Genomic DNA, 57,671 nt, shown 5'->3' on the forward strand with positions numbered 1-57,671 from the left:
GAGGATTTCCCATTCGGCGTCGGTCAGGCTGCTAGGATAACTTGGCATGGCAAGCTTCTCCAATACATGACCGGATTAGTACAGATTAAAAGTTGGGAATCAGATGTTTTTAAGACAGCCTCTAAGATCGGTGGCGATGCAGATCGAGTTGTTGAACCCTTCTATCAATCCGGCTGTCAGGCCGTGCTTCACGAATCCGCAGACTCTGGCACTTAGTGCCATGAATCCTCTCGCCAGCCTCTTGAAGGGGGCCAGCCCGCTTGCGCCGGCCATCCCGCACCAGTCTTTCAACGCCCATTGTGCCCAGCCCAAGGTGCGGAACGTGGAGATGGCCCGGAACTGCTCCTTGAGCACATAGGCCGTTGCCAGGGCCTCGTTGGCTTCCATGAGTTTCCTGAGCTTCTCCTCGCCGCTGCTTGCCGGAACGCTTCTCCGCCGCTTCGGGATGCTTTTTTGGGAGTGGCTGGGGCACCGCATCAGCAGAATTCCACCGGCTTCTGAGCCATTGCCACACAGTCTAGTAAGCCCGGATGATGTCATGCTCTGTTCGAGCCACCGCTAGGGTCTGCACGCCGGTGACAAACTCGCCGGCATCCAGCTTCGCCTTTGCGAGGCCCGATCACGGACTCGCACCCTTGAATGCAGTCAGTGACAGGTTGTTAAATGTCACTACCGGAAACTGTCCGTCTGGGCGATTTAGTCATTCCCCGTTTCGAATGCTGACAGACATGGTCGCCTTCAGGTCAACCATCGAAATTTGGCTGCTGACCTCTGTTTAACAAATTCCAAATTCAAAAATCCAAGCGCATGAAATTGAACGAGCACATAATCGCAAAAGCCGCCGGGCTCTTCGCCGGGGCGCTGCTGGTCCCAACTGCCTCGCAGGCGGCTCAACTGGCCTACGAAGGATTCGATTACGCCAGCGGATCCGGAAATCTAACCGGCCTGAACGGCGGTTCGGGATGGGGCGGCACGTGGCGGACGGTCAACAACGGCAGTGCCGACGTGGTGATCGGAAGCCTTGCCGCCGGAAGCAACTCGCCTTCGGGCTACGATCCCCGTTCAATCGGAAACAGCTCGAACCTGCCGAACAACCGTCGGATCGGGCGGTTTCTTGATACCTCCGCCAGCGGGCCGTTCGGCTCCCGCGGTTACGTCGATGGCAGTGGTCGCATCGGAGCGGACGGCACGACGGTTTACCTGAGTTTCATCCAACAACCTAACGGAATAACTTCTTACTACGAGTTCGAGATTCATCGCGGCGATCTGGGCGACGGCGGCCGCATCGGCGGCATCGGCAACGACACCAACACGAACAATGTGAACCTGCGCGCGCCCGGTGGCACCCATACGTCGCTGGGAGCGGGCGACACCGGGGTGAACTTCTATGTGTTGCGCATCGACTTCAAGGCAGGGAATGACGACGTCTACGTTTATCGAAATCCGACCACCGCAACGGAGCCGACACCCACGTTGACCAGGCTGGCCGTTGCGGACATGTCATTCGACGGCTTTTCCTTCGGCGCTTTCAACAACGGCCGAACCGTGGCACATGACGAGATCCGTCTCGGCCAGTCATGGGCGGATGTGACCGTTCCTCCCGCTGCACAGCCGGCCATCACCAGCCAACCGCGGGCATCCACCAGCTATGTCGGCGGCTCCGTCGTATTGACAGCAGCGGCCAGCGGTTCGCCGCTCCCGGCCTATCAGTGGTTCAAGGGTGTCAATCCTATCAGTGGTGCCACGAAGGCCACGCTCACGCTGAGCAATGTGCAACTCGCGGATACAGCCGACTATCACCTGACGGCGACCAACGGAAGCGGCACGGCGACGACCGATGCAGCCCACGTAACGGTTTTGGCTGCGCCCCCGGGCTTGTTGGCTTACGAGGGATTCGACTACGCTGCGGGAACCGGAAATCTGCCCGGAAAAACCGGCGGTTTCGGCTGGGCCAGCGCATGGGCGGCCGTCAGCGGAGGAGGGGGAAATGTGATCGATGGAAACCTCGCCGCCGGAACGAATGCTCCTAACGGATATGACGCGGTTTCGCTGGGAAACAGCTCGCTGACCACCAACGGACGAAGGGAAGGCCGGTATCTGGATACCACCCCCGGAGGCAGGCTCGGTGGGGCGGGGTACGTCGATGGCAGCGGAAACATCGGGGCCGACGGCAAGACGATCTACCTTAGCTTCTTGCAGCAACCTAACGGGACGAGCTCGTTTTACGAACTCGAACTCCATCGCGGAGATCTGGGCGACCCCGGCCGAATTGGTGGCGTCGGTAACGACGTGGCGTCCGCCGACGTGCGCCTTCGCACCGGTGGCACCCAGACGCTCATCGGCCCGGGCAGCACTGCGGTGAATTTCTACGTCGTGCGCATCGATTTCAAGGCCGGCAACGACGATGTCTATGTCTATCAGAATCCATTATCCTCCACCGAGCCCGGTGTGGCGACACTCACCAAGCTGGCCACCTCAGATATGTCGTTCAATGGCATGTCATTCGCGGCTTTCAACAACGGCAGGACCGTGAAACATGATGAAATCCGCCTCGGCCAGTCATGGTCGGACGTGGTGTTCGGCACCAGCCGTCGCCAGCTCGTCTGGGTGGGAGATGGAATCTTCAACAACTGGGATTTTTCCAACAACAATTGGAATGCCGGCTCGGGTCCGACTGCTTTTGTCAACGGTGACCCGGTGACCTTCGATGACTCGGGATCGGCTACCCCGGCGTTGAATATCGCTGCCAGCGTTTCGACCTCCTCCATCACCTTCAACAACAGTTTTAAGAACTACACCCTCGGCGGTGCTGGCTCTATCGGTTGCTCCGGTGGTTTGTTGAAATCCGGCAGCGGATCTATCACCCTGATTGGCCCGGCGACATTCGGATCCGCAATGGTGGTCAATGGTGGTGATCTCGCTCTCAATGGGATTACCACGGTCGGGGGTGATCTCATCCTCAACCCCGGTTCAGGCACAGTGACACTGGGGGGAAACAATACGTTCTCCGGCAGCCTCAGTGCGGCCACCGGCACCCAAGCCTTGAGCGGAGCCAATACCTTCGCCGGTCTCGTTACCCTCAACAGTAACCTAACGATTTCCGGGCCGACCAACATCACCGGAACGGGCGGCACGACCCTCTGGATCGGCAACTTGACGGGGGCAAACTCATCCCTAACCGTGGAAACCGGCGGCAGCCTCAACATCACCGGCGTTTTCAACGATTCATGGGTCATTGGCAGGGACGGAGGCAATGGTTCCATGATTCAGAACGGAGGAATCGTCACCTACAATCCAAGCAACCGCGGCGAAGCAATCATTGGTGCCAGCGCCAGCGGCGGCACCACCGCATCCTATGCGATGAACGGCGGAACTCTCGAAATGAGCACCAAGCGGCTCGGCCTCGCCATCGGTCCTATCAGTTCCAGTCTTACCCAAACCGGTGGAAACATCAACGTGCGCCAGCTTGATCTGGGTGCGAACCTGGCGACAGGCACCGGTGTTTACAGCATGACCGGTGGCGTATTGACTGTCGGAACGGGCGGAATCACCAGTTTCAGCGGACTCTACTCCATCGAACTCGGTGGTGGAATCGTTGCCGCGGCGGCCGACTGGGCTTCGTCGCTGTCAATGACACTCACCGGCAGCACCACCTTCGACACGGCGGGCCACAACATCAGGCTCTCCGGACCGATCACCGGGGCGGGCGGATTGATCAAAAACGGAACAGGCATCCTGACCACCACCGGTTTCAATGAATACAGCGGTCCCACCCTGGTGAATGCAGGAATTCTCGCCGGCTACGGCAACAGCAACGCTTCCCCTCTCACTGTCGCGAATGGTGCGACGGTCGCACCGGGAGACACCGCCATCGGCTCCTTCAGCTGCGGCAGCGCCGCTTTCGCCAGCGGTTCCACGCTTGCGCTGAAAATCGACAGCACCTCCGGCCAGTCGGACGGACTGGTGTCTTTGGGTCCCATTGGCGTCACAGGTGCATACGTCTCATTCACGAGCATCGGCAGCGGCGTCATTCCAGTAGGAACCACGCTGGTCATTCTTGAAGGCGCTTCCATTACCGGAACATTCGCCGGTCTTGCCCAAAACTCGGAGTTCACCGTCGGAGGAAATACCTACCAGATTCACTACGGCAGCACCCAGGTGGACCTTACCCTGACCCGTTCCGATCCCTACATCGGATGGGCTGCGGCCAAAGGCCTGGACGGTTCTCCCGGTAAGGAAACCGCTTTCAACGCCGATCCTGAGAAGGATGGGATTTCAAACGGTCTGGAATGGATCCTCGGAGGAAATCCGCTGGCCCCGGATGCGGCTTCTCTCGTTGTCGCCACCAGCAGCGCGTCGGACGGACTCACCCTGACCTTCAACCGCGAGGAAGGCTCCATCGGCAGCGCCACGCTGTTCGTCCAACGCGACTCCGACCTCGACGGCACTTGGACCGACATCCCGATCACCCAGGCCGGCGGCAGCTATCCCACGGGCGTCACCGTCACCGTAAATGAAAGTTCCACACCAGACGCAGTCACCGTCCACATCCCCGCCGTCAACTCCAGCGGCGGCAAGCTGTTCGGCCGTATCCGAGCTTCCATGCCTTGATTAACGGTTCATTAGATTTCCGTCCATGGGCGGATTATATGAGTGTTCCGGAGTAGCTGGCATAATGGGTTTCTGCCAGCCTCTCCGGAACCGATGTATTTAGTAGTGATTCCAATATTTACCAAAATCCGATTTTGACATGTGCCATCGTTTCATGAGTCGAAAAGCCCTGCGGCATTTGAGGAGCATCCTTCAACTCATGCCGGCGCTGGTTCCGACCGTTGCCGGCGCGATCGACTGGAGCGGCATGACCGGCTCTTTCGGCACGGGCGCGAACTGGGCGGGGGGAGTGGTTCCAGCCGCCACTACGGCAAATATTGCTAACAGCGGAACCGCCGCGGTCACCACGGGCAACGCATTCAGCGTGACGACGCTTTCGGTGGGAAACTTTTCCGGCATTGGCTCCATCCTCCAGGATGGAGGCTCGATCACCGCGACGTCCCAAGTCATGATCGGCGGCACCAATGCCAACGGCGGCACCGGTGTCGGCACATTCGCCATGAGCGGCGGAACGCTCACCAGCACCAGCGGCAATGAATTTTGGGTAGGCACCCGCGGCGGCACCGGAACCCTCTCCCTGTCTGGCGACGCCCTGGTCACTACCAGCGGTACCACCAACATTGGTCGCGACACCGGTGGAAAGGGCACTCTCAAAATCAGCGGTAACGCGGAGCTCAGAACCACTGCAAACGACATCAACGTGGGTGTGGCGAATGGCAATGCCAACTCAAGCATCACTGTCGAGAACTCCGGCAAGCTGACGTGCGGACGGGAAATCACCGTGGGACTCATCGGCTCCGCGCCAACCCAGGGGAATCTGATAGTGAAGAATGATGCTTTCGTTTCCACAGTGCTCGCCGTGGTGATCGGCAAACTTGATTCGGCCAAGGGCATCATGACCGTTTCCGACAATTCGACCGTGACCGCGGGAACTTACGTGATCGTCGGAGCCGACAGCACGCTCGCTAACGGAGCTTTGACCCTCAATGGCAACGCGACCGTGAACTCCGCGCGGCAAGTGTGGCTGGGTATCGGCGGTTCGACGGCTTCTCTAACGATCAACGGTGGGACGCTCAAGGGGCACGCTTACAATGGCGAGGATGCCGGCGCCGGCGTCGCCTTCCGCGGCGGAAACAACGTGATGGCCCTGAATGGTGGAACGCTCGAAACGCCGGGAATCCATAAGGCCGGTGGTGCGGTTTCCTTTCTCCTCAACGGCGGCCTCATCAGGCTGGCGGGCACGACGAATACGGGAGAGCTTTTCAATGCTTTCGGGAATGGGGATATCAACATTCAGGCGGGCGGAGCGAAAATCGACACCAACGGCTTCAACATTCAGGTGAGTCCCAGGATGAGCGGCACCGGCGGCCTAACGAAATCAGGCGCAGGCACGCTGGCGCTAAACGGCGTCAATACCTACAGCGGAGCGACGATGGTGTCCGCCGGGATTCTGAGCGGATCAGGAACGGTGGCGGGAGCATTAACGGTTTTGCCCGGGGCTGCCATCGCGCCTGGAGTCTCGATAGGAGTATTCACCGCCGGAGCGACCACGATTTCCGGCAGTTATTCCTGTGAGATCGACGGACCGGTTTCGGACAAGCTGGTTGTCAGTGGGACTCTCGATGTCAGCGGAGCCACTCTTGCCATCACCGAACTGAATCCCGCCGAAGCACCGGTGATGGTCATCGCATCGTACACCGGATCTCAGCCCACTCCGTTTGCCTCGGTGACCGGACTCCCAGCCGGCTATACGGTGGATTACAACTATCTCGGAGGCAATCAGATCGCTTTGGTGCAACCGGGAGGTTCTCCATTCGGTGCGTGGATTTCCGGATTTTTCCCGGGCGAGGCGAATCCTGCGGTCGTGGGACCTGAAGCGGACCCGGACAAGGATGGTGGGTCAAACTCGCTGGAGTTCGCTCTCGGTGGCGACCCTAACAATGGACCCGTTCCCCCTCGGGTCCACATTCTCAAACCCGATCCCACGGCCTCCCAATCGGCCGTGCTAACTATTGCTGTTCGTGCCGGCACTCCGGCGTTCACCGGTAGTCCGTCGCCATCCGCGACGAAGGATGGCTACACTTATTCGGTGAACGGCACAAACGACCTCACGGATTTCACCGCGACTGTTGTTCCCGTCGCCCCGGTGACAACGGGTCTTCCATCGGTTCCGATGGGATATGAATACCGCACTTTCAGTCTCGTTGGGCAGGGGGCAAAGGGATTCATGCGCGTCGAAATTTCTCCTTACGCGGGTGAGAATCTGGCTGTTGGGAATTTCGATGGGCCGAACTACGGCAGTTGGACGACGACCGGAACGGCGTTCAGCCAAGGCCCGGCCACTGGCCCGCTCATTGCCCAACTTGGGATACAGAACGCGGACGGGGGAGTCGCCAGCAGCGAGATCCAGGGCGACGGACCGATGGGCACGCTGACGTCCGGCACCTTCATGATCGCGCGGCGTTACATTTCCTACAGTATCGCCGGTGGTGATTATGAGCACCATGCTTGCCTCAATTTGCTGATCGACGGCAAGGTGGTGAAGAGCGCCACCGGCAGGAACAACGACTCCTTGACGCTTGCGTCGTGGGATGTCCGGCCATTTATCGGAAAAGCCGCCCGCATCCAGATCGTGGACGAAGCGCAGGGTGCATGGGGGCACGTCAATGTCGGACGCATCGTCCAGACCGACGCGCCGCAGGTGCTGCCGCTGGCAAAGGGAGTTCTCTATCAGGAATCTCTGCGTCCGCAGGTCCACTTTACCGCGCGGCAGTGGACGATGGACCGGCTCAATCCCGGGCAGCGCCAGGAAGGTTGGCTCAACGACCTCAACGGCATGATTTATTACGAAGGGGAATACCACCTGTTCGCGCAGCGGTGGAACAAATGCTGGATTCACGCCGTCAGCACCGATCTCGTCCACTGGGAGGAATTGGCTCCAGCGTTTTGGGAGGAAGGACTCGGCACCGGCGTGCAATCCGGTGCCTGTGTCATCGACTATCAGAATACTTCGGGTCTGTCTTCAAATCCCAATACGCCTCCGATGGTCGCGTTCTGGTCGCGCAATGACGACCATAGCCACTGCATCTCTTACAGCCTGGACAAGGGGCGTACTTGGACGCACTACGCCGGAAATCCCATCCTCGATTTCCCCGAACGCGACCCCAAGGTCTTTTGGCACGCACCGACCAACCGCTGGGTGATGATGATGTATGGCGGTGGCAAGTATCACATCTTCACTTCCACCAATCTGCTCAACTGGCAGAACCAGGCGCATCCGATCAACAACGCGTTCGAATGCCCCGACTTTTTCGAGCTGCCCGTGATGGGAAATCCTTCGGTGAAAAAGTGGGTGCTCGTCCACGCCGATGGCAAATACTCGCTCGGCACATTTGATGGCACGCAGTTCGTCGAGGAAACACCGCGCTATTTCTGCGACGTCGGCGGTTACAACTTCTACGCCACCCAGAGCTTCAACAATGTGGAAAATGGAGATGGCAGGCGCATCCAGCTCGCTTGGATCCGGGGCTCGGATTTCGCGAACATGCCTTTCAGCCAGCAGGTTTCCTTCCCTTGTGAAATGACGCTCCATCAGACCCCGGCGGGCCTTCGGATCTTCCGTCAGCCGGTTGCCGAACTCGACCTGCTCCATGAGCCCGGTCAAACGTGGAGCAACCTGAGCATGACCGCCGGTCAGCAACTTTCGCTCGCATCCTCCGGGGATCTGTACCGCATCCAGGCTCAAGTGACCATCCCCGCTGGATCCAAACTCACCTTCAACCTGCGCGGTTTTCCCGTGGCTCTAACATCCACAACGCTCGATTCGGGTTCCGGACCCTATCCGGTGCAAGGACAGATCTCGACGGTCGAAATTCTGTTGGACCGGGCTTCTGTGGAGTCATTTGCAAATACGGGCGAGATTTCATGCACTCGTTTTTTTCAACCCACGGCGGCCGGTCTTTCCGTAAAAGCGGAGGGAGCGGGCGTCGTCATCCACTCGATGACCGTGAATCCCCTCAAGTCGATGTGGGCGGACTCGCCAGCCAATTAAGACGGGAGGCTCAGGCCTGTTTTAAATAGGCACCGCAGCTTTCCCTGACGACCATCCGCGGTGTCACCATCAGCGTGCGCGGCGGAAGCGTGGAATTAGCGATCCGCTCGAGCAGGGCGTTGAACGCCGTCAGCGCGATGTCGCGGCAGGGCTGTTCCATGGTGGTCAGCGGGATGGTCAGCAAACTGGCGAAGCGGACGTTGTCGAAGCCGACGATCCGCAGGTCTTTCGGTACGCTGATGCCTAACCGGTTCAACGTTTGCAGCAGTTGGGCGGCGATGTGGTCGCTGGTGCAGAGGACTGCATCGAACTGATGAGCCTGCGCGAAGGAGCGGACGAATTTCACGTCCGTGGGATCGCCGGAATGGACGAACTGCCGCGGATTTTCCAATCCGTGGTTCAGCATGGCGATCCGCGCCCCGGCGATGCGGGCATCCACCGTCGAAGCGGTGAGCGGACGCATGACGTAGGCAAGCCGCTTCATGCCGAGCTTGATCAGGTGTTCCGCCAGCATGTAGCCGCCGGCGAAGTTGTCGACGCCGACGAGATCGAATTCGCTGCGGTTGGGGAATCCTCCGATGTCGCGGTCGATGAGGACCACGGGAATGCCCGCCTGGCGCAGCCGCTCGGTAATGCGGCGGTTGGATGCCTCGCGATCTGTCTGGTGCTCAAACGGAACGAAAAAGACCCCCGCCACGCCCCTTTCAATGAAATGGGTGCAGAGTTCCTCCGCCTCCTCCACCGTCATTTTTGCCTCGCTGATCGGGGACGCGCTGCCTCCCCACCACAGGCCGTAGTCGTGAACGCGGGCGAGGCTGGCGAGCTCTCCGCAGATCAATTCAAAAATTTCGGTTTGCCTCAGACTGGGGACGATCATGCCAAGTTGCGGACTGGTCGAGCGGGGATCAGGCAAGCGCTCCTTGTTCGATCTGACATAGGTGCCTGAACCCGCCCGACGGTCCACCAGACCTTGTTCCTGTAAACTGCGAAGAGCCCGGCCGATGGTGGGCCTTGAGACGTCAAAACGCTTAACCAACTGGGTTTCACTGGGCAGGCGGCCGGTCTGCCGGTACTTTCCGGCCAGTATCTCAGTGGCCAATTCGCGGGATATGGCATGGTGCTTGGTTGAGTTGTCCATAGAGATAAGTTGTCAGCTCCGATTCCGATCCGGATATGGCTGATTATTTTAATCCTGTCAATTCGAGCGTTGTCGCCCTCTGCCGTCCTGCCAAAAACTCCCCGCAGCATGAACGTGTCAAACCCATCTTCACCCCTCTCTGCGTCGGACGAGATTCCACCGGCGAAAATCACCGCAGCCCTGTTGGGAGCCACTTTGGTCGGTGCCTTGGGCGGCCTGCTTTTCGGATTCGATACGGCGGTCATTTCGGGTTGTCAGGACCAGTTGAAGGCATTGTTCCAGCTCACGGCGAACGAGCAGGGGTTCATGACGGCTTCCGCCCTGATCGGCGCGGCGGTCGGATCGCTGGCGGCAGCCAAACCGGGCGACCTCTACGGTCGACGGGATTGTTTGAAAATCGCCGCCGCCTTCTATCTGTTGTGCGCGATCGGATGCGCCTTCGCATCGGGTTTGTGGATGCTGGTCTCCGCCCGGATCCTGGGCGGAATAGCGGTTGGCGCCACTTCGGTGTTAGGTCCGATGTATTTGGCGGAAATCGCTCCGGCCGCATGGAGAGGACGGCTGGTGGCGTGCTTTCAGGTCAACATCGTGCTCGGCGTTTTGGTTGCCTATCTGTCGAACTATCTGATCGGCCTGATGGAGTTTGGAGCGGTGGAATGGCGTTGGAAGCTCGGCGTGCAAGCGCTGCCGGCATTTGCATTTCTCATCCTTCTATTTTTCATCCCGCGCAGCCCCCGCTGGCTCATGATGAAAGGCAAGGCCGCGGAGGCCGCTGATGTTTTGCGCAAAATCGGTGTTCATGATGTTACCGTGCAACTCTCCTCGATCCGCGATTCGCTGAATCGGGATAGTGTGGGAACTTCCGCTCCGCTTTTCGTCAAGGCGCACTTCAGGATCATTTTTCTCGCGGTGGCGATAGCGATGTTCAATCAACTCGGCGGCATCAACGCGTTGTGGTATTACGCTGACACGATTTTTGCGATGGCGGGATTCAATAAGGACTCCAGCGCGCTCCAGTCGGTCATGCTCGGCGGGGCCAATTTCATCGCCACGCTGGTCGGCATGGCCATCATCGACAAGGCCGGACGCAAGCCGCTGCTGATGTGGGGAACGATCGGCTGCGGCATCGCCTTGGCTCTCGTCGCATGGATCTTCAATGGCACGGAACACCGTGACTGGCTGGTCTGGCTCTTCGGCGGTTTCGTGGTCTGCCATGCGTTCGGCCAGGGCGCGGTGATCTGGGTTTTCATCAGCGAAATTTTTCCTACATCGGTCCGGAGCAAGGGCCAGACGCTCGGCAGCTTTACCCATTGGTTCATGGCGATGCTCGTCTCTTGGACGTTCCCGCTTGTGGCGAGAGACGTCGGCCAGCCGGGTGCGGGTTTACCGTTCGCGTTTTTCGCCGCGATGATGTTGCTTCAGATCTTCGTAGTGGGATTCATGTTTCCGGAAACCAAGCAGGTGGCCTTGGAGGACATGGAGAAAAAAATCTAATCTCGCAGAAACACATGACTTCCTGTCAAACCATCACCGCCCGCGTTGTGCCTGGCCATCAAGTCGCATCCGGACAGAACGGCAATCCGCGTTTCCCCGGCGGCACGCTGCGGATGCAGTATCCTCATTTCAAGTCCCTGGGACTGGATCTCGGAGTCTATCACCCGGGCACGCTGAATGTCAGCATCGCCCCATGCCATTACCGCATACGCCACGCGCTCCATACGTTTCGTCAGGTGAAATGGCATCCCACCGAGCCGGCGGAGGACTTCTCGTTCTTTGACGTCCGTTTGGTCCGGCCCGACGGGGGACACGTGAACGGCCTCATCTATTTCCCTCATCCCGACACCAAGCCGGAACATTTCCAGCAACCGGATGTGCTGGAGTTGCTGCTGCCATTCGTCGACGGGCTTGATTACGGCGCGGAACTGGCTCTCAAAATCCCGACGGATCAGATGGTCATCGAGTGCCAGAGCGTCGCTTGAACAAACTTCATCGAACATGAATCGATATTCAAACAAGACATGGGTTCTTGCGCTTAACATTAAAAACCAACGATCATGATCAAAGCAAACCACTTCCTTGGACTCGTCTGCGCCCTGCCGCTATCTTACTCGACCAGTTTCGCGGAAGAAGTGGCCATTGGGAAATTCGGCACGACTGATTACGGCGATTGGAAAGTGAGTGGTGACGCTTTCAAGAAGGGACCGGTTTCAGGCGACTTGCTCAAGACCCTGGAAATCGAAAACTCCGGCGACATTTCCATAGCCAGCAGTGAGGTTGAGGGCGACGGACCGACGGGAACCCTGACCTCACCTGATTTCAAAATTTCCCAACCCTACATTTCGTTCCGCATCGGCGGCGGCGACTATGAGATGCATGCGTGCGTCGATTTGATGATCGGTGGAAAAACCGTGAAACGCGCTACCGGCCGGAACAGTGACCGAATGACTTCCACTTCATGGGATGTGAAGGAATTCGTCGGCAAGAATGCGCAGATCCGGGTCGTGGACGAGGCGGAGGGGAGTTGGGGACATATCAACGTTGGCAAGATCGTCCAGACCGACAGGCCGGAATCCATGCCGGTGGCAAAAGGCACGCTCTATCAGGAGTCGCTGCGTCCGCAGTTCCACATTACGGCACGGCAGTGGGTCATGGACCGGCTGAACCCGGGAATGAGGCAGGACGGCTGGCTCAATGACCTCAACGGCCTTGTTTATTATGATGGCGAATATCACCTCTTTGCCCAGCGTTGGAACAAGTGCTGGATTCACTCGGTGAGCAAAGACCTGATTCACTGGAGGGAATTGGAGCCCGCATTTTGGGAGGAGAAACTCGACAGCGCTGTGCAGTCAGGAACCTGCGTCATCGACTATAACAACAGCTCCGGACTTTCACCTGATAAAAAGAATCCGCCGATGGTGGCATTCTGGTCACGCAATTCGCCCGATCATTGTATTTCCTACAGCCTCGACCATGGCCGGACTTGGAAGCATTATGAGAAGAATCCCATCCTGACGTTCCCCGAGCGTGACCCGAAAGTCTTCTGGTATGAGCCAGCCAAGCACTGGGTCATGATGATGTATGGCAGCGGGAAATATCATATCTTTACTTCGTCCAATCTGCTCGATTGGAAAAACGAAAACAACCCGATCGACGATGCCTTCGAGTGTCCCGATTTCTTCGAACTGCCGGTGGTCGGAAAGTCCTCTGTCAAAAAATGGGCGCTGATCCATGCCGACGGTAGATATTCGCTAGGCACCTTCGACGGCAAAAAGTTCACGGAGGAGACCCCGCGCTATCTCAGCGACGTCGGCGGTCAACATTTTTATGCCACCCAGACCTTCGATAACACCGACAAAGCCGACGGACGAAGAATCCAACTCGCGTGGATGCGTGGATCCGATTTCAAGGATATGCCATTCAGCCAGCAGGTTTCGTTTCCTTGCGAATTAACCCTGCACGACACCAAGGACGGCCTTAGGATTTTCCGGCGACCGATCCGGGAACTGGAGTTGCTCCACAAGACCGAAAGGAAGTTGGGTAGTCGCACTTTAGAGGCCGGAGAAGTGCTGCCGCTCGCTGCATCCGGCGAGTTGTTCCGCATTCAAGCGGAGGTGACCATTCCGGAAGGGGCCAAGCTTACATTCAGGTTGCGGGGCTTTCCCGTGGTGCTGACTTCAAAAACCATGGAATCGGGCATTGGACCTCATTCTGCACAGGAGGAAATCAAGACGGTCGAAATCCTCGTGGACCGGGCATCGGTGGAAACCTTTATAAACGACGGTGAAATTTCCTGCACCCGCAACTTCTTACCGGAACAGGAAGACCTGACTCTCGAGGCTGAGGGAACGGTCACCATCCGTTCGCTTGTTATTCACCAGCTCAAGTCGATTTGGTCTGGAGAATCGAAGTGAGATGTTGATTCGACCGGCGAATTGAAGCCAGAGGATATTTAGTCCCTGAGTCTGGGTTTGCAGGCCTGAGGGCTGCCGTCGGCTCATGGTTCTACGTGCCCACGGCGAACTCGAACGGGTGAATGGTTCCCTCTCCGCTTTACGCTTCCTTAGCTATGAGAAGAGCTTTCTATCCAACGAACGATACTGAATCGCCTCCAAAATATCGTTCGGGCGAATGTCGATGGCTCCGGCCAGATCGGCGAGTGTCCGCGCGACTTTGAGGATGCGGTCATGGGCGCGGGCGGAGAAGTTCATTTCCTCCATGGCATGCTCGAGATAGCCGTTGGCTTCGGGAGTTAGCTTGCAATGTTGGCGCACCTGGCGCGATCCCATCGCCAAGTTCGTTGAGTTGGAAAATTTGCGGAAGCGCTCGATCTGGATCCCTCGGGCGGCGACCACCCGCTTGCGGATGGTTTCGGATTTCTCGCCGATATTGGTGTCCGACGAGAGTTCGCGGAAATCGACCAGCGGGACCTCGACGTGCAGGTCGATCCGATCCAGCAGCGGTCCGGAGATCTTCTGACGGTAATTTTCAATCTGGCGTGTCGAACAACGGCAGTCGCGTTTCACATCGCCGTAGTAGCCGCACGGACATGGAATCCCCTTCGGGAGGCGTCCTACATGATCCAGCAATGCCTGCACAATCACACCTGTGGATTCAGTAACCCACTGAGTCAGATCAGACCAATCGGACTCCCGCAAAAGTGTTACGTCGGGTTCACCGAGAATCGCAAACGTGGAACCCAATGGAAAAACTACTCATTCGGATGGCACCTTGGCGTTTGACAGATTTTCGGTGCCAGAGAAACTCGTGACATGGTAATCCGATCACTTGGTTCCGCGTTGTTCATTGCAATTTTCCTCGCCACAACCCACCGCGTGAATGGCGCCAATCCCTTGCCGCGAGGCACGCCGGAAGCGCAGGGCATTTCGACAAATGCGATCAATGACTATGTCGAAGCGCTCGATAAGATCGATGCAATCCACAGCTTCATGGTCGTGCGGCATGGTCAGGTGATCGCCGAGGGCTGGTGGAAACCGGAGGCGGCGGACAAACCGCATGTGCTGAATTCGGTTAGCAAGAGCTTCAACTCGACAGCGGTTGGCATGGCGGTCACGGAAGGCAAATTGAGCCTCGACGATCATGTGCTGAAATTTTTCCCCGCCGACGCTCCCGCCGATCCATCGGACAACCTCAAGTCCATGACCGTGCGGGACCTGCTCACCATGAGCGGCGGCCACGACACGGAGCCGAAGCCCGTTGACGGAAGCCCGTCGGTCAAACAGTTTTTAAACTCTCCCGTTGTGCATCAGCCCGGCACTCATTTCCTCTATAATGGCATGGGCTCCTACACGCTCTCCGCCATCGTTACCAAGGTCACCGGCCAGACCGTGGGCGAATATCTGAAGCCTCGGCTGTTCGAGCCACTGGGCATTGAGAATGCCGATTGGCCCAGCAGCCCCGAAGGATTTTCACTAGGCGCTCACGGGCTCTATCTCCGCACGGAAGACATCGCCAAGCTCGGCCAGCTCTACTTGCAAAAAGGACGATGGAACGGCAAGCAGTTGATCCCAGAAACATGGGTTCAGGATGCGACGAGCAAGCATGTTGAAAATGACAAGGAGCCTCATGCGAACATCGGCATCGATTGGCATCAGGGCTACGGCTATCAATTCTGGCGCTGCACGCACAACGCTTTCCGCGGTGACGGCGCAGGGGGACAATTCGTCGTTGTGCTGCCGGATCAGGATGTGGTGGTCGCCATGACCGCCGGTGGTGCCAACATGCAGGCCGAGCTGGATGCCATCTGGGAGAAACTGTTACCCGCGTTTCAAGACAAGGCGCTGCCCGAAGATGCCGCCGCGCAGGGCAAGTTCAAGCAGGTCGTGGCAAAGCTGGAAGTCCGTTCTGCGAAGAAGGACAAGTAATCGGACCTTGAAGGTCGTCGTCGAGCTCTCAATGCGCCTTGTCAAAAACCGGTGGAGGCGTGTCCACGATCGTCCTCACATCCGGTGCCAGGGCATTGGGCAACTTGTAGATGAGAAACACCCTGCGAAGCATGTTGGAATATTGCATTTGGCGCTCGGCCGCCACCACCCACTGATCCTCCTGTTTGTAATAGAAATTCGTTTGCGCTCGGTTGTACTCATCCAACTTTGTGACTTTCGGCACGGGGGTGATCTTGCCGCCAGGCAGTAGGATCTTCTGACCTCCCACTTCCAAGGCGAAGTCCACCGATGTCAGATTCACCGCCTTGCTCTCCCCCCATGGGAAGGATTTGACGTCATCATCAAGAACCATCATCCGATAGGACGGCGTTCCGTGAGGCGCGGGAAGGATGATCACTATCAGGCTGTTCGGACCGGCGGGAATCTTGACGGTTGCCGCCAAGCCGGCCTGAGGATTGTTCTTGTCCACTGTTGGCGTCGTAAAAAGATTCAAACTGCCATTTTCAACAGTTACCTTTTGCGAATCCGTCAAGCCCTCCTCCGCGAGTTTCAACAGGGTCATGGTCTCTCCAACCTTCCCTACATAAAACTTCGCTTCAGGATTGGATGGATCATTGAGAACCGCACGAATCTGAATCGTCGAATCCTGTGCGGTAGCGGGCTTCACCAATCCCAAGAGGGCGGCAAGCGATGCCAATAATAGTCGGTTAGTCATGGGTTTTAAATTTCGTTTGGCGAGAGCCATTTGAACGACACCATCACGAATCTCCTGCCAAACGCGATGTTTTCAGGTGCCACAAGCATTGGAGTAACGGGATCGGCCGTGCCACCCGGGTAATTCGGATTCGGAACCCGTGCCGTCACGGGATCGGAAGGATTCACATACTCGGGAAACCGCTGTACCACCGCTTCGGCGTAAGCCCGGGCCACGATGTTTCCCGCAGCATCCGTAGCCTCCCCGCAAGAACGGATGACGAATGTGTCGGATCGGACGGTGGCCGCAGGTTCGAGGAGCTTCAGGATATCCGCCTGGCTCAACCAACCGGGAGCACCCGCCGCGGGATTCCCCGTGGCTGCCTTGGGAGTCTTGAAACCATAGAGTTTCGCATCGGAAACATTTGATTCCGCTACCGGGATTTGTGCCGTGTAAACGGAATCATTGAGGTGGGATTCGTCGATCGCATTCTGGAGCGCACCGGTTCGGCTAAGATCGGAATCGCTGCCGAGACGGCGGTTGACGAATTCCGACATGGAGAGAAACGGCCCGCGAAGCCGGACTTGTTTCACGATTTCGATGGCGAGTCTTTCGATGTCAGCATCGCTGAATTCCCGGTATCCATTCCATTCATTGCCCGCTTTGTCATCGATATTGCCCACGGCGAAGGTGCCATTGGTCGCGGAACCATTGTGCAATGTCATCGCCGGGATCGGAACTCCTCCATTTTGCTTTTTATCCAGCACCCCGCTTTTCGCCCACAGCGTGAGAAGATCGCTGTGATTCATCGATGACAGGACCGCCTTCCACGCCTGCACCCTGGTGGAATTCACATTGAACGGTCCCTTCACCATCTGATACTGGGCCGCGATCTTATAGGCGGAAGCGGTTGGTTTGCCGCTGCCCGCGAACAAGTCGGATTTGGCATCAGCCACCGTCCGCCCCACAGGCAAATACGCCTGGAACAACTGGGAGCGCAGGGCCTTGTTGTCATTCATGAAGTTATTGAATCCATCAACGGCCGACTGCGCGCCCGCCGGAGCGAAGGTGGAGAAATAGCTGCCGTCATAGAGTGCATGGTTCGCTAGAACCGAGTGATCCAGCAATGCATAGGAAGAAGTCACCCCACCAGGCTCGATCACTTTGTTTGTCGAGATCATGGGTGATGCATAGGAATTACCGATCGGCTGCACGAAGGCAGGCAAATAGGGAGAAGCCAATACATTCGAGCGACGGAAATCCGCGATCGCCTGAAGCGGTCCGGAAGGGATTTCCAGATAACTCCCGGACTTGATTGATTTTCCGGAGACCTGTTTATAGTTGAGCAAATAGTTCGTCCTGAAGTCAGACGCGATGCTGAATGCATCATCCGAGCTTCCGTTCAGCGTCACAAGATTAAGCTCGTGCGATTGCATTGCGGGCTTCTCGCGTGTCAAATCACTGGAAATCACCACCCGCGCCGCATTGTTATGGAGAAAAGGATTTCCAGCAAGACGACCGTCGGGAAATGATGCCTTCGAGCCCGCCGCCGTGGAACGGCTTCCTGTTCCATCGACCCCGCCATTCGAGGTTCTCGCGTAAGCTGAGAAAAGTGCGAATGCCTTTGCCTGGGTGATCGAGCCATTTGGCGTGGTATTTGCGGCATGCATCACCTCGGCCACGATTCCGTTGGTTTTCGGGTATCGCAAGGTTTCAGGAAGGATCTGATCAAGCACCGCCTGTGAGCCATAGCTGAAATTCATTCCTCCATAAGACTTCGTCACCCCCTTGGAAGTAAGAGTTGCCTTCACATTGAAAGCAGGCGCACCGGGAGGAGCGATGCTTTTGACCTCAACGGCAATCTGATCGGTTTTGTTCACATTGAGAATTCCACCCTTCAGCCAGTCCACGTCAAAGCCGATATTGGCACCCGAAAATCCCCGCTTGGCTTTCAGGGGAGCGGATTCACTACCTGTCTTGTTGTTCGCGTAGTCGGAATACGAGGCATTATCGTCACCAAATGCCTCGCTTGCATTGATATAGGGGCCGAAGACCATCGTTTGCCCGGGCTTCATGATAATCGAGCCGGTTGGACTCGTAGCGCTGGCACTTGGCCAATCGGCAAGCTCCATCCAAAATTCTTTTTTCCCGCTCGCCCCGGTAAACAAATTCGCCAAAGGCGTCAGTTTGTTTTGCGCAACACCATTGACGTAAAAAGTGAAACCCACGGGAGCATCGGCCACTCCGATTTTCATCCGATCAAACTGCAAATTCACGTTATAGGGATTATGTAGAGTGAATATCGGAGTGTATAGCAAGTGCCCCTCGTAGTCCCCCGGATTGCTTTTCCACGGACCATGTTTGTCCCTGACGATGAAACTGAAAAGAAGCTCAACCTTTGCGATGACGGGAGCTGGCGAATATTGCTGAGGCTGCACCAATGAAGTAAGAACAATGTCTTGTGCCGGAGCCTTATTGAGTTTCGGCCCCGAGTCCGGAGTAAGCAGTTCCTTGTAGGTATTATAGTAGCCCGCTAAAGCCGTCCAGTAGGGATCCGATACTCCAGTCACCGCGGTGCCGGAGGAAAAGACACTCGTTTGATAGACTTTTTTTCCGCTATAAGCGGGGGGCAATCCAATCGTGCCGGTGGAGGCATTGGTCGTAAGTTCGAAAAGAGATGTAAGATCCTGCTTCAGCCCTCCTTCACGAACATTCGTCATCAGTCCCAGCGAATAGGGCGTCACGTCATTTCGAAAACTCTTGATCGTGTCTGCATTGCCGAACAATTCAGCCTGATTCAGACTCACCACCTTGGTGGTGGTGGCCATTGCCTTGGCATAATCCTGAACATCGTCAGGAAGAAAGCCGAGCTTGGTCTTCCTGCTGTTTTCCATCACCGAAATATCCGGTCGGTGCCCCGCCAGCAACGCACGTCTTTGAGACAGCGTTTGGTTCAAGCTCGCATCCCTGTAGGTATTGATCCGCGCTTTTACCGACTCGTCGGATATATGCCACGCGAAGTTTCCAGTCCTCTTCCCGTCGCGTCTTACAATCACTTTGCCCGCCCTCGCCTTGTCGGCGGCAACGGCATCTTTTCCTAACGATCCCACTCCAACCAACTCGATGCTTTCTCCCGAAAAATCGGAATCGGGATATGCCCTGTCTTTCGGAGCGGTCAGGCTGCCATCGGAAACGAGCCAACCCTTGAAACCGGAACCTGAGCCAGTTTGCGATTGTTGGGTTTTCGGGCTGTCATAATCCAAGGTGGACGATTTGACATCAAAATCCCAAGAACCCCAAACGCCCGTCAAATTCGGCTTTTTAGAGCTGGTCGCAACGATGTCGGAAGGTGCGGTAATCGCCTTGTCCGGACCGGCGGCTTTTTGCAATTCCCCGATTGCCAGCATCAGGGCCATTCTGGCGTTAGCGCGTGCCTTGGCCATCGCATCGCCCTGACTGGAAACCCGCAGTGAGATCGAGGAAAGGGTAAGAAGTCCGACGGCGATTACCGTGAGCAAAATCATCAGGCTGAGGGTGACAATGAGCGCAAAGCCCCTTTTGCCGGAGGTTTTCGGTATGGATTTCATGGGTTTGAAAAGATTTTTTGATGGGGTAGCCACTGGAGAGATGCCGATGATTCAGTCAGCCCCCCGCAGAGTGACGATGTATTCACAATATAAAGAATCAGGACATCTTCCGCAACTTCCCGAGTAGGTAGTAAATGACCCGGATCAAGGAGATGTTGCCCGTTGACACAATGATGCCATCAGTCATTTCAATGAACTAACTCCACACCTCCGCGGGCTTCATCAGACTATGAAAGTTTAACAACCCTGATCACGCCATGCCCACACTGCCGTCGTTTTGAGAGGGGGGGGGTGGACTGTTGATGAAAATAAGAAGGAGTATCGTTCGATGGGTTTATTCGGCCGGAATAATATTAAGATCGGCAATACAGGCGAATTCCTCGCGGGAGTATCCGTCTACGACGACGAATTTCACAAAGCGGGCGGACTCGGATTTCGGCAATGACAATGTTTGACGCCCGTATTCGTTAGGAAGCTCCCCTTGGAGAGCCGGCTTGCCCCAGGTCTCGCCGAACATGCTGAGAAAGATCTCGTAGTGCTTCACTCTTCCGTTGGTTCCATCCTCCCGGGCAAGATGGGTGATCGCCTTGATGGAGGTTGTCCGACCAAGATCGATGATCACGAAATGAGGTCCCGGCGTCGGCGGATTGTATTGGCTGTGCCAGAAGGTGGAGATGCTGGAGTCGATGGCATGATCCGGATCGCCATCGCCGGATTGGAAACTGCTGGCCGTGATTTTCCATGACTTTCGATCCACATAGGCGGGGAATTCGAGCTGGCCGGTGAAGGACCCGCCATTTCCAGCAGTGCTGCGGACATGAAGGGTGGTGGGCTTCACCACGATGGCGGGTGTGGTGAACAGCTTCCACTGCGTGCCGTCCATGGAATACTCGACCTTGTCGCCATTAGCTGTTAGGTTAACTTTCCCTTCAGCATCGCGAACGGCGAGGACGGGGTGCGGCCGACCTTGGGGAGGACGGGTCCGGGCAATTTCAGCGATGTGAGGTTCCTCCTGCGGCAAAATTCTCAGGACATAGGAAAAGACCGATGGGCCGGCATTGACCCGATACGGCGGATCCGGGCGCGGGCCGCAACCGGCGGATCCAACGCCGAGCGTTTTTGAAGAAAGGCAAAGCACGGATTTGTTGCTTTTCGGGAGATCAACTGAATAGGGAACCGGCTCGAGATCCTCGTCGGCATAAGGCAGGGCGGAAAATTGCATGGGGTCGCCAGCGGCCTGAACCAGCAGCGTCGGGAGACCTTTGCCCTTGAGGGCGATCCAGCGCATGTCCTCGTGATTGCCACATTCCATGGGTTTGGCATACGGCGTCAGTTGATCCGCGACGCTGCTGGTATAGCGACCGATGTCCGACCCTCGTTTGCGGTCGGAGTAGTTTTCCATCGGACCACGGGCGAGGTAGTCAATCTGATCAAGCCGCTTGTCCAACAGCATCCTAACACCCATCCGGGCGAGATTGACTTCAGGATCGGAGGTGGAGACGGTGTTATCCACAGTGATGGAACCGTCCCCGAGGATGGTGAAGGAAGCGGTATGCGAAACCTTGAATTCACGCTTTCCGGTAAGGCGGGTGGACGAAGAGACCCGGACGGTGGCGGGATCCACTTGAACGAAGGAAAGTGAAAGCACTTCCGTTTTCAGAGCATCAAGGCCGAGTTGATGCCACACGTCTGAAGCCCAGATGTCATCCTTCTGGTGTTGTGCGCGAGAGAGTTGGAGAACGGGACCGCCGCCAGGCAGAAGCACGTTGGAACCCTCACCCGAAAGACCTGATAGGGTGCCGGTCCCATTATCGAAACTGGCGGAAAAACCTTCGCCTTCGATTGTGAATCCCCGTGCGTTTTTGGCAACAACGAGAGGCTTCATGCCAACGCTGTTGGCGACAGGTCCCGGCTGGGAATTGGGAATTTCAAACTGGCCGTTGGCGATTTCATAACCCGCCTTCGCCCAAGACTCATCCTTCACGAGCGAAACCGCGAGATCGAGATGATAGATGGCGCCTGGCGTTCGCTTGATCGTGGAAATGGGTAGCGTGATGGATTTTTCCGAGCCGGGTGCGAGGTCGGGGAGTTCGAGCACTCCGCTTTTAACGGGTTTGCCGTCTTCGGTGATGGTCCATTTACCGGCAAATTTCCCGAGGGAGGTGAAAGCATATTTGTTTCTGATTTTGAATTTTCCCGCAGCAGCATCTTCGGCGGCGAAGCCGATCCATTGATAGGCGCGCTTCAATTCAGGATAGTGCGGCTTGGGCGAGCGGTCGGAAAAAACAACTCCCTTGTGGATGAAGTAGCCGTCATTGGGAAATTCACCGAAGCCGCCACCATAAGCGATGAACGGGTGCTTCGGATCGCGGCGGTTCCAGATTCCCTGGTCTTCCCATTCCCAAATCGCACCTCCCATGAGCGCCGGATATTCATCAAACACATCGTTGTATTCACCCACCGACCCCATGGAGTTGAACATCGCGTGGGCGTATTCACATTGATAGAATGGCTTGGTCATGGTCTTCGAGAGGCCCGCCTGGCGGGTGTCCTCGATGCTGGCGTACATCCGGCTGTCGATATCCGCCGGATTCTGATCCCCCGTGCCGAAGCCTTCATAATGAGTAGGACGGGTCGGATCGAGCGATTTCACCGCCTTGAGAGCAGCGTGCAAATTCGGACCTTTGCCGCTTTCGTTGCCGAGTGACCAGATCACGACCGACGGATGGTTTTTAAAATTCTCCACATTGGCGACACTGCGATCCACGAAAGCCTTTTCATACATCGGAATGCTGGAAAGAACTTGCGCGCCATGGCATTCCTCGTTCGCCTCGGCGACCAGATAGATACCGTATTCATCGCACAGTTCGTACCACTGCGGGTCGTTGCTGTAATGACAAGTGCGGACGTGATTGCAGTTCGCCTGTTTGAGCAACTCGATGTCGCGGATCATCCGCTCTTTGGTAACGGTGTGGCCGGTGTCAGGCCAGTTCTCGTGCCGGTTGGCTCCCTTGAGTTTCACCGGAACGCCGTTGATGGTGAACAAGCGTCCCTTGATCTCGACCTCGCGGAAACCCACACGGGCGGAAACCGGCGAGCTTCCTGTTAGTCCAATCACAGCGGTGTGGAGATAGGGTATTTCCGCCGTCCATTTCGCGGGATTGGAGACGGGAATGGAAACGCTGACCGTAGTTTCCTCGCCAGGAGCAAGCGCGCCGACCGGGACACTCCCCTTGGCAGCGGGGACGGCTTTGCCCGCAGCATCGAAGAGCAGGACGCTCAGTTCACTGGCGGGAGACCGGGCCGCGCCGGAGTTCAGGACTTTCGCGCTGACCTTCAACACGGCATTTTGATAGTTCTCGTCCAGATCGGTGACGATTGTGAAATCACGAACGCGCAGTTCGGGTGGCGACCACAGGGTGACGTTGCGGAAGATGCCGGAGAGCCGCCACATGTCCTGATCCTCAAGATAGGAACCGGCGTTGTAACGGTAAACCTCCGCAGCGATCGTGTTAGAACCGCCTGGCTTGATATACGGAGTGATATCAAACTCCGCTACATTGCGGGAATTGCTGGAGTAGCCGACTTTCTCGCCGTTGACCCAGAGGAAGAAGGCTGAGTCAACGCCATCGAAGTTGACATGCACTCCACGTCCTTTCCAATCGGCCGGGATTTCGAAGGTCTTTACATAACTGCCAACGGGATTGCGCTCGGTGTAGGATGTATATTCTTTCGATGGCTCACCCATCACCCGCGGCCAATCGTTTTTGAATGTGTAGCCGATATTTCTGTAATAAGGGGTGCCATAACCGAGAACCTGCCAGCAGGACGGAACCTGGATCTCATCCCACTTTGAGACATCGTAGCCCGGCTTGTAGAAATCGACCGGCCGCTCTTCGGGGCGCGGGACGTAGTGGAATTTCCACTTGCCGTTGAGCGATCTTGCCAATGACGAGGCGTATCGATTCGCGGTGATCGCCTCCTTCAGATCGGCATAGGGCATGAGAGTGGCGTGCCACGGCTGCTTGTTGATGCCCAGAGTTTCGGCATTTTCGATCTCCGGAGGGAGCGGAGCGGCAGCATATAAAGCTGAGAACAAGAAGAGACAAAGGGCGCACAGCGCGCCTATCCGAAAGACGGCCGGAGCCTGCGATTTCGCAAAACAATACGTCGGAACCATACGGCTCGATCGAGGGTCTTTCATGAGACCAAAGAGTTACCCGAGATCGTTCCCGAGTTCCAAGAATGATGTATCCACGTGGGGATTTCTACCCAGACGGGTAACGACGAATCACCCGTTATCGACGATTGTATACCGTCAAACAGCCCTTGCACTCAACCCCGCCAATTGCGATGGCCGCTTGAATTCGCGTCCCTTAAACAACCGTTAGACCGTTCAATCCGCCGGACCACGGAATTTGAGCGCGGCTTCCGTCCTCGAATGGACATGCAGTTTCGCATAGATATGCTTCAGGTGCCAGCGGATGGCTTCGATGGAAACAAACATCCGCCCTGCGATCTCCTTGTTGCTCAGTCCGAAAGCCACGAGTTCGAGAACATCCTTTTCCCTTGAAGTAAGGTCTTCCACCTCCTTCGAGATCGCCGACTGGTTTCGGAAATACTGAATCACCTTGCGGGCGATTTCCCCACTCATCGGAGCTCCCCCCACTCCCACGTCACGGATGGCGGTCAGCACTTGTTCAGGAGCCGATCGCTTCAGCAGATAACCTGACGCACCGGCCCGCAAAGCGCTGAAAATGCGGTCGGGGTCCTCATAGACCGTCACCATGATCACCAGGACATTTGGCAGAAGTTTTTTCAATTGTGCGACACACTCGATGCCGGACATGGCGGGAAGCTGGATATCCATCAGAACCACCGCCGGGTTATGACGAGGCAAAAGGCGCAAAGCCTCCTCCGCGGTCTCGCAGGCGGCAACACAGGTGTATTCGTTTGACAGTTCAATGATGGTCTTCAGTCCCTCACGCGTCGTTTTGCTGTCCTCAACAATGGCAACCTTGATCATATATGCTCTCCTTTAAGTGAAATTCTGAATTGTATGTTTGTCCCGTCACGGGGACTCGTTTCGATCATGCAAGTTCCGCCGAGTGTCCGGATTCTCTCTTCCATGTTGCGGAGTCCGTCACTCCCCGGCCTGTCAACGGTTTGATCGAATCCACACCCGTTGTCGGCTAGGGAAATCACGAGACTGCCCGTTGCCACTTCGATGGTGAGATGCACTTCGTTCGCACCGGAGTGTCGGACGATATTGTTGAGAGCCTCCTTGAAGGCAAGGAAGATTCCGTGGCGCGTCCGCGAATCGAGCGGATGCATCGTGATCGCATCGTCAATTTTGAGACGGCAGTCGATTCCCGCCAGTTTCAGGAAGCGCTGGGCAAAGAGTGAAAAATACCCGGCAAGGTCGGCAACCGAATCGTAACGCGGGTTCACCGCCCATACAATTTCATCCAGCCCGGTGACCAGCGTGCAGCACAAGCCTTTGAGTTGGCCGAGGTAGCCTTCCTTCTGCTCCTTCGGAATCGCCGGATTGCCCATCAGGGAAGTCAGGATGCCGGCCTCGGTAAGACCCGCACCCAGCTCATCGTGCAGATCCTTCGCCATGCGGCTCCGCTCTTGTTCCATGGCGCGATGCCGTTCGACCAATTCGCGTTCTTCGATCTCCGCGGCAAGTTCGACCGAACGTCTGGCCACCGTCCGCCGGAGCAGGGTGACCCATGAGGAAACCAAAATGAGCCCCGTGGTGAGAATGGCGACAAGCGCGATCGTATGGCGCGCGGTCCACCAAGGCCCTCGTTTGATGACAACGATGTTGTCGGTACTGTAAAGGCGCATTTCAAACAGGTCCGAACTGGACAAGGTCCTGTCCGCCGTGGCGCTGATGTAGACTCCTGTTAGCCTCAGGATGCTATCCCGCTCGATCCCCTCCGGCATGGATTCACCGGAAGGCACGAATGCGACGAATCGATTCGATCCCGCACGCATCTCCAGCGCGCGCTCGTCCAATCTCACGGTGTCGCTGAGCAACGTCGCCTCAACCTCCACCAACGTGGAATCCAGGTGATCGTCGGGCAAGTTCCAGTATGGGACGTTAACGGGTGTGGGTAGAGCCAGGTGCCCGGTCTTCCGCGCCCGGGCCTCTAACAATGCTGGAGAAGGTCCGCCAAGCTGGGGAAATCCGGAGGCCTCCACTTCGTCACCCGGCGTCAAGACCGGTGCCTCGCGGGTCACCACCCGGAAACCACTCGTTCCATCGAAAAGGAAGAGTTCCGGCGGCCTCGCACACAGGAATTGCCCGCTGACCCTCACACGTTTGAGCGCGTTCGGGTGAGAGGTGAACAGCAGCAACTCCGATGGCCGGAGGAGAGGCGCGGAAAACGGGGCTCCGGACGCGGGTTCATCCACCGACATGCTGGCGTTGCCTAACATCATCGCGGAGGACTGAACCCTTCCCGTCTTACTGTCCCATATCGCGCGATAAACACCGCGGAGCCTCACCACACAACCCAGAAGGGACGCCTCTTCCTTTGCAGAAAGCCGGGTGGTTGGCAATGGATAGAGAGAGTCATTCAAGATGTTAACATTTCCACCGCGGGTCAGCAGTCTCAACTCGGTATTCGAAATGGCCGTGACCACGCCCTCGATCTGCACCATTTCCGCATCAAGACTCCCGCTGGCGAGTTGCTGTTGGGTAGGCTGCACCGCCTTGGGAAGCTCCGCGTTGCCCAGACAGGTCGCACGGTCCACATGCAGGACCGGCGAAAAATCACCCGGTCCCGTGCGTCCCACCACTTTCCAAAGCTCGGTCGGATGCGGGGAGTTTTCAGGCGTCGTGGACAGATAGTGAACGAACACTCCGCCGGTCGCATCCTGCATCACGAAACTTTTGGGAGTAACCATCGTCACCACCCCTTGGATTTCGACGTGGTATGGCTTCGCGGCATCCTCCCGCTGGAGTTGCCGCACTTCCACCGCTTGTGTGAGTAATTTTTCCTTGTCCAGCCCGTCTGACACGATCTCAAGCTGCCGCCCGTCAATTGCCAGGATTCCCGAGTTCCGCTTCAGTCCTGATATTTTGATAGTTTGATGGAGCAGGGCCGACGGATCCAGGCCGGTGCCATCCGCAAACGTCACGTGAAAGATACGGGAGTTTCCGGTGACTTCCAATTCAAGGCTGTTACCTGATTTGGCGGCATAATTTACGGTCCCCTCGAAAGCAACCCACTGGTCCAAGGTTCCGTCGTGAAGGGCGCTCGCGAGTGATTCCCGTGCGAACGACCGTGATCGACCATCCGGCAACACGCTACAGCTAACAGGAGTATCAGTCAAAATCACGCGCGCACCGTCGTCCGAGGTCAGGTAGAACGTATAGAGTCCGGTCCTCGGCACCTGGAGGAAGCCTGAAAAAACGAGGGCGGCCATTTCGGGACGGGATCTGACCCTCAGATCAAAATCGGTCACCACCCCCCTTGCCTGTGATTCCAGCATGGAAAAATCAGGTAGAGCCTCGAATTTGCTATCCAGGTAGGAAATGTATTCCAGTCCGGGTTTGAATTCAGCGTCATCCGGCTCGCGGTGCCACAGGGATCCGGGAGGCACCTTCTGGCGGACCATGCCTTCCCGTTCATATTCTAACGTAAGCGTGGCATCGGCATCGCCATTGAACCACTCGACACGAAGCCCCCGCATCCCCTCCTGCAAGAACGCCGTTCCCGATCTCGACAGAGGAGAATGGTTCCCGTCGATCTCAACCACAGGAGTTGTTCCGATCCTTATCGCGAGCGGGCCGCGGCTCACCAAACAGTTGACGACCGTGATGACAATGCGGTTGCCGACACGCAAATCGGACGGAAGGGACGGCAGCTCCAGCATACTTGTGGACGTTCCATCATCCAACGCGATCAAACGGAGACGATCGCTGACGGCGCATACGAAGCCTTCAAGCCGGAAGGTATGGAAGGACCTCTCCGTCGTTGTCACCAACTCACGCAAATTCAACAGCGAGAGTTGCGGAGTCTCCCCCGCTGTCGCATCCCCCGGCTCCGTCGACGCCGGCAATGCATTGGCCATCCATGCAAAGAAAGCGAGCAGGACGAACATGGTTGATTTGCAACGGTGACTGAATGCCATGTCGGTGATCTCCTTCATGCGAAAAGCGGACGGAACCATTTCATTTCGAGAAGCGTGGGGACCGCAATGATACGCCAGCCTTCAGAGAAAACACCAGCCATAAAGTTGTGCCATCCCATTGCTGAAATTCGAAAGGGATGATCATTTCACCCATTGGCTCCGGATGATGACGACCGCCAGTGACGGAATAAAGCCCTCTCAGAATCTTCTGAGAGGGCCTTGTTTACCCTATGGAAGCCCCCTCAGAACCCAAACTGAAAGGGGCAAACCTATTCTACGGCCAAAACTCAGGGATTAAGTCCGATCTTGTAGAAGGCCTTGCCGACTGGCGGTGCTGGATCGGTGTAGCTAGCTGTGCCTGCGGTGCCCGGGAAGGCATTCTCAAGCGTGGTCCACGAACCCGGCTCCAGAGTGGTGCTGCGCTGGATCTTGAACGTGACGCCTGTAACACTCTGCCACCCGATCACTCCGTTACTGCTGCTAGCAGCGAAGAACGAACTTCCTTTTGTCGGATCCAGTCCTAACCGGAACTCGGTGAGGTTGGCTGTGCTATCGTTGTCGAAGTCACCGGTCGCGGGCTGGTTCACACTGAGGAAATTGGTGTATTCCCATGCGTCTGCCATGCCATCGGCATCCATATCGTCTGGATTGGACACCTTGTTCGCCGGATCAGTGGAAGCAGCCTGTTCCTGAAGGTTGGTGAAACCGTCGCCATCGGGGTCGCCCGAGGCCGATTGGCTCAAGTCGCCGAAGTGGGCCAATTCCCAAGCGTCTGCCAAGCCGTCATTGTCGCTGTCCACCGCAGAAACGGTCAGTTTCACGCTGTCAATGCTTTGCCATCCGCCGAGGGACTTGAAGCCGACACCGATCGCTTTGCCAATCGCCGGACTTCCAGCTGGAATGGTATAGATGATGCCCTTGCCGTTTTCAACGACAAGGCTTGTTACTTCCGCGGCGGTCAGCCGGGTGATGACACCTACATCGTTATAGACGAGACCGGCCCTGATACTCCCGGCAGTGATGTGATCGAAGCTGACGGCGAATACATCGCCCGCCTGAGCAGTCCGGCCGCTGAGGTTATAAACCGCATTGTTCCCCTGGACGTAACCGCGCTTGATCCCGTTGGTGACGGGCGCTTGCGCTTCGCTTCCGGTGTCACCGGTGACAGTCGATTCACCTGCCCATTCGGTCCAATAGGTAACATCACCATCCGGATCACCTGTCCAGCTCGTTGCCTTTGCCGCATTCAGAACTCCGGGAATTGGGCCTAGCAGTTCGAAGCTGCCATTGCGGGTGTTGTTGTCGATGAGGGACAGCAACACCGGCGTGCTGGCAGCCGCGTTTGGATTGGTATGGTATTGGACGAGCTCGGCATAGTCCGAGAAGGTGTCTGCGTCAGTATCTGCAGAGTGAGGATCGCTCGGGGCGTTGCCGAAGCCTGTGTTGAGGGCGCCGTTTTCATCGCCGTCCGAGACTCCGTCGTCATCCGAGTCCGCGTCGAGCGGATTGGTGCCCGAGCCATCAAAGGCATTGGATGTTCCCAAAACCTCCGGTCCGTCGAGCAGTCCGTCATTATCCGAGTCATTGTCGTTGGGGAGGGTTCCCAAGCTCAACTCGTCGGCGTTGATCAGACCATCGCTGTCGAAATCGGTGGAACCATTTTGCAGGGCAAGTTCGGCAGGCGTCGGGAAACCATCGTTGTTGCCGAAATATTGGTCTTCGTAGAAGTCGCCGAGTCCGTCTCCATCGGAATCACCGTCGGCGATGTTCAGGGAAAACTCATCGACCTGCATGAATCCACCGATTGAAATCACGCCGATTCCGATTGCCTTTCCGATTGCAGGGCTGCCGGCAGGGATTCGATAGACGAGGTGACCAATGCCTGGAGTGCCAATGGTGCCGGTGTTGGTGATGGCCACGGATGCGGGAATCGCCGTGATCACTCCTCCGTTGTTGTAAACCAGCCTAACGGAGAGTTCTCCTGTCTGGCCGATATGTTTCCAGGTGCAGGCATAGACATTTCCGGCCGCAGCGATGTAGGGAGTGAGGTTATAGGCTGCATTGGTAGGCTGGAAGAAGGCGCGCATGGCTCCATTCGTTCCGCCGGGTTCGACGCCGGTGTTGTTGCCAATCGCGGAAACGCCCGTCCACTCCGTCCAATTGTCGATATCATTGGGGGCGGCGGCATCCCACTGGGTGATCTTGGCAATATTGGGAACCCCGCCGTTGACCGTTTCGAAACTGCCGTTCTGAAGAGTGTTGTTGATCAGGTCGTGCAGTATCGGCGTCGGGAAACTGGCATTATCGTTCGGGTTGGTAAGGTAGGACAGTTCATCGTTGTCGCTGAACGTGTCACCATCGGTATCCGCAACATTTGGATCGGTCGGTGCGCTGGCAAAAGCGGTGTTGAGCGAGCCATTCTCATCGGAGTCACTGACCTTGTCGCTGTCGGAATCCTTTGACAGCGGGTTGGTGGGAAGTCCATTGTAACTGTTGGAGGTTCCGGCAACTTCCGCGCCATCGGACAGGCCGTCACCATCGGTGTCTGCGATTTTTGGATTGGTTGCCCGGGCGATTTCCTGAAGGTTGGTCAGGCCATCGCTGTCATAGTCGCTGGAGCCGCTTTGCAGGGCGAGTTCGGCAGGCGTCGGAATACCATCGTTATTGCCGAAAAGCTCGTCTTCCAAGAAGTCACCCAGTCCGTCGCCGTCGGAGTCGCCGTCGGCGATGTTGAGGGCAAACTCATCCACTCCGGTCCAACCGGCGGGACCGGTCGCTCTAACACCAATGCCGATCGCCTTGCCGATTGCCGGACTGCCGGCGGGAATGCTGAAAACGAGGTGACCGATGCCTGCGGGGAGCGGAGCGGTGGAGTTGTACTGGGTGTAGGTATAGGCCGAGGCACCGGGTACCGGAGTGATGGTTCCGGCATTGTCGTAAACCAATTGGACAGTAATGATTTTCCCGGGGTTGTTCACTTGTTTCCATGTGCAGGCAAACACATTGCCGGCCGCCGCCACGTAGGTGGTCAGGTTATAGACCGCATTGCCATTCTGAATGTAGCCACGCAAGGTGCCATGGGTTCCTCCGCCCTCGACGCCGCTATCTGCGGGTGCGGTGGAAGGGCCGCCCACCAAGGGACCCCACTCCGACCAATTGTCGATGTTGTTAGGGGATGCCAGATCCCATCCTGCGGTTTTGGCAATATTGGTAACTCCGTTCCGGAGTTCGAAATCACCATTGCGGGTGGTGTTGTTGATCAGGTCGTGCAGCGATGGCGTGGGAATGCTCGCCGCACTATTCGGATTGGAACGATACGCCAACTCGTCATTGTCATTGGCGGCGTCGTTATCAGTATTCGCACTATGGGGATTGGTCGGAGCATTGCCGAAGGCGGTATTGAGTGAACCGTTTTCCTTGCCGTCGTTGACACCATCAAAGTCAGAATCGACCAGCAGCGGATCGGTCGGCGTGCCATCGAAAGCATTGGAAGTTCCGGCGATTTCGGCACCGTCGGCCAAGCCGTCACCATCGGTGTCGGCGGCGCTGGGATTGAGGCCTGCATTGAATTCGGCGAGATTGTTCAAACCATCGCCGTCGGCATCAGTGCCACTGCTTTGAAGGGCCAGCTCGCCCGGGGTGGCGGTCCCGTCGTTGTTGCCGAAATACCGGTCTTCGTAGTAGTCGGCCAAGCCGTCGCCGTCGGTATCGGCCGGCGGCGTATAGAGAAAGCTCAAGCGGACGTTGTCCACCTGTGGGTAGGCACCGGTCGCGGTGATCTTGATGCCGAGTTTCTTGCCGATGAAAGCGGTGTCTGTCGGCAATACGGTGTAGGTGCCGGTCTTGTTGTTGCCCACCGTGGTGCTGGCGACGGCCGGTCCGAACGCGGTGATGGTTCCGGCATTGTCGTAAACCATGGTGAGGTTGTGGGCGACCGTGTTCTTGACATCCCAGAGGAAGGTAAGCACGTCACCCGCCTGAATGACATGAGTGGTCATGTTATAGGTCGCATTGCCGTTTTGAAGGAACGCCCACTTGGTGCCATTGGTCGCCCCACCATTGGTTTCGGTTCCGCTGTCTCCCCTAACGGTCACGAAAGGGAATTGCGTCCAGTAGGTGACATCACCGGCTGCTGCGACGTCCCAATCGGCTGCCTTTGCCGCATTGATGGTTCCGGGCACGGGTCCCAGCAGCTCGAAGCTGCCGTTGTTATGGGTGGCGTCGATCAGGAACGTCTGGGCGCCCGCCAGCCCGGGCAGCAGGGAGCCCATCACGAAAATGAGAGCGGTTGGATTCTTCAAATGATTGCTAAAACGTGGTTTCATGGGTTTTGTTTTGGGGTTTCTTATGGAGATCATGGAAGCAAGACCGGCATGGTCTATCAGTCATTAAAAAGGGTTGTTGCATCGAGCAAACCCAGCGAGCATGCTCTATACTTAGGGTATTCCTCGACGACTTCTTAACAACTCCCCTAAGTGGGTAGTAATTGAGCCTTCGGAGAGGGTTGGATCTCAGGGAGCTACCAGCTTGAGCCTTGCAAAACGCCGTTGCCGGGGGGTCGCAGGAGCGGGATCCTCAATGGTCATGTGATCCCAGCCGTTGGACATGGGGACGAGCAAACCGGTTTCCCGATCATCCCAATTCTGAAAATCGTCCGAGAACTGGCCGATGTAGCGATACCCGGCTGTAACGGCGGCGGAGTCGCGCGGGAATTCGATCACGAGGCGCTGTCCGCCTCCGATTGCCTCGACACGGCTTACCTTCGGCAGACCGGCAGGTCCGACCGCTGGGTCGAATATCGCGGCTCCAGCGCTATTGGGATCGAGATTGAGCAGGAATTCGACAAGGGCGGAGATTCCGTCTTTGTCCGAATCGTCATGGTATCCGGCGGCACCAAGACCTGAATCGAGCGCCCATTGTTCGAACAACGAGCGAACCTGGACGATCAGGTTGTTCGAGTTGAAATTGGGATTTCCACTGCCGTCGATGACCGCATTTCCCGGGAGTGACAAGGTGACGAGCGCGGCGGATGGGGATACTGTTAGCGTGTAGCTGGCACCGCCCCCCGTGAGCGAGGCGACAGTGGCTCCACCGAGCGAGAAATCCGCGGTGGTTAATCCGGTCACGGGCTCGGAGAAGGAAACGTTCACGGCGATGTTGCCGCTGCCAACGGATACCGGTGGAGCGGTGAGGGTGACCAAAGGACGCTCGCTGGTGAAACGCAGCGCATCGAGGCGGGTGCCGTCCTCACATCCATAGATGATCACGGTGTGGCTGCCTGCGGCGATGTTCAGCATGACGGGATCCATGGGCGCAGGATGGACGGTTAGAATAAAGTTATCAACCTGCGGATAGCCTCCGCCGGATTTGATCGTCATCGCGATGGCATGGCCGATCGCCGGATGACCGGCGGGAACAGTCCAGGACATGCCGATTCCGAGTTGGCGCGCCGTGCTGATCGTATTGGTCGTTGCCGTACCGGCGATCGCTACGATGCTGGTTCCGTTCTGATAGGCGAGCTGGGCGGTGGCGGTGGGCCGGTTGGCCAGCACCCAGTCCCATGAGTAGGTGAAGACGTCTCCCTCGGCGACGACACGGCTGGTCAGGTTGTAGGCGGCATTGCCCGTTTGAAGGAAACCGATGCGGGTACCATTGCTCGCAGCGGCGGCCTGAACCTCCGTGCCACTGTCGTTAGACGCAGTCGAGGGACCTCCCGCGGCAGCGCCCCACAAGGTCCAGTTGTTCACGTCTCCATCGGGATCCGTGTCCCAATGGGTGGCCTTGAGAGTGCTGGGAGTAATTCCTCCCAGTGATTCAAAGCTCCCGTTGTTCGTGGTAGCGTTGATGAGGGTAACCGGTGTCGAGCTGCTGTTCAGTTGATCCCAACTGAAGGTGCCGGCCCCCACTTGTCCGTCATTGGTTGACCAGTTGTAAGCTGTGCCGCCATCGATGCAGGCCCACAGGGAGTTGCTGGAAGCATTGTCAGAACGGAGGAGTCCTTCCAGGGTCCAGTTTCCGGCGCGTGGCAGCACGAAAGTGTAACTGGCAGAGTGCGCGGTATTCAGGGTTTGATCGTTGCCCGGGTAGCTGCCATCCGGAAGCCAGATGTGAACGCCCGCCGAGCTGCCGGCGTCGTTGACCTTGGTCATGCCACCGGTGAGGACCCCGTTTTCGGCTTCCACAAACAGGATGTCCGAATTGTAGGTGAGCGTGGCGGTCACCGGCCCGGCCATGGGGTTGCCCAAGGTGTCGGTGATGCCTGCCGGGCTGATGGTGACGGAAAACGTGCCAACCTGGAGCGGGGTGACGCGGACCATGTACTCGATTCCACCGCCCGTTAGATTGGAAAGATTAGCGTTGATGGCGGTCAGGCTTGCCATGGAGAATCCAACGGGCGGTTCGTTGAAATGGATCCCCAGATCAAAAGGCCCCACGATACTGCCACTTGGAATCCCGGCAAAGACCGGTGAAGGGCCGAACGTGTCGATGCCACGGGACAGGGTGTTGGAGGCGAAATTTCCTAGTAAGCTGTTATTGGCGACGTTCCCAGGCACACTGACAGCCACGAACGGCGAGCTGGGTAAAATCGTAGCCACGTAGTAGTATCCCGAGCCGCGGAGCTTCGTGACAGAACCGCCGTTCACATACAGGTCACTGGCGGTGAAATCCGTGACATCGGTATCGAAGGCGATGGTCACGTCGAAATTACCATTCGGCGGACCGGCGGGTCCTGCGATTTCGCAACGTGCTTTCCGCAGTCCGACCAACCCGTTGAACGTTTTCGGCGCGATATCGTTAGGCCATGTCCCTGAGTCCATGGTCGTCCAGTTAGTCCCGTCCGTGCTGTAATCCACCCGGTAACCGGCGATACGTCCGTTCTGACTGTCGAGGCGGGGCGTATAAATGTATCCGCCGATGGAACGAACGGAGCCGAGATCGACGGTGAGGTGGTGGGGCGGCGGTGGATCTACAGCACCGGACCACGACGTGTGCCAGTAGGTGCCTGTGTTTCCATCGATTGCCTGAGTGGCGGGTGCGGCTTCGGAGGCTGTTTCCTGACTGTCGAAATCAGCGACTGAAAGCTGCGCGGTTGGAATCGGTTTCCCAGTGGAATCAAGGATCGAGAATTCCGCAACGGAAGTCCACGCCCCGCCATTGACTTCCGATATCCCGGTTAGACGAACATAGCGGGCGTTCGCGAAGGAGGTGATTTGGAATTCGGACGCATTGAGTCCGGAGATATAGGATGTCAGGAGATCAACCGCTTTTTGATCGACCACGTTTTTCGCCAAAGGAGGCATGGCTGCTCCATTGCCAACATTGGAGAGGCGGACCGCGGTGGCTGATAGAGACGGATCACCGGGTTTCATGTAAAAGCCTCCGGGCAGACTGAAGTGTCCCTGGATGATTCCATTGACCAGTCCCTGCTTGCTGAGAGGGGTGCCAAGACGGGCGTCGAAATAGTCAACCGTGCCACCGGGCTGGTGGCAGTGGGAACAGTTGCTGGCGAGGTAGGATCGCACGCGGTGTTCGAGCGGAGCGGTGGCGTCGTCGATAGGACGGGCGGCGATGAAGTTTTCCAACTCGGTGGCGGTCAGGGTGCGGTCGAACATTCCCAGCGAGTTGAACGTGAGCAGTTGGTTCGCGGTGCGGCCCGTGGTGCTGTAGTGAAAGTCCATGTTCAGGGACGCGGTGCGGACTCCAAGCGCCTGGCCGGCATTACTGTTATGGCAGAGCATGCAATCTCCGCGCGACGGGTAGTCCCAGCGACGGGTGACGGTGCCGCCTCCGTCTTGGGTGACGGTGTAATCCTCGCCCAATCCGGTGGTCAGGAGTTCGGCATCCGTGCCGGCGGCGTTCCACTTGTAGGTCACTCCGTATTTCCCGCCATTGGCGGTGCAGATGAGAAAGCGGGTTTCCAAACGCTTGATTTGCGAGGGATTGTTCTCGTTGATAGCCATCTCAAAATGTTTCACGAAAACCGTTCCCGCCGGGAAGACCCAGTTCCCGTTCTCGCTGAATGCGATTTCCTCCTCGGCGGTGTTGTGGGTTCCGTTGTTAGGAAGGATGATCCACCGCTTCTTTTCGGCACCATCCGACCAGAGCGGGGTGGCCACGTTGTAAGGAACGACTCCGGGAGCGGGTGCAAGCGTGGCGAGACTGGTGAACGCGCCGGTCTGCGAAAGAAACTGCGGTGGCTCGGTGGCAATACCTGCCGAGACGAGTTTGAAAATGGTGCCACCCGCGACATTCGTTCCGTTGAGATTCATCAGATAGATTTCACCCGCATTGTCGGTGCAGAAATTGGCAAGGCCGGCTTTGTTTCCCGTATGAAAGCCGTCCACGATCAACTCGGACACCGGGGCGCCCCCGACCGGATCAATCGTCGCGGTCCAGATGAGTCCTCGAATGTGGTCCCCGTAGAGAAGTTTGCCGCCGAGCTGGTTGCTCCATTTCGCGCCGCGGTAGCGCATTCCACCGATGATGCAGCTTCCCACACTGTGGGAATAGTCGAGAAACGGTAGTGTTTCCGTCCCGATGGGAGGCATGGCAGGAGTTCCGGCCCCTGCGATCGATCCTTCGCGATAACCCCACTGCGCGTTGCCGCCCTTCGTGATCCGGGACATCTCTTCGCGGGAGCCGCCGCCCACGTCGCCAACCCAGGCCACATCCTCCAGTGGGTCATAGTGGGCGGTGTGCGGGCTGCGAAAGCCGAGCGCGCCATATTCCTCCAGGATCGATCCCGCGGGATCGAGGAACGGATTGTCATTCGGAATCCGATATCCCTGGGTGAAACTGGCCGGCCAGCCAGCGGGCGGAGTCGGTCCTAACGGCTGCCGCCGGACGGCATGGGATTTCGTCGGGTCGTTGTTCACATCGATGCGGAAAACTCCGCTGAAAAAGCCGCCGTTGAGTTTCTGGGTCCGGGCCAACGCCCCGGCGTTTCCACCGCCGGCACCACTGTCCCCACCGTCACCACAGGTGATATTGAGAAAACCGGCGTTGTCGAAAAACATGGCTCCGCCGTTGTGCCAGAGGTCAGGGTCGTATTGGTTGATCAGGACAAACTCGCTGGCCGGATCGAGCGTGCCGCTTGCCGGAAGCCACGTGAAACGGGAAACGTGCCAATAGGAGTGGTTGGAGTCCGCCCCCGCCAATGCGGGTTTGTAATTGTAGCAGACGTAAGCATAGTTCCTGTTAGCGGATCCGGCCTGGCCGAACTCCGGATGGAAAACGAGGCTGTAAAAGCCCTGATCCTCCGAAGACTGGGTGTAGGAGGTCCATTCCAACACTTTCACCACCTGGGCCTGGGTCGTGGCGGAATCATTCGCGAATCTCCAGATCTGCCCGTTCTTCCCCACCAGGAGAAGATCGTTCGTGCCGGGAACGGGCCGCAGCGACAGCGGATCAACAAACGTTAGATTGGGGAAGGCGTTGACCGCGTTCCATCCGGTCGAAGCGCCGGGCGCGACCTGGGGCATGGTGCCATTGAGATAAGCTCCGACCGGAACGGGAGCATCGAGTCCGGGCAACTGCGAAAATGCCAGCCCGGCCAGCGCCAGAGTGAGGTTCAGGATGAAGAGAAGGGTGTTGTTCATAAGTTTTTGTTAGGTCGTTCGTCCGGCTGGCATCGACATGGACTCAGCATCCCGTTGTCGATACCGAGGCAGGAAGTCCATGCGACATTCAGACCGCCGTCAGAGTCAGGCACATCAACCCGAAATCCGTCAGATCATGTGACGACCATAGTGGCAGACTCCGGGATTGGCATGGTGGCTATGACTGAGATGTATCTGTCGGAAAATGGTTCGTCATGGTTGGGCTTTGCGGCGAGTAAAGGCTTTTGACCTTCGCTGTCAAATCGGCGCATTGCATCTGATCCCGCCAACCGGCAAGGATAAGCCTGCGATTTAGAGTCGCTAATTACTCGGTATCTGAGACTTACCTCGAAAAACCACCCACTGCGAACATGCCACCCAATCCTCCCCACACACAAATACTACCCATTCAGGGAGCTGTGAGATCAACACTGAATTTTCTATTCAAATACCCACCCGCCTAATGTTAGGTTTTACAAAAAAGCCTCACCGAGAAAACTGATAATTTAGTAATCAGATAAAAATTCACGACCTTCCGCTATTCTTCCGATCCCCTTTCGCACACGCCCGATTGGTCTTCATGAGAAGAGCTTCCGGTCCAGCGAGCGATATTGGATTGCTTCAAGAATATCGTTCGGGCGGATGTCAACGGCTCCCGCCAAGTCTGCCAATGTACGCGCGACCTTCAGAATCCTGTCGTGGGCGCGGGCGGAGAAGTTCATTTCCTCCATGGCGTGTTCGAGATAGCCGTTCGCTTCCGGAGTGAGTTTGCAATGTTGGCGCACTTGGCGCGATCCCATCGCCGAATTGGTGGAGTTGGAAAATTTGCGGAAGCGCTCGATCTGGATCCCTCGGGCGGCAACCACCCGCTGGCGAATGGTTTCGGACTTCTCGCCGATATTGGTGTCGGACGACAGCTCACGGAAATCGACCAGCGGAACCTCGACGTGCAGATCAATCCGATCCAGCAGCGGCCCGGAGATCTTCTGACGATAGTTTTCAATCTGGCGTGTCGAACAACGGCAGTCGCGTTTCACATCGCCGTAGTAGCCGCACGGACAGGGATTCATTGCCGCCACCATCATGAATTGCGAGGGAAAGGTCAGCGAACCCGCCGCCCGGGAAATCGTCACATGGAAATCTTCCAGCGGCCCACGAAGAACCTCCAGGGTCTGGCGGCGGAACTCGGGGAGTTCGTCGAGAAACAAGACGCCGTTGTGAGCCAGTGAAACTTCGCCAGGACCCGGATTGGTGCCGCCTCCCAGCAGGCCAGCATCCGAAATCGTATGGTGCGGCGCGCGGAACGGGCGGGTCGTTAGAAAAGCCCGCTTGGGATCCAACAGGCCGGTGATGGAATGAATCTTGGTGGTTTCGATCGCATCGTCCTCGGTCATGTCCGGCATGATCGTTGGCAGGCGTTTCGCCAACATGGATTTCCCGGTTCCGGGAGGACCGACCATGATCAGATTGTGGCCTCCGGCGGCGGCCACCTCGAGAGCGCGTTTCACGTGGTGTTGGCCTCGAACCTCGTCGAAATCGACTTCGTAGCTGCGATGGGAATTGAAAAAAGCCCTGCGATCCAGATGGAACGGCGGGATGATGATGTCGCCGTTGAGGAAGTCCCACGCTTGTTTGAGATTCCTGATGGGGAAGACCTGAACGCCCTCGATGATCGCCGCTTCGGGTGCGTTTGCCTCGGGCACGAACAGGCGGGTCCGGCCGCTGCGCTTGGCTTCAAGAGCGATGGAAAGAACGCCTTTCACGGGACGCACCGCGCCATCCAAACCGAGTTCGCCGACGACGCAACAATCATCCGCGTTGAACGGCTTCGTCCCGCTCGCGGCGATCATCGCCAGAGCGATGGGAAGATCGAACGAAGGTCCTTCCTTTTTCAAATCGGCCGGCGCGAGGTTTACCGTCTTGATCCCGTCATCCAGATAGAGCGCGGAGGCGCCGATGGCGGAAATGACCCGCTGTGAGGATTCCCTAACCGCCGCATCCGGCAGGCCGACGATGATGACAATCGGTTTGTCCGCGCCGCGGGCGTTGACTTCGACTTCGACTTCCTGGGCATCGACACCCCGGAGCGCTGCTGAAAATAGGCGGGTAATCATGTGAACATCCATTGCGTGGCGATTTTTGCTAGAGATGGCAAGCGAGAAGACGCCTCCCCTCAAAAGGAATTGATCTCCGGTGGGGAATCAGGAAGGTTCGCGTGGTGGATTCCTCATGGATCGAATGGACGGCCTGTGCGGTAGCGTGGGTGGCAGTGCTTGTTCCCGGCGGCAACAAACGCCGGGGACCATTGTTAGGCCTGGTGGCGTTGGGAGGAGCTTGGATTTTTGGGACGGCTACGTGGCTGCTATTTCCTGCTGTCTCGGGGATTCTCGCCCTGCTGTTGTTGGCGGGATCGACCCGCGTTTGGAGATGGGGCGGAATGGTTCTCGCTCTGGGGGGCTTGTCGTTGAGCGTGTTTCTTTGCTGGCTGTTTCCTCTCCCTGAAAGCCCGGTTCTTTCCGGACCATTCGCGACGGGCAGTTTGGTTTTCGAACTGGTGGCCGAAGGCGCGGCCCCGCCGCTGGTGGTCCAGGTCTGGTATCCGGCGCGGAAAAACGAACAAGCGCCGCGCCTGAAATGGCTGCCGGATCCGGCACTGGCACCTCACCTCCCGTTTCACCGAATCGGCTGGGCGTTGGCACGATCCCAGACGGAGTTGCCTCCTGTTGATGATCCTGCGAAATTTCCCGTGATCTTCTACGAGCATTCGTGGACCGGTCACCGGGCGGAAAACGTGGCGCAGATGGAGGATCTAGCGAGCCGCGGATTCGTGGTCGTCGCGGTGGATCATCCGGGCCAGGCGACGCGGGTGCTGTATCGGAACGGAGAGGTGATTGTCGGAAAGCTGACACCGCCGGATCTAACGAACGATTCGGGTGTCGCGAATTTCGAAGCTCTCGCCGATAAGTGCCTGCAGGAGCGGACCGAGCATTTGGAGAGGGTGCGGCGGGCCTTGGCAAGCGGCGCGGTGCCGACGTTGAAAGGCCGCCTGAATCTGGATCGGATGGGCGTCTTCGGCTTTTCCTTCGGAGGAACGAGCGCCTTGAGATTGTGCGCGCTGGATCCGGCCTTCCATGCCGGGGCCAATGAAGACGGATTGTTTCTCGGCGACGGCATGCCGCGCGGGCCGTTTCTGTTTTTCGATGAAGAGATGCCGACCTGGTTGCTGAAAGATGCCCAGCCCGGCGAAGGTGCCGGAGAAGCACAGACGAGAGCTTCGGAAACGCGGATCCAAAAGGCGATGACGGGGAAAAACCGTCAGCGGGTAATCATGGACGGAACAGGGCACGAGGCGTTTTCCGATCGGATTTTCACCTGCCGGATTCCCCGGCTGGCACGAGTCGGCATGCGGCCGGCGGCGGAAGTGCACCGGATCGTCACCCGCCGGCTTGGTGATTTTTTCAAGCGGTATCTCTCCTGATGGATTGATAGGCTCGCGGGCCTCCGGCTAATTGTTGTTGTTTACCATTCCCGCGCGAACCAGATTGCTAGTTGAATGAAAAAGAAGAGTCCCGCGCTCGTTTCCCCGTCCACCCAGTTGCCCAAGTGTCCGACGGGCATCCAGGGGCTCGACGAAATCACCGGCGGCGGGTTGCCGCGCGGGCGGCCCACGCTGGTGTGTGGTGGCGCCGGGTGCGGCAAGACGCTGCTGGCCGTGGAGTTCCTCGTGCGCGGTGCCGCCCAGTTCGACGAACCGGGCGTCTTCATGGCCTTCGAGGAAACGGAAGCAGAATTGACGGCGAACGTCGCGTCGCTCGGGTTCGATCTGGCAGGACTCGTTAGAAGCGGGAAAATCGTGATCGACTACGTCCACATCGAGCGCAGCGAGGCCCAGGAAAGCGGTGAATACGATCTTGAAGGATTGTTTGTCCGGCTCAATCACGCGATCGACTCGATCGGTGCCAAGCGCGTGGTGCTGGACACGCTGGAAGTACTCTTCGCCAGCCTGCCCAACGAGGCGATCCTGCGCGCCGAACTGCGCCGGCTCTTCCGCTGGTTGAAGGAAAAGGGAGTGACCGCCGTCATCACGGCCGAGCGCGGGCGCGAATCGCTGACGCGTCACGGGCTGGAAGAATACGTGTCGGACTGCGTCATCGTGCTCGATCACCGCGTCTACGACCAGATCGCCACCCGCCATCTGCGCGTGATGAAATATCGCGGCGCGGTCCACGGCACCAACGAGTTTCCGTTCCTCATCGGCGACGAGGGCATCAGCGTGCTGCCCATCACCTCGCTGGGGCTGAACCACAAGGTTTCTAACGAGCGGATAGGCACCGGCATCCCGCGGCTCGACGCGATGCTCGGCGGGCAGGGGTTTTTCCGTGGCAGCAGCATCCTGCTCACCGGCACGCCCGGCACCGGCAAGACCATCATCTCCGCGAACTTCGCCCAGGCCGCCGCCCGCCGCGGCGAGCGGGTGCTGTTTTTTTCGTTCGTCGAATCGCCCAGCCAGATCATCCGCAACATGCATTCCATCGGCTTGCGCCTGGAGCCGCTGGTCAAGCGCGGCCTGCTGCGGTTCCACTCGGCGCGGCCTTCGCTATACGGGCTCGAAATGCATTTGGCGACGATGTTCAAGGAGATCACCGCGTTTCAACCCCACGTCGTCATCATGGATCCGATCACCAGCCTGATGGACGCCGGCACGCCCTCCGAAGGCAAGGGAATGGTGACACGGCTGATCGACTATTTGAAAGCTGGCCAAGTCACCACGCTCTTCACCAGTCTAACGCAGGGCGGTCACATCCTGCAGGAAAGCGAAAGCGCGATGTCCTCGCTGATGGACTCGTGGCTGTCGTTGCAGGACTTCGAAGGCAACGGCGAGCGCAACCGCGTGCTCTATGTGCTCAAAGCCCGCGGCATGGCGCACTCGAATCAAATCCGCGAGTTCCTGATTTCCGACCACGGGATCGACCTGGTGGATGCCTACATCGGCGTGAGCGGTGTTCTAACCGGCTCCGCCCGCGTGGCGCAGGGAGCGCTCGAAAAAGCCGCCGTGCTGGCCGACCAGCAGGAAGCCGCCCAGCTCAAGCGCGAGGTCGAGCGCAAACGCGCGGCCCTGGAACGCCAGATCAGCGGCTTGCGCTCCGATTACGAAACCGAAGCCGTGGAACTCCGGCGCATCGCCGAGCAGGTCGGCACGCGGACGTTCGTGTTAGGCACCGAGCGGGCGGAATCCGGCCGCCTGCGCCAGGCGGACGCCAAGGCGCCGGCCATCCGGCGCGCCAAACTCAGTCCGGAGGACGGCAATGGCTGAACGCAAAACCGGGAAGCGCGCGGCGAAATCCGCGGCCGTTCCGCCACCGGGCAGATACGTCCTCCGGCTCTACGTGGCGGGGGCCAGCGCCAAGTCGCGGCAGGCGCTTCTGCGCGTCCGCCAACTGTGCGAGGCGGAGCTGAAAGACAACTACGAGCTGGAAGTCATCGACATCTATCAGCAGCCCGGCCTCGCGCGCGCCAACCAGATCGTCGCCACGCCGACACTGATCAAGGAATTTCCGCTGCCGGTGTGCCGCTTCATCGGCAACCTGTCCAACACCACCGGCCTGTTCGGCGAAGCTGACTTGAACCTGTGAGACAATACCTGTTTTGAAAACGACCACCGAAATCACCGGCCTCCGCGCACGCCTGGCCGAAGCCGAGGAAACGCTCCGCGCCATCCGCGCCAGCGAGGTGGATACCGTGGTGGTCGCGGGCAAGCAGGGACCGCAGGTGTTCACGCTGCAAGGCGCCGAGCACGCCTACCGCGTGCTCATCGAATCCATGAACGAAGGGGCGCTGACACTGACGGCGGACGCGGTGATCCTTTACGCCAATCAGTGCTTCGCCCGAATGATTGATCGACCGCTGGAGCAGGTGCTGGGTTCCTCCTTTCACGACCTGCTCTCCACCGTGGACCAGGCGGCGCTGCGACCGCTGCTGAAACGGGCTGACAAGGCAGGCTCGAAAATCCAGGTGCTGTTAGCCGCCGGCGACGGTGCGGGAACGCCCGCGCAAATCTCCATCCGCCGCCTGGTGGGGGATGGTTTCAGAAGCGCGACCATCGGCCTGGTGGTGACGGACATGACCGAGACCCGGCGGGCCGAGGAAATGCTGCGGACCTTGACGCAGCGCGTCGTGCAGGCGCAGGAAGCCGAGCGCGGGCGCGTGGCGCTGGAATTGCACGACAATATCACCCAGCTTCTCTGTGCCATCCTCTTCCGCAGCCAGGCGCTGGCCGACAAGCTTTCCACGGGCGAGGGTCCGGCAAAACGCGAGGCGTTGAAAGTTCACGAAATGCTCGGCAAGGCGGTGGGGGAAGTCGAGGGCATCTCGCGCAACCTCCATCCCGGCGTGTTGAACCGGTTGGGCCTGGTCGTCGTCCTGCGCGACACCGGCACGGAATTCGCGGCGCGGACGGGGATATCGGTCAGGCTGTCCTGTGCGCGGCTCAGAGCGAGGTTATCCGCGGACACCGAGCTGACGCTCTATCGGATTCTCCAGGAATCCTTGAAAAACGTCGAGAAGCACGCCCGCGCCAGCCACGTCGCGGTGAAACTCACGTTGCGCGGCGCTTTCGTGATGCTGGTGATCCGTGATGACGGGATCGGCTTCGACCCGGATCCCAATCCGACCCGGGGAAAAGGCGGGCTCGGTCTCCTCGGCATGCGCGAGCGGGCGACCTATGTCGGCGGCACCTTTAGGATCAAATCCGCCATCCGCGCCGGAACGGAAATCGAGGTGCGCATTCCCATGCCGCCCATCCCCACTCATCGGGCCGAATCATGAAACGAATCACCGTCCTGCTGGCAGACGACCACACGCTCGTCCGCGAGGGGCTGCGCAAGATCCTGGAGATGGAGCGCGACCTTGAGATCGTCGGCGAAGCGGAAGATGGACGCCAGGCGGTGGCCATGGTCAGAAGACTCCGCCCCGAAGTGGTGCTGATGGACATCGCGATGCCGCTGCTCAACGGCCTGGAAGCCACGCGCCAGGTGCTCAAGGCCGTCCCGGCCACCAAGGTGCTCATTCTCTCGGCGCACAGCGACGACGCGTATGTCACGGACGCGGCCGAGTCCGGAGCGCGGGGGTTTCTGCTCAAACAAACCTCATCACGCGACTTGTGCCTGGCGATTCGCGAGGTCCGGCAAGGCAACACGTTTTTCGGCGCCTCCGTCACGGCGCGCCTGCAAATCCGCGATCCACAGGCGTTAGATCGGGGTGAGGCGCCGGGAAAGAAGACCAACCGATTGAGTTCGCGCGAGGTGGAGGTGCTCCAATTGATTGCCGAGGGCCTTCCTAACAAACAAGTCGCCGCCGAACTGGGCGTGACTTTCAAAACCGTGGACAAGCACCGCCAGAACCTCATGGCCAAGCTCGACATCCATGACATCGCGGGTCTCACCCGCTACGCCCTCGCAGAGGGCATCATCAAAGGCGACCTCCGCGGCGATCCGCTCCGATAAGGGATATCCCCCACGGGGTACCCCCGATTGCAGGCGCGCACCGCTCCTCCTATGTTGCTGCTGGTTGGTGAACCACCGGCCCACAACGACAACAATCAACATCATGAAAAACCCACCATTCAGTTTCAGCGAATCACCGGGACCTAACCACCAGCCCTCAGCAAAGGGATTGACAGTCGGCCGGGCGATGATGGGAGGGCTGCTGGCGTTGTTCTGCAGCGCCACTCCCGCTCAAGCCCAACAAGCGCTCGCGCCGGTCGATCTCGGGTGGGCGGGCAGCTTCGCCATTCTAACGAAGACAGGAATCACCAACGTCCCCACTTCGGCGATCACCGGAAACATCGGAACGAGTCCCATCACCGGCGCGGCGATCGCCGGACTGGATCCTGTGGAAATCACCGGAACCATCTACACGGTCAACGCCGCCGGCCCCGCGGGGAGGGTCGTCTATCCGTCCTTCCTGACATTGGCGGTCGGCGACATGGAGGCCGCCTTCCGTGATGCGGCCGGACGGCTGTTTCCCGATGTCATCGAACTCGGAGCGGGAAATATCCACGGCATGAGAATCGCCCCGGGCCTCTACAAATGGGGTACCCCGGTCTTGTTCAACACCGGCATCACGCTTGACGCCCGCGGCGACGCGAATGCTGTCTGGATCTTCCAGATCGGCCAGGGACTCACCGTCGGCAACGGGGCCATCGTGACTCTCACCGGCGGCGCGCAGGCCAAGAACATCTTCTGGCAGGTCGGCGGCGAAACCAATCTTGGAACGACGGCTCAATTCAAGGGCATCATCCTGTGTGCGACGGCGATCGCTATGAAGACCGGGGCGACGCTCGAAGGCAGAGCCTTGGCGCAGACCGCAGTCACATTGCAGATGAATGCCGTGACCGAGCCGAAGTGACCAAGTTGTAGGGGGGTGTAGGGGCGTTGCTTCCGGGGGGAGGCAACGCCCCATTCGCGTACCCGCGGCTGCCCTATCAATTTCAAAATTTCATGTTCCGCAGGCGCAGCGCGTTGGAAATCACCGAGACCGATGACAGCGACATCGCCGCGCCGGCGATCATCGGGCTGAGCAGGGTGCCGGTGATCGGATAGAGAATGCCGGCGGCGATGGGGATGCCGGCGATGTTGTAGATGAAGGCAAAAAACAGGTTCTGACGGATATTGCTCATCACCGCCTTGCTGGAGCGGATCGCGCGGACAATTCCTGATAGATCGCCTTTTACGAGGGTGATATGGGCGCTTTCGATGGCAACGTCGGTGCCGGTGCCCATGGCGATGCCGACGTTGGCTTCGGCGAGGGCAGGCGCGTCGTTGATCCCATCGCCGGCCATGGCGACGCGGCGTCCGGAGGCTTTCAGATCAGTGATGAGCTTGATCTTGGCGGCAGGTGATAGACCGGCGTGAATCTCATCGATTTTCAACTCACGTCCGACGGCGCGGGCGGTGGTTTCGTTGTCACCGGTGGCCATGACCAGCCGGATACCGAGGCGATGCAGTTCGGCGATGGCAGCGGGAGCGCTTTCCTTGATGGGATCGGCAATGGCGAAAACAGCCACCGCAGTTAGATCACGAGCGACCCAAACAACGGTTTTGGCATCGCTTTCACTTTCACCTGCGGATTTCCGCAAATCATCGGGAAGCACAGCTCCTTGAGATTCGATGAACGACTGTTTCCCGACATGCCAAATCCGCCCGTCAACCGTGCCGGAGATGCCGCCACCAGTGGTAGATTGGAATCCCGCCACCTGGGGGATTGCTAGATTTTTTCCACGGACGTGTCCGATGATGGCGCGGGCCAGCGGGTGTTCGCTCTGACTTTCAAGCGCCGCCGCGGCAGCCAACACCTCGTCTTCCGGCAATCCGGGAGAGACGGTGAGCCGGATCACCTCCGGCTTTCCTGCCGTTAGCGTTCCGGTTTTGTCCATGACGAGGGTGTCGATTTTCTCGGTCGTCTCGATGGCTTCGGCGTCCTTGACGAGAATTCCTTCCTGCGCGGCACGTCCGATACCAACCATGATGGAAACCGGCGTCGCCAAACCCAACGCACAAGGACAGGCGATGATCAGCACTGCCACGGCGTTGATCAGGCCGAGTGCCATTGCGGGTTCCGGGCCCCAGACGGACCACGCGATGAAAGTAATCACCGATGCCACCAGCACACCTGGGACAAAATATCCGGCCACCGTGTCGGCGGTCTTTTGAATCGGTGCCCGGCTGCGCTGTGCCTTGGACACCATTTGAACGATTTGGGCGAGAAGCGTGTCCGCACCCACCTTGCCGACGGTCATGATGAACGAGCCGGTTTGGTTGATAGTCGCGCCGACCACCGCGTCGCCGGTTTGTTTCCTCACAGGCAGGGGCTCGCCGGTGATCATGGATTCGTCGATCGTGCTCGCACCGTCGCTGATGGTGCCGTCGAGCGGAATTTTCTCACCCGGTTTGACCCGCACTCGATCGCCGATGGCCAGCATTTCCACCGGCACTTGCTCCTCGGTGCCGTCATCCTTAATTCTGTTAGCCGATTTCGCGGAGAGGTCGAGCAGGGCACGGATCGACTCGCCGGTGCGGCTGCGGGCTCTGGCTTCAAGCAGTTGACCTAGCAAAACAAGAACGGTGATGACCGCCGCGGCTTCGAAATAGAGTTCCACATTTCCGTGATGCCGGAACGAAGGCGGAAACAGCCACGGGGCGACGACCGCCGCGACGCTGTAGATGTAGGCTGCGCCCACACCGATGGCGATCAACGTGAACATGTTGAGGTTCCAGCCTTTGAGCGAACGCCAGCCCTTCGCGAAGAAAATGCCGCCGGCCCAGAACACGACGGGCGTTGCGAGGGCGAATTGAATCCACTTCGACATCGATTTCGACACGATGCCATCGAGCGAAACTCCGGGGATCATCGGCAGCATCGCTAACAGAAGAACAGGAACGGTGAGTGACAAACCGATCCAAAATTTGCGCGAAAGGTCCCGGATTTCGCGTTGGGCGTGTTCGTCCGCGGTGTTCGTGACGGCCTTCGGCTCCAAGGGCATTCCGCATTTCGGGCAATCTCCCGGATGATCCTGTTCGATCTCGGGATGCATCGGACAGGTGTAAATCGTGGGACCGCTGTCAGGCAGTGGAGTAACCTGTTCGAGCGCCATGCCGCATTTCGGACAGTCTCCGGGCGCGTCGGAAATGATTTCCGGATGCATTGGACACGTGAACTGCCCCGGCCGGGCGGCGGACTCCACGCTGGATTTTTCGTGATCGTGCCCGCCACAGCACGATGGCTTGGGCGGGACGGGATCGTTGGGTGGTTGGCAACATTTCATGACGGTTTCGTTAGGCCAGACGGCGTTTGTAGAGCGCGACGATTTCCTCCAGACGACGGTCCAGTTGCGCCGGATCGCCAGCGGCATCGCAGACGCAGTGGCGCACGTGGTCTTCCAGCAGCAGGGCCTCCAGACTCCGCAGCGCCGAGTGGACGGAGGAAATGGTGTGGAGGATTTCCGGGCACTCGCGGTTGCCCTCGATCATCCGGCCGATTCCCTGAACCTGCCCGGTGATTTTCCTCACCCTCCCCAAAAGCGGGGCCGACTGTTCCTGATCGCGCTGCATAATATAGGTATAGGGGCTATGATTATTCGGCGCAAGTCAAAATTTTCACAAAATGGAATAAACATTGGAATTTCCCAGTCGGGAGTTACTCTCACCGTAGTAATGGATATCAGGTCAATCATCGCGCTGTTCATGGGACTGGTCATCCAGTTGTCCCAAGTGCAGACGTCTGTGGCGGCCGAATCCGTTAAAACATGCGCCACCTCGGCACAACGCATGGACTGTTGCGAGGGATTGAAATCCTGCCCTTGCGCGAAGAAGACCGAGCAGCGGGAAAAGCCCGCTCCGCTGATTCCGACGGCGGTTGATTTGAAATTGTTTGTTTCGAAAGCCACCGGATCAGGCAGCTTTGAAGCGTTTTATTTTCCACCCACAGACACCGCGTTTTTCAGTGCGTCACGTCTGGAATCGAAGGTCGGTTATGCAGGAGTGCCGCTGTCCGTGGCCTTCTGCCGGTTTGTCATCTGAGCCCGCGTCCTAACAGACGTACTGCGCCCATCCATATTCACCGCTCCATTTTTGCGGCTGATTCAGGGTGCTTGGAAATTCCATCCAATGACTCACATGACTTATGAAATCGATGATTCACATTTTCACCGGCTTTTTCGTGGCCGTGAACCTGCTCCACGCGCAGGATCCCAAACTCGTTGACGAGACATTCCTTTCCGCATTGCGCACCGAAGCGGCGCGAAACCACCCGGCTGCCAGATCGGCGGAACTCCGGTCCGCCGCTGCTGCCAGCGACGTTCAAGGAGTGAGGCTGTGGGACGACCCCACGGTCGGGCTTTCGCTTTCAATCGCCCGCGAGAGCATGAGAGCGGACGATGGTGATATTTTTCTAAGCTACGAGCAGCCGATCCCGAAGGCGGGAATGTTCGCCGCTAACCTTTCCAAAGCGGAGGCGATGCGGCGGGCCGAGCTGGAAAGCTCGCGCATGTCCTCGCTGGAAGTCTCCGCCGCCGCCGCCAAGGACGCCATCGAACTCGCGCTCGCTGACGAGTCCATTTCCCTCCAGTCCGCCCAACTCCAGTGGCTCGGCTCGATGACGGAAAACGCGCGTGAAATGGCCTTGAATCCGGACGCCACCAGCGTGGACGCGCTGCGCCTGGAGAGCGAGCTGGCCCGTGAAAATGAAATCCTCGCCGCCGCCCGCCGCACCCGTGAGAGCCTTGCCCAAAGCTTGAATCTCCGCCTCGGCCGTTCATTGGAAAACTCATGGCCAATTCTAACACTCAATCGCGACCCCGCGCCTGTTCCTATCGCAGCCTCAGAAATCGCGCGCATCCAGCGGGCCAATCCCAAGGTCCGCTCGATGCGGGAAATGGCGGTCGCGGCGAACGGCGACACCCGCATCGCGGAGATCGAGAAGAAGCCGCAGTTCTCCATCGCCGTGGATTCCGCGCTCTATTCCGGCGGTGATGCCCGCGCCCTGAATGTGGGCCTGAAAATGAGCCTGCCTTATTTCAACCGCACGTCGTACGATGCCAAAATCCAGGCTTCCCAGCTCCGCGAAAAGGCAGCGGTCAAGGACGTCGAAACCATCCGCCTGGAAATCGCCTCCGAAGTCCTGGCAGCCGTGAACGAGGTCGCGAACGCCGCCGCGCAAGCACATGCCTACTCGGGCGAGATCTATCAGCGTGCCGATGCCGCCACCCGCTCGGTGGAAGCGTCATGGATCAGTTCCAAATCGCCTCTCACCGATCTATTGGAGTCCAACCGCATGCTCTTTTCCATCAAACTCGAACAACGCCGCTTCGTCGCGCTGCAACTCGCCGCGCTCGAAAATCTCAACCTGCTGGTTCCACGCAAATAATCCATTTCCGCCATGAAAACATTCATCACCATCCTCATCACCGCCGTGCTCGCCGCGGGCGGAACCTGGGTTTACACCATCCGCTCCCATACATCCCCCGCGCCGGCGGCCGCGGCCGAACGCAAGCCGCTCTTCTATCAGAGCCCGATGCACCCGTGGATCAAGAGCGACAAGCCCGGCCGCTGCACCATCTGCGGCATGGAGCTCACTCCGATCTATCCCGGTGAAAAAGGCCTCGACGCCACCGGCGGGGAAAATGTCGTCGCACTTTCCAGCCAACAGGCTCAGGTCCTCAACGTGCAAACAGCCGTGGCTAAAACCCAACCGTTGGTCCGCACACTGCAAGTCGCCGGCATGATAGACGATGACGCCACCCGCCACCGGATCATCTCCGCCTATGTCGATGGCCGGGTGGAAAAACTTCATTTGAACTATATGGGTGCGGAAGTTAAAGAAGGCCAACCACTGGCCGATTTCTACAGTCCGGGACTTCTGCAAACCGAGCGTGAATACCGCCAGCTCACTGGCGATCTCAAGAAAAACACCGGCCTCCGGCTTCGTCAAATGGGACTTTCTCTCGACCAGATCGAAGCCGTGGCGGACAAGCCCGCCGACTCCCTCATCTCACAAATCCTCTCGCCCATCGGTGGCACCGTCGTCGGCCAGGACGTTTATGAAGGACAATATGTCACCACCGGCGCGAAGCTGTTTGAGATCGCGGATTTCTCGACCATGTGGTTCATGTTCATCGCTTACGAACAGGATTTGCCGTGGATCAAAACCGGCCAGGCGGTCACCATAACCACTCCATCTCTTCCGGGAAAATCCTTTGCCGGAAAAATAACCTTCATCGACCCTAACATTGATGAGTCCACCCGCTCGACCAAGATCCGCGTGGAGCTTCCCAACCCGCTGGTCAACGGCCGGCGCGAACTCCTCCACAAGCTCTACGCCGATGCCGAAGTGCAGGTAGATGCCCCGCCCGTCCTAACGGTTCCGCGCTCCGCCATCATTGAAACCGGACCACAGGCCGTCGTTTACACCGACCAGGGCGGCGGCGCTTACAAACAGATTCCCGTTAAAATCGGTCGCCGCGGCGACACGCTCGTGGAGATCACTTCCGGCCTCAAGGACGGCGACAAGGTCGCAACTAACGGCAACCTGCTCATCGACGGCCAAGCCGAACTAAACCGATCGTTCATGACTCCCGCCAGCGAACCGATGACCGTCGCAATGAAGGAAACCATGGCAGGCGAAATCTCCGAGCCCCAACAAAAGGAGATCCGCGATTTCCTCCAAACTGCCGACGCCATGGCCGCCGCTCTCGCCACCGACGATCTCGCCGCATTCAACAAAGTCAGCGAACCCGCAATGATGAAAACCGCCGATCTAACTGAGTCGCTGGCCAACCTTCAATTGCCGAAAGGAAAGCTGGAAGCGCTCGACAACTCGCGACATTTCCACGGTTCCGAGGATCTCAAATCCGCGCGGCGCAAATTCCTGACCTTCTCGATGGCCGCAACTGACCTGTTAACCCCGCTGCGGACCATGAAAGGATTTCCCGAAATCCATATCTGGCAGTGCCCGATGGTCTCCAGCGCCATCCCCGGCGCTGTAAAAAAGGGTAACTGGATCCAGACCGGCACCCGCCCCAATCAGAATCCCTTCTTCGGCACCGAGATGCAGGACTGCGGCGAGGAAATCAAACCCTGAACCACGACCATGATCGAACGCATCATCGAATGGAGCCTGAAAAACCGGTTCCTCATTGCCTGTGCCACCCTGCTCATCATCGCGCTGGGTGTAAGGGCAGTTTATCTAACGCCCGTCGATGCCATCCCGGACCTCACGGAGAATCAGGTGCTCGTTTATGCCGAGTGGCCGGGCCGCAGTCCGCAGGAAGTCGAGGATCAGGTGACCTATCCGCTCACCACCGGTTTCCAGGGACTTACCGGAGTGAAGGAAGTCCGTGCCAGCTCGATGTTCGGCTTTTCGCTGAGCACCATCATTTTCGAGGATGGCGTGGACACCTATTTCGCCCGGACCCGCGTGCTGGAACGCTTGAATTTCCTCCAGAGTTCGATGCCTCAGGATGTCACCCCCCAGCTCGGCCCGGACGCTTCGGGACTCGGCTGGGTCTATCAGTACTATCTCTCCGTCGATCCTGAAAAAGCGAAAGACGGCGGCTACGATCTCGCGAAACTCCGCTCGGTGCAGGATTGGTATATCCGCTATCAGCTCGCCAGCGTCCAGGGCGTGGCGGAAGTCGCCAGCATCGGCGGTTTCGTAAAGCAGTATCAGATCGAGCTTTCATCGACCAAGATGCGCGCGGCGAACGTCACCCTGATGGAAGTCATGACCGCGGTTCAGAATGCCAATCTCAACGTCGGCGGCAAGGTCGTTGAGGAAAACGGCGCGGAGTTCGTGCTACGCGGGATTGGCCTCGTGACCAGCACGGAAGACCTCGAGCTCGTGACAGTCAAAGCCATGGAAGGCACGCCGATCTATCTGAAGGACATCGCCACCGTCCAGATCGGCGGGGACTTCCGGCGCGGCGCACTCGACCTCAATGGCCACGAAGCGGTCGGCGGAACCGTCGTCATGCGCACTGGGGAAAACGCCAAGGCGGTCATCGAACGCGTGAAGGAAAAAATCGCACAGATCGCACCCAGCCTGCCGCCCGGCATCACCATCAAACCGTTCTACGACCGCAGCGAACTCATCGACCACACCATCGACACGCTCAAGCACGCGCTGCTGGAAGAAATCATCCTCGTCACGCTCGCCCACATCATTTTCCTCTGGCACTTCCGCAGCATTCTCATCGTCACGCTGCCATTGCCGATCTCCATCCTCATCTCGTTCCTGATGATGAAACAGTTCGGTATCACCAGCAACATCATGTCTCTAACCGGCATCGCCATCGCCATCGGCGTGCTGGTGGATGCGGCCATCGTCGTGACCGAAAACGTCCTGCGCCATTGCGAAAAAGCCGAGGACGAGAAAGGCTCGCCACTCACTTCGAAAGAAACGTTGCAAACCACGCTCGCCGCCTGCAAGCAAGTCGGCAGGCCGATTTTCTTCGCCATGGCGATCATCATTCTGGCCTTCGTGCCGGTGTTCGCGCTTTCGGGTCAGGAAGGAAAACTTTTCCACCCGCTGGCGTTCACCAAGACCTTCGCGATGATCGGCTCCACGCTGTTAGCCGTGACCCTCGTGCCGGTGCTTTGCTCGCTGCTGGTGCGTGGTCCGTTCCATTCCGAGGATCGCAACATCGTGATGAAATTCCTGCTGCGATTGTATGAGCCCACGCTAAATTGGGCGCTTGAACATCGCAAGACCGTCGTTGGCATTGCCATGCTCATCCTGTCCGTAGCGCTTCTAACTGCTTTCGGTCTTCCTCGGGGTTGGGTAAAACAAATCCACGACAAAGGCTATGAACGCACCGCCAGTCTCGTCACCGGTTTCGGCAAGGAATTCATGCCGCCGCTCAATGAAGGCAGCCTGCTTTACATGCCCGTGATGATCCCCAAAACCGGACTAACGGAAATCCAGCGGGTCATGTCCTGGCAGGACACCATCATCGCAGCCACCCCGGAAGTCCTCACCGTCGCCGGCAAACTCGGCCGTTTCGAAACCGCCACCGACCCCGCTCCCACGGAGATGCTGGAGACGACGATCATGCTCAAGCCCGAGTATATCGCCGACGGAAAATTCAGCGTGAAGCGCAATCCGGCGTGGCGCGAAGGCATGACCATCGACAAGCTCAAAGCCGAGCTAACGGAAAAAATGAAACTCGTCCCCGGCTACGTCCCTGCGTTTCTCCAGCCGATCGAGAACCGCATCCTCATGCTCTACACCGGCATCCGCGCCCAGGTCGGCATCAAGATTTATGGCGACAGCCTCGACAAGATCCAGCGCAAGGCCTTCGAGATCGAGAAACTCGTCAACACCATCCCCGGAGCCGCCGGAGTTTCCGCTTCCCGTGTGCAGGGCAAACCCTATCTCAACATCAAGGTCGATCGCGTCGCCATGGCCCGCTATGGGATGAGTGCCAAGGACGTGTTAGACGCGGTCGAGGTTTCCATCGGCGGGAAAAACGTCAGCACCACCATCGAAGGCCGCGAACGTTTCCCGATCCAGATCCGCGTCCAGCGCAGCGAGCGCGACGACATCGAGAAACTTGGCCGCATCCTCGTTGCCGCCAAGCCTGGCATGAGCTCTGCCGCTGCGGCTCCCTCCGGCGGCATGGGCGGTGGCGGCATGGGCGGTGGCGGCATGGGCGGTGCGGCCGCAGCCCCCGCCATGACAGGCGCGAAAAGTTCCGAGACCGTCCCGTTCATTCCGCTGGCGATGGTTGCCAAGATCTCCCGCGAGGTCGGGGCTAACGAAATCGCTTCCGAAAACGGCCTGCTGCGTTCCTATGTGCAGGCGAATGTGCAGGACCGCGACCTCGGCGGCTTCGTCGAGGAAGTGGAGCAAAAGCTCAAGACCATCGACATGGAAGGCATGACTTATAAGATGACCGGCGAGTTCGAGAACCAACGACGCTTCGTCAAGACCATGCAGCTCGTTTTCCCGCTCGTGCTGATGGTGATCTTCGTCCTGCTTTACTTCGTCTATCACAGCGCACTGGAAGCCGCCCACGTCATGTTAGCCGTGCCCTTCGCCCTCAGCGGCGGCGTGCTGTTGCAAAAACTCCTAGGCTATAACTTCAACGGCGCGGTCTGGGTCGGCTACATCGCGCTGTTCGGCACCGCCGTGCAAACCGGCGTCGTCATGGTCGTCTATCTGGAGGAAACCGTGAAAGCCCGGCTGTTGGAAAAAGGCGCGGCTTTCACTTACGACGACCTGGTCCAAGCCGTGAAAGACGGGGCCCGCCTCCGCCTGCGGCCGAAGGTCATGACGGTCGCCACCATTGTTTGCAGCCTGTTGCCAATCATGTGGAGCCACCGCCAAGGCGCGGAAATCATGAAACCATTAGCCACTCCCGTCATCGGCGGTATGATCTCCAGCCTGCTGCATATCCTCATCGTCACTCCCGTCATCTTCCTCTGGCTGCGTGGGCGCGAGTTTAAGAAAGGCACACTTCACGCATCCCTTCACCACGACTCCGAAAACTGAAAAATGAAATCCTTCCTCCTCGTTCTCGCCTTACTACCAAATTTCCTCCACGCGAGAGAGGTGGTCTATCATCTCAGCATCGCCAAACAACAGGTCAACATCACCGGCAAGGCAGTGAATGCCATGACCATCAACGGCGGGATTCCCGGTCCCACGCTTCGCTTCACCGAGGGCGACACCGCAGTTATTCACGTCCATAACATGATGGATACCGCCACTTCGGTCCATTGGCACGGCATGCTTGTTCCCCCGGATATGGACGGAGTGCCTTTCATCACCTATCCCGGCATCGAGCCGGGGGAAACATTCACTTATCGTTTCCCTATACGGCAGAGCGGCACGTATTGGTATCACTCGCACACCATGCTCCAGGAGCAGCGCGGGGTCTTCGGGTCCATCGTCATCTTGCCGAGAAAACGGGGAGGTAACGCGGACATGGAGCACGTCGTGGTTCTTTCGGATTGGACCAACAAGAATCCGATGGAAATCCTCCGCAACCTGCGCCGGGGATCGGAATATTTCGGAGTTGAAAAGGGAACTTCGCAGAGTCTGCTAGGCGCGGCCAAGACCGGCAAACTCGGTGCCTGGTTCGGACGCGAAGGAATGAGGATGCCTGCCATGGACCTCGCGGATGTGGCCTACGACGCGTTTCTCGTGAACGGAAAGCCCGAGGAGTCTCTAGCAGCCGGACCCGGCCGGACCATCCGTCTGCGCATCATCGACGGCTCGGCCAGTTCCTTTTTCCACCTCAGCTATGCGGGCGGGCCGATGACGATCGTTTCCGCCGACGGTCAGGCGGTGGTGCCGCTGAAAATGATGAAGCCGATCTTGATCGGAATCGCTGAAACCTATGATGTCCTCGTGAAAGTCCCTGCCAGCGGAGCCTACGAATTTCGTGCCACTGCTCACGATGGCAGCGGTCATTCCTCACTCTGGATCGGTTCCGGCGAGAGACATCCGGCGAAGGATCTGCCCATGCCTTTCGTGTATGACACGATGATGGGCTTCAACTGGAAGAACGCCTTTGCTCTTACCCCCGCAGGTTCCATGGGAATGCCTGACCGGGACGTGGACGCCGGGAAATTCGACTCCCCGGGAATGCATATGGAAGGCATGGGCCATAACGGTCCTATGAAAATGCAAATGGCCATGCAAGGCATGGACCACGAGTCGATGCCCGGCATGGATATGTCTGGCATGGACATGTCCAATATGGATCATTCGAAGATGGATCATTCGAAGATGGATCATTCTACCATGAAGATGGATCACGGGATGAGCGGCATGGATCACTCGTCGATGTCCGGAATGCAAGACATGGGAGTGAAACACAACCCGCCCGTTTGGTATGACTTCCTGCTCCGCGACGACGCTGCCCGTGCTCCGTTGTTAGCCACCGATGGCATGATGTCCACGGAACGCCCGTTTGCGCCGTACAAGAAACTGCGCGCCACCCGAGACACGTCCTACCCGGCAAGCGCGCCTCGTCGCGAGTTCCGACTCACCCTCGACGGCGACATGACCCGCTATGTCTGGATGATCAACAACAAGCCGATCCAGCCCGGCGACGACCTTCACATTCGCGAGGGCGAGGTCGTGCGATTCATCATGATCAACCGAACCATGATGCATCACCCGATGCATCTCCACGGCCACTTCTTCCGGGTGCTCAATGGCCAGGGAAACCGCTCGCCGCTCAAACACACCGTGGATGTCGAGCCGATGTCCACCACCGTCATCGAGTTCATGGCAGACGAGCCGGGCGACTGGTTTTTCCACTGCCACCTGCTCTATCACATGATGAGCGGCATGGCCCGCATTGTGGAATACGAAGGTTACACTCCCGCTCCCGAAACCGCTGCCGTCCGCGACAGGATCTATCAGGAAGCCAATCC

Annotated in this window: 30 protein-coding genes (1 of these 30 running past the window's edge); 17 read left to right on the forward strand and 13 right to left on the reverse strand. The window is 58.2% G+C overall.

Annotated elements, in window-relative coordinates; genetic code table 11:
• Nucleotides 1-99 precede the first annotated feature (99 nt).
• The gene (locus ABIQ96_RS23085; RefSeq protein ID WP_348217013.1) at nucleotides 100-540 is read right to left on the reverse strand and encodes a transposase; all 441 of its coding nucleotides are present in this window, start codon (nucleotides 538-540) and stop codon (nucleotides 100-102) included.
• Between the two features lie 267 nt (nucleotides 541-807).
• On the opposite strand from ABIQ96_RS23085, the gene ABIQ96_RS23090 reads away from it, so the two are divergent.
• Entirely contained in the window at nucleotides 808-4,611 is a 3,804-nt protein-coding gene (locus ABIQ96_RS23090) for an immunoglobulin domain-containing protein (RefSeq protein WP_348217014.1), read from the forward strand.
• Between the two features lie 154 nt (nucleotides 4,612-4,765).
• The gene (locus tag ABIQ96_RS23095; RefSeq protein ID WP_348217015.1) at nucleotides 4,766-8,662 is read left to right on the forward strand and encodes an autotransporter-associated beta strand repeat-containing protein; all 3,897 of its coding nucleotides are present in this window, start codon (nucleotides 4,766-4,768) and stop codon (nucleotides 8,660-8,662) included.
• Between the two features lie 10 nt (nucleotides 8,663-8,672).
• Here ABIQ96_RS23095 and ABIQ96_RS23100 read toward each other — a convergent pair whose 3' ends face one another.
• Nucleotides 8,673-9,800 carry a GntR family transcriptional regulator gene (locus ABIQ96_RS23100; protein ID WP_348217016.1) on the reverse strand — a complete coding sequence of 376 codons (1,128 nt, stop codon included), beginning with the start codon at nucleotides 9,798-9,800 and terminating at the stop codon, nucleotides 8,673-8,675.
• A gap of 108 nt (nucleotides 9,801-9,908) precedes the next feature.
• Here ABIQ96_RS23100 and ABIQ96_RS23105 point away from each other — a divergent pair, with 108 nt between their 5' ends.
• The 3 genes from ABIQ96_RS23105 (at nucleotide 9,909) to ABIQ96_RS23115 (ending at nucleotide 13,711) form a co-directional block, all read left to right on the forward strand.
• The gene (locus tag ABIQ96_RS23105) at nucleotides 9,909-11,294 is read left to right on the forward strand and encodes a sugar porter family MFS transporter (protein ID WP_348217017.1); all 1,386 of its coding nucleotides are present in this window, start codon (nucleotides 9,909-9,911) and stop codon (nucleotides 11,292-11,294) included.
• A 14-nt stretch (nucleotides 11,295-11,308) separates the two neighbouring features.
• Nucleotides 11,309-11,779 (forward strand): hypothetical protein, encoded by a 471-nt coding sequence (locus tag ABIQ96_RS23110; RefSeq protein ID WP_348217018.1) that lies wholly within the window; start codon nucleotides 11,309-11,311, stop codon nucleotides 11,777-11,779.
• Between the two features lie 75 nt (nucleotides 11,780-11,854).
• Nucleotides 11,855-13,711 carry a glycoside hydrolase family 32 protein gene (locus tag ABIQ96_RS23115; protein ID WP_348217019.1) on the forward strand — a complete coding sequence of 619 codons (1,857 nt, stop codon included), beginning with the start codon at nucleotides 11,855-11,857 and terminating at the stop codon, nucleotides 13,709-13,711.
• Between the two features lie 153 nt (nucleotides 13,712-13,864).
• On the opposite strand, the gene ABIQ96_RS23120 is transcribed toward ABIQ96_RS23115, so the two are convergent.
• The gene (locus tag ABIQ96_RS23120; RefSeq protein ID WP_348217020.1) at nucleotides 13,865-14,500 is read right to left on the reverse strand and encodes an ATP-binding protein; all 636 of its coding nucleotides are present in this window, start codon (nucleotides 14,498-14,500) and stop codon (nucleotides 13,865-13,867) included.
• A 69-nt stretch (nucleotides 14,501-14,569) separates the two neighbouring features.
• Between ABIQ96_RS23120 and ABIQ96_RS23125 the strand changes: the two genes are divergently transcribed.
• Nucleotides 14,570-15,682: a serine hydrolase gene (locus ABIQ96_RS23125; RefSeq protein ID WP_348217021.1), complete on the forward strand. Its 1,113-nt coding sequence runs from the start codon at nucleotides 14,570-14,572 to the stop codon at nucleotides 15,680-15,682.
• 28 nt (nucleotides 15,683-15,710) lie between these two features.
• On the opposite strand, the gene ABIQ96_RS23130 is transcribed toward ABIQ96_RS23125, so the two are convergent.
• The 8 genes from ABIQ96_RS23130 to ABIQ96_RS23165 form a co-directional block, all read right to left on the reverse strand.
• Nucleotides 15,711-16,418, reverse strand: coding sequence for a hypothetical protein (locus ABIQ96_RS23130; protein ID WP_348217022.1), 708 nt, complete (start codon nucleotides 16,416-16,418; stop codon nucleotides 15,711-15,713).
• 5 nt (nucleotides 16,419-16,423) lie between these two features.
• Complete coding sequence (locus tag ABIQ96_RS23135; RefSeq protein ID WP_348217023.1) at nucleotides 16,424-19,984, reverse strand: hypothetical protein; 3,561 nt, start codon at nucleotides 19,982-19,984, stop codon at nucleotides 16,424-16,426.
• A gap of 334 nt (nucleotides 19,985-20,318) precedes the next feature.
• Entirely contained in the window at nucleotides 20,319-24,083 is a 3,765-nt protein-coding gene (locus ABIQ96_RS23140; RefSeq protein WP_348217024.1) for a glycoside hydrolase family 2 TIM barrel-domain containing protein, read from the reverse strand.
• A gap of 297 nt (nucleotides 24,084-24,380) precedes the next feature.
• A complete protein-coding gene (locus tag ABIQ96_RS23145) occupies nucleotides 24,381-25,010 on the reverse strand; it encodes a response regulator transcription factor (protein WP_348217025.1) in 630 nt (209 codons plus the stop codon).
• Nucleotides 25,007-28,150, reverse strand: a complete 3,144-nt coding sequence (locus ABIQ96_RS23150) for an ATP-binding protein (protein ID WP_348217026.1) — start codon at nucleotides 28,148-28,150, stop codon at nucleotides 25,007-25,009. The genes ABIQ96_RS23145 and ABIQ96_RS23150 overlap by 4 nt, the downstream gene beginning before the upstream one ends.
• A 269-nt stretch (nucleotides 28,151-28,419) precedes the next feature.
• A complete protein-coding gene (locus tag ABIQ96_RS23155) occupies nucleotides 28,420-32,457 on the reverse strand; it encodes a hypothetical protein (RefSeq protein ID WP_348217027.1) in 4,038 nt (1,345 codons plus the stop codon).
• Between the two features lie 186 nt (nucleotides 32,458-32,643).
• A complete protein-coding gene (locus ABIQ96_RS23160) occupies nucleotides 32,644-37,731 on the reverse strand; it encodes an Ig-like domain-containing protein (protein ID WP_348217028.1) in 5,088 nt (1,695 codons plus the stop codon).
• Nucleotides 37,732-38,309: 578 nt separating this feature from the next.
• Entirely contained in the window at nucleotides 38,310-39,845 is a 1,536-nt protein-coding gene (locus ABIQ96_RS23165; protein ID WP_348217029.1) for a YifB family Mg chelatase-like AAA ATPase, read from the reverse strand.
• 104 nt (nucleotides 39,846-39,949) lie between these two features.
• On the opposite strand from ABIQ96_RS23165, the gene ABIQ96_RS23170 reads away from it, so the two are divergent.
• From ABIQ96_RS23170 to ABIQ96_RS23195, 6 genes are all read left to right on the forward strand, one after another.
• Nucleotides 39,950-41,209, forward strand: a complete 1,260-nt coding sequence (locus ABIQ96_RS23170) for a hypothetical protein (RefSeq protein WP_348217030.1) — start codon at nucleotides 39,950-39,952, stop codon at nucleotides 41,207-41,209.
• A gap of 75 nt (nucleotides 41,210-41,284) precedes the next feature.
• Nucleotides 41,285-43,045, forward strand: a complete 1,761-nt coding sequence (kaiC, locus tag ABIQ96_RS23175; protein WP_348217031.1) for a circadian clock protein KaiC — start codon at nucleotides 41,285-41,287, stop codon at nucleotides 43,043-43,045.
• On the forward strand, nucleotides 43,038-43,364 hold the full coding sequence (locus ABIQ96_RS23180) for a circadian clock KaiB family protein (RefSeq protein WP_348217032.1): 327 nt from the start codon (nucleotides 43,038-43,040) through the stop codon (nucleotides 43,362-43,364). The genes kaiC and ABIQ96_RS23180 overlap by 8 nt, the downstream gene beginning before the upstream one ends.
• 13 nt (nucleotides 43,365-43,377) lie before the next feature.
• Nucleotides 43,378-44,556, forward strand: a complete 1,179-nt coding sequence (locus ABIQ96_RS23185; RefSeq protein ID WP_348217033.1) for an ATP-binding protein — start codon at nucleotides 43,378-43,380, stop codon at nucleotides 44,554-44,556.
• Nucleotides 44,553-45,233, forward strand: a complete 681-nt coding sequence (locus ABIQ96_RS23190) for a response regulator transcription factor (protein WP_348217034.1) — start codon at nucleotides 44,553-44,555, stop codon at nucleotides 45,231-45,233. The genes ABIQ96_RS23185 and ABIQ96_RS23190 overlap by 4 nt, the downstream gene beginning before the upstream one ends.
• 103 nt (nucleotides 45,234-45,336) lie before the next feature.
• A complete protein-coding gene (locus ABIQ96_RS23195) occupies nucleotides 45,337-46,137 on the forward strand; it encodes an ice-binding family protein (RefSeq protein WP_348217035.1) in 801 nt (266 codons plus the stop codon).
• An 82-nt stretch (nucleotides 46,138-46,219) separates the two neighbouring features.
• Here ABIQ96_RS23195 and ABIQ96_RS23200 read toward each other — a convergent pair whose 3' ends face one another.
• Nucleotides 46,220-48,553 carry a copper-translocating P-type ATPase gene (locus ABIQ96_RS23200; protein WP_348217036.1) on the reverse strand — a complete coding sequence of 778 codons (2,334 nt, stop codon included), beginning with the start codon at nucleotides 48,551-48,553 and terminating at the stop codon, nucleotides 46,220-46,222.
• A 10-nt stretch (nucleotides 48,554-48,563) separates the two neighbouring features.
• Nucleotides 48,564-48,839 carry a metal-sensitive transcriptional regulator gene (locus ABIQ96_RS23205; protein WP_348217037.1) on the reverse strand — a complete coding sequence of 92 codons (276 nt, stop codon included), beginning with the start codon at nucleotides 48,837-48,839 and terminating at the stop codon, nucleotides 48,564-48,566.
• 102 nt (nucleotides 48,840-48,941) lie between these two features.
• On the opposite strand from ABIQ96_RS23205, the gene ABIQ96_RS23210 reads away from it, so the two are divergent.
• The 5 genes from ABIQ96_RS23210 to ABIQ96_RS23230 all read left to right on the forward strand — a co-directional run.
• Nucleotides 48,942-49,307 (forward strand): hypothetical protein, encoded by a 366-nt coding sequence (locus tag ABIQ96_RS23210; RefSeq protein WP_348217038.1) that lies wholly within the window; start codon nucleotides 48,942-48,944, stop codon nucleotides 49,305-49,307.
• 103 nt (nucleotides 49,308-49,410) lie between these two features.
• Nucleotides 49,411-50,652 carry a TolC family protein gene (locus ABIQ96_RS23215; RefSeq protein ID WP_348217039.1) on the forward strand — a complete coding sequence of 414 codons (1,242 nt, stop codon included), beginning with the start codon at nucleotides 49,411-49,413 and terminating at the stop codon, nucleotides 50,650-50,652.
• A 12-nt stretch (nucleotides 50,653-50,664) separates the two neighbouring features.
• Nucleotides 50,665-52,365 carry an efflux RND transporter periplasmic adaptor subunit gene (locus tag ABIQ96_RS23220; RefSeq protein ID WP_348217040.1) on the forward strand — a complete coding sequence of 567 codons (1,701 nt, stop codon included), beginning with the start codon at nucleotides 50,665-50,667 and terminating at the stop codon, nucleotides 52,363-52,365.
• Between the two features lie 9 nt (nucleotides 52,366-52,374).
• A complete protein-coding gene (locus ABIQ96_RS23225) occupies nucleotides 52,375-55,776 on the forward strand; it encodes a CusA/CzcA family heavy metal efflux RND transporter (protein WP_348217041.1) in 3,402 nt (1,133 codons plus the stop codon).
• A gap of 3 nt (nucleotides 55,777-55,779) precedes the next feature.
• Nucleotides 55,780-57,671 carry the 5' portion of a multicopper oxidase domain-containing protein gene (locus tag ABIQ96_RS23230; protein WP_348217042.1) on the forward strand. Its footprint extends 493 nt past the window's final position, so 1,892 of the gene's 2,385 nt are visible here — the first part of the coding sequence; its start codon is at nucleotides 55,780-55,782; its stop codon lies beyond the right edge, outside the window.

The sequence above is a fragment of the Luteolibacter sp. genome (assembly GCF_039920825.1).
GTDB lineage: Bacteria > Verrucomicrobiota > Verrucomicrobiia > Verrucomicrobiales > Akkermansiaceae > Luteolibacter.

What these genes read in the sequence shown, in the direction of transcription:
- ABIQ96_RS23085 (WP_348217013.1), bottom strand. Translation starts at nt 540, where the DNA reads ATGACATCATCCGGGCTTACTAGACTGTGTGGCAATGGCTCAGAAGCC.
- ABIQ96_RS23090 (WP_348217014.1), top strand. Translation starts at nt 808, where the DNA reads ATGAAATTGAACGAGCACATAATCGCAAAAGCCGCCGGGCTCTTCGCC.
- ABIQ96_RS23095 (WP_348217015.1), top strand. Translation starts at nt 4,766, where the DNA reads ATGAGTCGAAAAGCCCTGCGGCATTTGAGGAGCATCCTTCAACTCATG.
- ABIQ96_RS23100 (WP_348217016.1), bottom strand. Translation starts at nt 9,800, where the DNA reads ATGGACAACTCAACCAAGCACCATGCCATATCCCGCGAATTGGCCACT.
- ABIQ96_RS23105 (WP_348217017.1), top strand. Translation starts at nt 9,909, where the DNA reads ATGAACGTGTCAAACCCATCTTCACCCCTCTCTGCGTCGGACGAGATT.
- ABIQ96_RS23110 (WP_348217018.1), top strand. Translation starts at nt 11,309, where the DNA reads ATGACTTCCTGTCAAACCATCACCGCCCGCGTTGTGCCTGGCCATCAA.
- ABIQ96_RS23115 (WP_348217019.1), top strand. Translation starts at nt 11,855, where the DNA reads ATGATCAAAGCAAACCACTTCCTTGGACTCGTCTGCGCCCTGCCGCTA.
- ABIQ96_RS23125 (WP_348217021.1), top strand. Translation starts at nt 14,570, where the DNA reads ATGGTAATCCGATCACTTGGTTCCGCGTTGTTCATTGCAATTTTCCTC.
- ABIQ96_RS23130 (WP_348217022.1), bottom strand. Translation starts at nt 16,418, where the DNA reads ATGACTAACCGACTATTATTGGCATCGCTTGCCGCCCTCTTGGGATTG.
- ABIQ96_RS23135 (WP_348217023.1), bottom strand. Translation starts at nt 19,984, where the DNA reads ATGAAATCCATACCGAAAACCTCCGGCAAAAGGGGCTTTGCGCTCATT.
- ABIQ96_RS23145 (WP_348217025.1), bottom strand. Translation starts at nt 25,010, where the DNA reads ATGATCAAGGTTGCCATTGTTGAGGACAGCAAAACGACGCGTGAGGGA.
- ABIQ96_RS23150 (WP_348217026.1), bottom strand. Translation starts at nt 28,150, where the DNA reads ATGAAGGAGATCACCGACATGGCATTCAGTCACCGTTGCAAATCAACC.
- ABIQ96_RS23155 (WP_348217027.1), bottom strand. Translation starts at nt 32,457, where the DNA reads ATGAAACCACGTTTTAGCAATCATTTGAAGAATCCAACCGCTCTCATT.
- ABIQ96_RS23160 (WP_348217028.1), bottom strand. Translation starts at nt 37,731, where the DNA reads ATGAACAACACCCTTCTCTTCATCCTGAACCTCACTCTGGCGCTGGCC.
- ABIQ96_RS23165 (WP_348217029.1), bottom strand. Translation starts at nt 39,845, where the DNA reads ATGATTACCCGCCTATTTTCAGCAGCGCTCCGGGGTGTCGATGCCCAG.
- kaiC (WP_348217031.1), top strand. Translation starts at nt 41,285, where the DNA reads ATGAAAAAGAAGAGTCCCGCGCTCGTTTCCCCGTCCACCCAGTTGCCC.
- ABIQ96_RS23180 (WP_348217032.1), top strand. Translation starts at nt 43,038, where the DNA reads ATGGCTGAACGCAAAACCGGGAAGCGCGCGGCGAAATCCGCGGCCGTT.
- ABIQ96_RS23190 (WP_348217034.1), top strand. Translation starts at nt 44,553, where the DNA reads ATGAAACGAATCACCGTCCTGCTGGCAGACGACCACACGCTCGTCCGC.
- ABIQ96_RS23195 (WP_348217035.1), top strand. Translation starts at nt 45,337, where the DNA reads ATGAAAAACCCACCATTCAGTTTCAGCGAATCACCGGGACCTAACCAC.
- ABIQ96_RS23200 (WP_348217036.1), bottom strand. Translation starts at nt 48,553, where the DNA reads ATGAAATGTTGCCAACCACCCAACGATCCCGTCCCGCCCAAGCCATCG.
- ABIQ96_RS23205 (WP_348217037.1), bottom strand. Translation starts at nt 48,839, where the DNA reads ATGCAGCGCGATCAGGAACAGTCGGCCCCGCTTTTGGGGAGGGTGAGG.
- ABIQ96_RS23210 (WP_348217038.1), top strand. Translation starts at nt 48,942, where the DNA reads ATGGATATCAGGTCAATCATCGCGCTGTTCATGGGACTGGTCATCCAG.
- ABIQ96_RS23215 (WP_348217039.1), top strand. Translation starts at nt 49,411, where the DNA reads ATGAAATCGATGATTCACATTTTCACCGGCTTTTTCGTGGCCGTGAAC.
- ABIQ96_RS23220 (WP_348217040.1), top strand. Translation starts at nt 50,665, where the DNA reads ATGAAAACATTCATCACCATCCTCATCACCGCCGTGCTCGCCGCGGGC.
- ABIQ96_RS23225 (WP_348217041.1), top strand. Translation starts at nt 52,375, where the DNA reads ATGATCGAACGCATCATCGAATGGAGCCTGAAAAACCGGTTCCTCATT.